Raw genomic sequence first — 50,007 nt, forward strand, 5'->3', positions numbered from 1 at the left:
ATCGCAGCCACCCTCAACAAGCGCCCACGCCCTACCCTCGACCTACAGACACCAGCCCAAGCGCTGGCCGAGCTGCTCGCCAACCCGGCAGCGGCATGAACCGTTGCCTAGACCGATTGACCCTGCCCGGTCATGAAGTGCCAAAGTCCCCGGTTAAGCGGGGACTCATCCAACTCCATTCGCACCCACTTGATAAAAAGGCAGTCTTGACTGTTTGTTCGTTGGCCCTCACGATGTAGTGGTGACGACGACGCGCATCCCGCAGGAGGAGCGGACTCGCGCCATGCGGCTCCGGCTGCTGGAGGCGACCGTCGAGTGCCTGGTCGAGCGGGGCTACGCGCGTACGTCGACGACGCTGGTCAGCGAGCGCGCCGGCGTCTCGCGGGGCGCCCAGCTGCACCACTTCCCCACGAAGAACGACTTGGTCGTGGCAGCTGTCGAGCACGTCACCCGCCTCCGGGGCGAGGAACTGCTCGCCAGCCTGTCCGAGTCGAGTGATGAGGTGGCTCCTTCTGCGGAAGCGCGAATCACTCGACTGCGCCGAGTGGTGCAGCTCCTCGGCGACCACTTCAGCTCACCCGTCTTCATGGCCGCGCTCGAGCTGTGGGTTGCCGCCCGGACCGACGAGGCACTGCTGGCCGCGGTGCAGCCCCTGGAGGCGCGGGTGGGGCGCGAGGCCCACCGGCTCACCGTCGCCGCACTCGGGGCGGACGAGTCGCGGCCCGGAGCGCGCGAGCTCGTGCAGGCGACCCTCGACCTCGTGCGTGGCCTCGGCCTCGCCAACAGCATCTCCGACGACGCCGGCCGGCGTCGTCGCATCCTCGACCACTGGGCCGACGTCCTGGACCGGGAGCTGGATTCACCCCACGACGTTCCCGATCTCCTCCGCTCCGCTCCTCCGATCGATAGCGCCGCAGGGACCCCGACATGACCGCGAGCCGTCCGTGCGCCACCGAACAGTCCGGGGGTCGAGAGATCCGTCGGGCCCCCCGACTGTTCGGTAACGCCAGCATCCGACAGGGGGTACGCCGATGAGTGACGTGCTCACAGAAGTCCTCGACGACCTGACGGGCGAGGGCGACGCGCTCGAGGCCCTCGTCGCTGATCTCGACGCGGAGGCCTGGCGCACGCCGACCCCTGCGCCCGGCTGGGACGTCGCGACCCAGGTCTCCCACCTCGCGTGGACCGACGAGGTCGCGGTCCTGGCGGCGACCGACAAGGACGGCTGGGACGTCGTCGTCCTGCGCGCCATGGCCGACCCCGCCGGGTTCGTCGACGCCGAGGCGATCGCCGGTGCCGAGGTCGAGCCCGCGGAGCTGCTGGCCCGCTGGCGGTCGGGGCGCCGGTCCTTGGTGAGCACGCTTGCGGTGTACGGCGCAGGAAAGATGCCGTGGTTCGGACCGCCGATGTCGGCGACCTCCATGGCCACGGCGCGCCTGATGGAGACGTGGGCGCACAGCCTGGACGTGCACGAGGCCCTGGGCACAGAGCTGGCGCCGACCGCACGCCTGCGCCACATCGCGCACCTCGCCGTACGCACCCGCGACTTCGCCTTCATGACGAACTCGCTCCCCGCGCCGGCCGAGCCGTTCCGGATCGACCTGGTCGCGCCGGACGACGACGTGTGGACGTTCGGGCCGGAGGACGCTGCGCAGACGGTGACCGGGTCGGCGCTCGACCTGTGCCTGCTGGCCACCCAGCGCACCCACCGAGCCGCGACCGACCTGAACGCTTCCGGCCCCGACGCCGACCGCTGGCTCGACATCGCGCAGTGCTTCGCCGGACCACCCGGCGCGGGACGGACCGCCACATGAGCGCCCCGATCCGGATCGGCAACTGTTCGGGCTTCTACGGCGACCGTCTCAGTGCCATGCGCGAGATGCTCGAAGGCGGCGAGCTCGACGTGCTGACCGGCGACTACCTCGCCGAGCTCACCATGTTGATCCTCGGCAAGGACACGATGAAGGACCCCTCCCTCGGCTATGCGCGCACGCACGTGCGCCAGCTCGAGGACTGCATGGGGCTGGCGCTCGAGCGCGGGGTGAGGATCGTGAGCAACGCCGGCGGCCTCAACCCGGCCGGCCTGGCCGAGAAGCTGCGCGAGGTCGCGGGCGGGCTCGGACTGGCGCCGAGGATCGCCCACGTCGCCGGCGACGACCTGCGCCCGCTGGGCCTGTGGGAAGGCGCCCTCACGGCCAACGCCTACCTCGGCGGGTTCGGCATCGCGGCCGCGCTGGGAGCCGGTGCCGACATCGTGGTCACCGGTCGCGTGACCGACGCCTCGCTCGTCCTCGGCGCCGCCGCTGCCCACCACGGGTGGGACACCGGAGACCACGACGCGCTGGCCGGCGCAGTGGTGGCCGGGCACGTGCTCGAGTGCGGCACCCAGGCCACCGGGGGGAACTTCTCCGGGTTCCTTTCGCTGCCCGACCGCGGTCGTCCGCTCGGCTTCCCGCTCGCCGAGATCGCCGTCGACGGGTCCTGCGTCATCACCAAGCACGACGGCACCGGCGGGGCGGTCAACCTCGACACCGTCACCGCCCAGCTGGTCTACGAAGTCCAGTCGGCGCGCTACCTCGGCCCGGACGTCACCACCCACCTCGACTCGATCACGCTCGAGCAGGTCGGGCCCGACCGCGTCGCGATCAGCGGCGTGCACGGCAGCGCGCCCCCCGAGCAGCTCAAGGTCTGCGTCAACGAGCTCGGCGGCTGGCGCAACTCGGTCGAGTTCGTGCTGACGGGGCTCGACGTCGAGGCCAAGGCCGACTGGGTGCGCGACCAGCTGACCTCGGCGCTCGCCACTCCACCGGCCGAGGTCACGTGGTCGCAGCCGATCGCCCCGAGGCCGGACGCCGATTCCGAGGAGACGGCGTCGGTGCTGCTGCGCTGCACGGTCAAGGATCCCCAGCCCGGCCCGGTCGGCAGGCCCTTCACCAGCGCCGCCGTCGAGCTCGCCCTGGGCTCCTACCCCGGCTTCACGATGACCGCGCCACCTGCGCCTGCGACGCCCTTCGGGATCTACCGGGCGGAGTACGTCGACCGTTCGGTCGTCGAGCACACGGTCGTCCACGCAGACGGGACCACGGAGGTCGTGGTGGACCCCCCGGTCTCCACCCTGCCCCCTGCCACCGACAGCGGGCAGCGGGAGTCGGCGCCCCCCGCCCCCGCTGACGTCCTCACCCGGCGGCTGGCGCTCGGGACGTTCGTGCATGCGCGATCGGGGGACAAGGGCGGCGACGCCAACATCGGATTGTGGGTCGCCCACGACGACCGACCGGACCTGTACGCCGACCGGGTCGCGTGGCTCGCCAAGCTGATCAGCGCACGCAAGGTCCGCGAGCTCGTGCCCGAGGCGGCCCACCTCGACATCGAGGTCCACGCGTTGCCCAACCTCGGGGCAGTCAACGTCGTCATCCATGGGCTGCTGGGCGACGGCGTCGCTGCGTCGACCCGCTTCGACCCGCAGGCCAAGGGCCTCGGCGAGTGGGTCCGGTCGCGCCATGTCTCGATCGAGGACGCACTCCTGTGACGGTCGAGCGCGTGGCCCTGCGCCAGACGGTCACCGAGTTCGTGCGTCGCGAGGTCACCCCCCACCTCCAGGCGTGGGAGGACGCCGGCGAGATCCCGCGCGAGCTCCACGTGAAGGCTGCCGAGCAGGGGCTGATGGGGATCGGCTTCCCCGAGCACGTCGGCGGGGAGGGCGGGGACCTCGCCGACACGGTCGCCGTGCAGGAGGCGTTCTTCGAGGCGGGCGCCTCCAGCGGACTCATGGCCGGGCTCTTCACCCACGGCATCGCGCTGCCCCACGTCGCCGCCAGCGGCAACACCGACCTCGTCGACCGGTTCGTGCGTCCCACCCTGGCCGGCGACACGATCGGCGCGCTCGCGGTCACCGAGCCGGGTGGCGGCTCCGACGTCGCGGGCATCCGCACCACCGCGGTCCGCGACGGTGATCACTACGTCGTCAACGGCGCCAAGACCTTCATCACCTCCGGGGTGCGCGCCGACTTCGTGACCACGGCCGTCCGCACAGGCGGACTGGGCCACGCCGGCATCAGCCTGCTCGTGGTCGAGAAGGGCACGCCCGGCTTCACCGTCGACCGCTCGCTGGCCAAGATGGGCTGGCACTGCAGCGACACCGCCGAGCTGTCGTACGTCGACGTGCGGGTCCCCGCCGCCAACCTGGTCGGCGGGGAGGACTCCGGCTTCTACCTGATCGCTGCGCAGTTCGTCGTCGAGCGCATCGCCCTCGCGGTCCACGCCTACGGCATCGCGGCTCGGTCGTTGAGCCTCGCTGCGGCGTACGCCCGTGAGAGGGAGACCTTCGGCCAGCCGCTCATCGCCAACCAGGTGGTGCAGCACACGCTCGTCGAGATGCACCGACAGGTCGAGGTGGCCCGCACCTACACGCACGCGGTGGTCGAGCGCCACCTCGCAGGAGACAACGTGATCGCCGAAGCGGCGCTCGCGAAGCAGACGGCCGTCGAGGCCTCGACCTACGTCTGCGACCAGGCCGTGCAGCTGCACGGCGGGACCGGCTACATGCATGGCTCCGAGGTGGAGCGGCACTACCGCGACGCCCGGATCCTGCCCATCGGAGGAGGAGCGACCGAAGTGCTCACAGACCTGGCTGCGAAGTTGTTGGGGTACACACCATGAAGCTGATCCCGTCCCTGGGCGACGAGGTGACCGTCTGGATGGACGCGTCGCCGGACGAGGTCTGGGAGCTCGTCAGCGAGGTGACCCGGATCGGCGAGTTCTCGCCCGAGACCTTCGAGGGCAAGTGGACGCGTGGATCGACCGGACCGGAGGTCGGCGCCTACTTCGCCGGGCACGTCAAGCGCAACGGCGTCGGGCCGACGTACTGGTCGCCGTGCCGCGTCACGAAGTGCGAGCCCGGGAAGGTCTTCGAGTTCTCCGTGGGCACGGACGCGGTCACCGCCAACAACTGGGGCTACCGGCTCGCGCCGAGCAAGGGCGGGACCGACGTGACGGAGTACTTCCGGCTGCCCAGCTCGCTGCCGATGATGGCCTACTGGCTCATGCTCGGTCACCTGCGCGGACGCACCAACCGCAAGGGGATGCGCACGACGCTCGATCGGATGAAGGCCGTCCTTGAAGCTGGTGCCGAGGCGTGAGCGCCACCAACCGCGAGGCGATGCTGGACAAGATCGCCGACCTCGACACCCAGCACGCGGCGGCGGTCGCCGGTGGTGGTGAGAAGTACGTCGAGCGCCACCACTCCCGCGGCAAGCTGCTGCCGCGCGAGCGGATCGAGCTGCTGATCGACCCGGGCTCGGCATTCCTCGAGCTGTCGCCGCTGGCGGGCTGGGGCTCCGACTTCAAGGTCGGTGCCTCGGTCGTCACCGGCATCGGGGTGATCGAGGGCGTCGAGTGCATGATCACCGCCAACGATCCGACGGTGAAGGGCGGCGCCTCCAACCCGTGGACGGTCAAGAAGGTGTTCCGCGCGTCGCAGATCGCCGAGGAGAACGGCTTGCCGTCGGTCTCGCTGGTGGAGTCCGGTGGTGCGGACCTGCCGACGCAGAAGGAGATCTTCATCCCCGGCGGCAAGCTCTTCCGCGACCTCACCCGGGCCAGCGCGCGCAAGGAGCCGACGATCGCGCTGGTCTTCGGCAACTCGACCGCCGGCGGTGCCTACGTCCCCGGGATGTCGGACTACACGGTCTTCGTCCGGGGCGCGGCCAAGGTGTTCCTCGGCGGACCGCCCCTGGTCAAGATGGCGACCGGTGAGGAGTCGGACGACGAGTCGCTCGGCGGAGCCGAGATGCACGCCCGGGTCTCCGGACTCGCCGACTACCTCGCCGAGGACGAGCTCGACGCGATCCGGATCGGTCGACGCATCGTCGCCCGGCTCAACTGGCGCAAGGCTGGCGCCCCGACGACCTTCGCCGAGCCCGACGCCGACCCCGAGGGCCTGCTGGACCTCATCCCCCAGGACCTCAAGGAGCCGTTCGACCCGCGCGAGGTGATCGCACGGATCGTCGACGGCCGCTCGGCCCGCAACGGCGTCGCCTTCGACGAGTTCAAGCCGTTGTACGGCACCAGCCTGGTCACCGGCTGGGCGCAGCTCCACGGCCGCCCCATCGGCATCCTCGCCAACGCCCAGGGGGTGCTGTTCAGCGAGGAGGCGCAGAAGGCGACGCAGTTCATCCAGCTCGCCAACCAGGTCGACACCCCGCTGCTCTTCCTGCACAACACGACCGGCTACATGGTCGGCAAGGACTACGAGCAGGGCGGGATCATCAAGCACGGCGCCCAGATGATCAACGCCGTCAGCAACTCACGGGTCCCGCACATCAGCGTGATCATGGGAGCGTCGTACGGCGCCGGCAACTACGGCATGAACGGCCGCGCCTTCGACCCGCGGTTCCTCTTCACCTGGCCCAGCGCGAAGTCGGCGGTCATGGGCCCCGCCCAGCTCGCCGGGGTCCTGGAGATCGTCGCCCGGGAGTCCGCAGAGGCCAAGGGTCAGACCTTCGACGCCGACGGCTTCGCCGGGATCAAGGAGCTCGTCGAGAGCCAGATCGAGGAGCAGTCGTTGCCCTACTTCCTGTCCGGGATGTTGTACGACGACGGGGTCATCGACCCCCGCGACACCCGCACGGTGCTCGCCATCTCTCTGTCGGTGATCGAGAACAGACCGATCGTCGGCACCGACCGGTTCGGGGTGTTCAGGACATGAGGGCAGGGGCAGGCATCAACCGGCTCCTCGTCGCCAACCGCGGCGAGATCGCCCGCCGGGTCTTCGCGACGTGTCGCCGGCTCGGGATCGAGACGGTGGCCGTTCACTCCGACGCTGACGCCGAGCTGCCGTTCGTCGCGGAGGCGGACGTCGCCGTACGCCTCGACGGCAACGCACCGAGCGAGACCTACCTCCGCGGCGACCTCATCATCGAGGCGGCTCGCAGGACCGGCGCCGACGCGATCCACCCCGGTTATGGCTTCCTCTCCGAGAATGCCGAGTTCGCCCGGGCGGTCGAGAAAGCCGGCCTCATCTGGGTCGGTCCGACCCCGGAGTCGATCGAGGCGATGGGCTCCAAGATCGAGGCCAAACGCCTCATGAAGGCCGCCGGCGTCCCGATCCTCGAGGCTCCGGCCTCTCCCACCGACAGCGACTTCCCCGTGCTGATCAAGGCCAGCGCAGGAGGCGGCGGACGCGGGATGCGGATCGTGCGCCGGGCCGAGGACCTCGAGGCCGAGCTCGCCACGGCCCGCGCCGAGGCGGCCAGCGCTTTCGGCGACGGCACGGTCTTCGTCGAGCCCTACGTCGAGCGCAGCCGTCACATCGAGGTGCAGCTCGTCGGGACGAGCGTGTACGGCGATCGCGACTGCTCGGTCCAGCGCCGGCACCAGAAGGTGGTCGAGGAGGCACCCGCACCCGGTCTTCGTGACGAGGTCCGCGCCGCGCTGCACGAGGCCGCGCACCAGGCGGCGGCCGCCGTGGACTATCGCGGCGCGGGCACGGTCGAGTTCCTCTACGACCCCGACACCGAGCGCTTCTTCTTCCTCGAGATGAACACCCGGCTCCAGGTGGAGCACCCGGTCACTGAGCTCGTGCACCACGTCGACCTCGTCGAGCTCCAGCTCATCGCAGCGGAGTCGGACTGGACGATGGTTTGGCCGGACCCTGTCGACGGGCACGCGATCGAGGTCAGGCTCTACGCCGAGGACGCGACGTGGACGCCCCAGTCGGGTCGACTCGTCACGCTGGACATCCCTGCCGACGCGGAGTTCGGGCCACTGGCGCGGGCCGGGATCAGGGTGGACTCGGGATTCCTGGGCGGCAACGAGGTCTCCACCCACTACGACGCGATGCTCGCGAAGGTCATCTCGTGGGCACCTACGAGGAGTCAGGCGATCCGCCAGCTGGTGACGGCCCTGCGCCGCGCCCGGATCCACGGTGTGGTGACCAACCGCGACCACCTCGTCGCGATCTTGGCGGCCGAGGAGTTCGCAGCCGCCGACGTGACGACGTCGTGGCTCGAGGGCACGGAGCTCGCGACCGCGACCCCGGACGTCCGCCTGGCCGCCGTCGTTGCGGCCATCGCCGGCGCCGAGGACACCGCGGCGCGTCGAACGGTGCAGCGGGGGATCCCGGTCGCGTGGCGCAACGTGGTCAGCCAGCCCCAGTCGACGACGTTCATTCACGACAATGAACCTGTCGAGGTGCAGTGGTTCGGTGCCCGACACGGCTACGTGGTCGACGGGCTGGCCGTCCTGGCTGCGTCGCCCGACGAGGTGGTGGTCGAGGTCGCGGGCGTACGCCGCAGCGCGCGCGTGACCCGCGACGGGACACAGGTCTTCGTGGACCTGCCCGGATCGAGCATCACCCTCACCGAGGTGCCGCGGTTCACCGACCCGGCGGACGCGATCGCGAGCGGCAGCCTCATCGCGCCGATGCCCGGCACCGTCGTCACCGTCGCCGTCACCGAGGGCGACGACATCGAGGCGGGCGCGGTCGTGCTCGTCCTGGAAGCCATGAAGATGCAGCACACCATCACCGCCCCCACCGCGGGCCGGGTCGCCCACTTCAACGTCCAGTCCGGTCAGCAGGTCGCCGCCGGCGACGTGCTCGCCGTCGTCGAAGGAGAAGAAGCATGAGCGCGTACACCCCAGCACAGTTCACCGAGAGCCCCGAACGCATCGAGCTGCGCAAGCAGGTCGCCAAGCTGGCCGGGAGGTTCGGCCGCGACTGGTTCACCGAGAAGGCGCGCGCGGGCGAGAAGACCACCGAGCTGTGGCTCGAGATCGGCAAGGCTGGCTACCTCGGCATCAACATCGCCGAGGAGTACGGCGGCGGGGGCGGCGGCATCGGCGACATCGCGGCTGTCTGCGAGGAGCTGTCCGCCCAGGGCTGCCCGTTGCTCCTGATGGTCGTCAGCCCGGCGATCTGCGGCACCATCATCGGCCGCTACGGCACGCCAGCGCAGAAGCAGCGGTGGCTCCCGGGTCTGTGCGACGGCACCGGGACGATGGCGTTCGCGATCACCGAGCCCGACGCCGGCACCAACTCCCACAACATCACCACGACCGCACGCCGCGACGGCGACGGCTGGGTCCTCAAGGGCCAGAAGGTCTACATCTCCGGCGTCGACGAGGCCGACAACGTCCTGGTCGTCGCCCGCGCGGAGGACGCCCGCACGGGCAAGCTCAAGCCCTGCCTGTTCGTGGTGCCGACCAATGCGCCCGGCTTCGAGTACTCCGCCATCGCAATGGAGATCGTCAGCCCGGAGCTGCAGTTCCAGGTCTTCATCGACGACGTCCGGCTCCCGGCCGACGCGCTCGTCGGCGACGAGGACGGCGGCCTCGTCCAGCTGTTCGCGGGCCTCAACCCCGAACGGATCATGGCGGCGGCCTTCAGCACCGGCCTGGCCCGTTTCGCGCTCGACCGCGCGGCGGCGTACGCGAAGGAACGCACCGTCTTCAAGGCCCCCATCGGCTCGCACCAGGCCATCGCCCACCCGCTCGCGCAGTCCCACATCGAGATCGAGCTCGCCCGGCTGATGACCCAGAAGGCGGCGGCGCTCTATGACGCCGGTGACGACATCGGCGCCGGCGAGGCGGCCAACATGGCGAAGTACGCGGCGGCCGAGGCGGCCTGCGACGCTGCCGACCGGGCCGTCCAGACCCACGGTGGCAACGGCATCACCCAGGAGTACGGCATGGCCGGACTGCTCGTTGCCACGCGTGCCGGCCGGATCGCGCCGGTGAGCCGGGAGATGATCCTCAACTTCGTCGCGATGCACTCCCTGGGGCTGCCGAAGTCCTACTGACGGTGCGGGTGCGCACGGCACGCGAGGCATGATGGGCCCATGAAGCCGACGAGCACGGCACTCCGGTGCACATGGGCCGTCATCCTCGTCGTGCTCGTCGGCGGGTGCGGATCGGAGTCGAGCGACCAGGCGAAGGAGCCCCGGGTGAGCAGCGAGTCCTCGTCCACGTCCCCGTCCGAGTCATCTTCGGAGTCCCCAGCTGAGCCAACGTCGGAGTCCCCGGAGCCGTCCGGTGCAGCGGCGAAGGCAGTGGCTGACCTGGCCACGCAGCTCGGGATCGATGCCGCCTCGGTCGAGGTCGTCGGGGACGAGCCGGTCACCTGGAGTGACGGCAGCCTGGGCTGTGCCGAGCGGGGGATGGCCTACACCCAGGCACTCGTCGAGGGCTCACGCATCACGCTGCAGGCCGAGGGCGTCTCGTACGAGTACCACACCGGCGGCTCGCCGGAGCCGTTCTGGTGCGAGAACCCGACCGAGTAGACGACGCAGACGTCACCAGGCGGAGGCGGCCCGGTGGGTGGCCCCACACTCGTCGTCAGGGACCAGGACGATCCACAGGCCGACCAAGAACTCGCCGATGCACAGGCAGCGGGTAGCTGGCATCACTGATCATCGCCCGTCGAGTCGGGCGGGTCTGCGGGAAGCAGGCCGGTGACGCCCGACTCAACGAGCGTAAGCGGATGTCTCGGTGCGCACTGGGGAATCCGGCAATCGTGAGGGGCTGGTCCAGACGGCCCAGAAGCGACTGTCGGTCCACCGTGGCAGGCTTGCCTCCATGGCGCCGAAGGACCGTCCCCTCGTGCCCGAGGAGTGGGTGCTGCGCCTCGACGCGATCATGAGCCGGTTCCCCGGCTGCGCGCAGGAGCCGGCCTGGGTCGGCACGCGGTGGCGGGTCGGGTCGGCGACGGTCGCGCACGTCTTCGGTGGCGAGGACCAGCTCTTCCGGATCACCTTCCGCGCGGAGCCTGACGAGGTCATCGCCTTCGAGCACCTGGGAGACCCCTACTTCCGCACCGGCTGGGGCGGCAACGTGGTCGGCCTCCTGCTCGACGACGACACCGACTGGAGCGAGCTGGCCGAGGTGCTGACGGACTCCTACTGTCTGCAGGCGCCCGCGCGGCTGGCCGCGCAGGTGGAGCGCCCGGCCTGAGGCAGACCCGGGTCGAGGGCCTCCTGCGGGCTCAGCTGCACGGAATCACGCCAACCGTTGCGACGTGGCTGGCGGGTCGGGCGCCCAGGCGCCATGCTGTCCCCCGTGTACAAGGTCTACGCGCTGCTGTCGATCGTCAGCCTCATCATGATGATTTGGTGCCTCATCGAGGCGGTCTCCACCGACGAGTCGCGGATCCGCAACCTGCCGAAGCTGTGGTGGATCCTGCTGATCCTGTTCTTCCCGCTCGCGGGATCGATCGCCTGGCTGGCGGCTGGGCGGCCCGAAGCCTCCCGGCCGCGGCCCGGGGCAGCCCCGGCCTTCCCGGAGTACGACCGCCCCGGTCGCGCCGTCTCCAGCGACCCGGCGAAGGACGAGGACTTCCTGAAGCAGGTGCGAGAGCGGGCCGAGCAGCAGCGGCAGCGCTACGAGCAGCAGAAGAAGCAAGAACGAGAGCAGGGACAGACCGACGCCGAATAGGGCGCGTGCGGTCCGGCCCGGAGGGTTCTTGGAACCGCGCAGCATGATGGTTGTGTGTTCAAGTTCTCCATCCTGCTGGGGGTCCTCTCCCTCGCCCTCACCGTGTGGTGTCTGGTCGAGGCGGTCTCCGCCCCCGAGTCGCGCGTTCGCCGGCTCCGCAAGCCTCTGTGGATCATCGGCATCCTGTTCCTGCCGGTCATCGGTCCGATCGCCTGGCTCCTGATGGGCCGGCCCTCATTGGCGGTGGAGCGGGCCGCCGCCGCGGCTGACTTCGCGGAGTTCGAGCGGCCTGGTCGTCTCGACCCGACCAAGCCGGACGATCCGGTCAAGGACGAGGCCTACCGCGAGCTGCTGCGCAGGCGCGCGGAGGAGCAGCGCCGCCGCTACGAGCAGCAGAAGAAGAAGCCGGGGGAGCCCCAGTCCGAGTGAACCCGACCCTCACGTGCGCAGTCACATGCGCAGGGGCACGAACCGGTAGCGCCCGTGCTCGGACACGACTCCACCCGGGTTGGTGACCCGCAGCATCGTCCCGGCGACCGGGAGGACCAGGACCCCGTCGTCGGCGAGCTGACCCACGAGCTCGTCGGGCAGGTGCCGGGCTTCGGCTGAGACCAGGATCCGGTCGTACGGCGCACTGTCGGGCACACCCAGGACGCCGGTCTGTGCCTGCCCGATCCGCGCCCAGGGCTGGTCGGTGGCCGCCAGGTTGGCCGCTCCCAAGGCGACCAGCTCCGGCTCGAGCTCGACTCCCACGACCTCGCCTGCCGACCCGACGAGGTGTGCCAGCAGAGCCGTCGTCCAGCCCGACCCGGTGCCGACGTCGAGCACCCGTTGCCCCGGGCGCACGTCCAGCAGCCGGAGCATGTCGTCCACCGTGCGGGGTTGGGAGTTGGTCTGGCGCGCGGCGATCGGCAGCGGTCCGTCGTGCGCAGCGCGGTCGCGCACCGCGCTGGGCAGGAACCCGGCACGCGGGTGGGCCGCGAAGGCGGCCTCGACGGCGTCCATCCCGCTGATTGTGCCCCTCTTCGCTGGCGCCGGTCACGCGAACTGGCGGCGGCCGACACCCGAGGTGGGGCCAATCACGCGAACTGGCGGCGGCCGACACCTAGGGCGGCGGATCAGTTGTCGTGCGCCGCCAGTTGCCGGACCGCCCCGCGGGCACCAGATCAGCCGCGCGGCGGCTCTCCTGCTTAGCCGCGCGGCGGCTCTCCTGTTTAGCCGCGCGGCGGCTCTTCTTGCTTAGCCGCGCGGCGGCAGCGGGACGAGCATCGAGGTGCGGGCGGCGTACTCCGGATATCCCGGCCGCTGCATCATCGTCCGCTCCAGCAGTCGGGCCCCGGTCGCGAACGCCAGGAAGTAGGTCATCGCCACCGGGGCGATCACGGTGAGCAGACCGGGGAGCCAGCCGAGCGAGAGGGCGCCGGCGGTCCAGATGCCCCACCAGATGCACATGTCGCCGAAGTAGTTGGGGTGCCGCGTGTAGCGCCACAGGCCGGTCTGCATCACCTGCGGCTTCTCGCCCTTCGGCAGTGCGCGGTAGGCCGCGAGCTGCGCGTCGCCGACCGCCTCGAAGACAAGGCCCACCAGCCAGACGGCCACGCCGACGCCGACCAGCCACCGCCAACGGACGTCGTAGGCGGCCGCAGTCTGCAGCGGCAGCGAGACCAGGAACACCGCGAAACCCTGCACCACGAAGACCTTGCGGATGACGGTGCCGAACCCTGCGTCCCCGAGCATCTCGGCGTAGCGCGGGTCCTCGCCGTGGCCGCGTGACCGGCGGTGGATGTGGAGCGCGAGGCGACCGCCCCAGATCGCGACCAGCAGCGCCAACAGCCAGGAGAGCCACTGTCCGGAGGCGACGGCGAGCACAAGAGCGACCGCGACGAAGGCCAGCCCCCACGCCACGTCGACCACCGAGACACGACCCACCCGCCAGCTGATCCACGCAGTGAGCCCCATCGCCACCACGCAGACCGCCAGCGCGATACCCGCACTGGCGGGCCAGCCGAGGTCCCCGAAGGGAGACCCCGTCAGTCCGCTCACCAGTGCCGCTGCGCCGGCAGCGAGTGGGCCGCGCCCGGGCGCACCGCGAGGATCTGGTCGACCCCCATGCGCCCGTCCCGGAAGGCCATCGAACCGCCGACGAGGTAGAGCCGCCACACGCGGACGACCTCCTCGCCGACCAGCTCGGTCAGCCGCGGCACGTTGGCCTCGAAGCGCTCGAGCCAACCCGCCACCGTGAGCACGTAGTGCTCGCGCAGTGCGTGCACGTCACGCACCTCGAGCCCTCCCCGCTCCAGGTGCGCGACCGTCTCTCCGACGGGGCGCATGTGCATGTCGGGGGCGATGAACGACTCGATGAACGGCCCGCCCCCAGGGTGTCGACCCGTCCGCGACATCTGCTGGACGAGGACGCGACCGCCGGGCCGAACCGCGCGCTGCAGCACCTTGACGTAGGTGGGGTAGTTGGCCTCACCGACGTGCTCACCCATTTCGAGGGATCCGACGGCGTCGAAGTGTCCGCGCTCGGGGACCTCGCGATAGTCCTGGAGCCGGATCTCGACGCGGTCGCCCAGCCCGCGCTCGGCGACGCGCGCGTCGATGAACTTCTTCTGCTCTGCGGCGATGGTCACGCCGACGACATTGGCCCCGAAGTGCTCGGCGGCGTGCAGCGACAGCGAGCCCCAGCCGCACCCCACGTCGAGCATCCGCATGCCCGGCTCGAGCCCGAGCTTGGTGCAGACGAGGTCCAGCTTGGCGCGCTGCGCGTCCTCGAGGGAGGTCAGCGCGTTCTCGTGGTAGCCGCAGCTGTAGGCCATCGACGGGTCGAGGATCGCGGCGTAGAACTCGTTGCTGAGGTCGTAGTGGTGACTGATCGCGCGGCGATCACGGATCGCGCTGTGCAGACGGCCCTTGACCCGCGCCTGGCTCGCCGGCAGCTTCGGCGGCAGTCCGAGCACGCCCAGGTCAGCGGCGGCGCGCAGGGCGTTGACGAGAGCGGCCGGTGATCGGCGTACGCCCTCGAGACCGCGCGCCTGGCCGACGGCGAACGCGTGGGTCAGCGCGGAGTCGAGGTCCCAGCCCTCCTGCTCGGGGACGTCGAGGTCGCCGGTGACGTAGGCCTGGGCGGCGCCGAGCTCTCCTGGGTGCCACAGGAGTCGACGCAGGGCGTCGGGGCTCCGGAGCACCACGAGCGGCGCATCCTCGGGGCCGGCGACCGAGCCGTCCCAGAGCTGGAGCCGCACGGGGAGGTCGCCGCAGATGAACGGGCGGGCCGCCTCGGCCAGGCGCTGCGCGACGCCGGCCGTGGTCAGGGCGGGACGCTCGCTGGTCGCGGTCATCGGGCGTCGGCCTTGACGAAGGTCAGCTGCTGGACGTTGATGTAGCCGCTCGCGAAGCCGGCTCGGGAGTACTCGAGGTAGAAGTGCCACATCCGCATGAAGAGGTCGTCGAAGCCGAGAGCCAGGACCGCCTCGCGCTGCGCGAGGAAGCGCTCGTCCCATCGGCGCAACGTCTCCGCGTAGTGGCTGCCCATCTCCAGCAGGCCGGTGCGGCGGAGGGCCGTCTGCTCCTCGGTGATCTCGTCGATGACCTGCACGCTGGGCAGGAAGCCGCCCGGGAAGACGTATTTGTTGATCCACGTCTCGGTGCCCTGCGTGGCCAGCATCCGGTCGTGCGGCATCGTGATCGCCTGGATCGCGACCCGGCCTCCGGGGGCCAACGCATGGTCGAGCGTCTGGAAGTAGGTGCCCCAGAACTCGTGGCCGACAGCCTCGATCATCTCCACGCTGACGATGGCGTCGTACGCCGAGGCGAACCCCGGCTCCGCGAGCGCGCGGTAGTCCTGGAGCTCGATCCGCACGAGGTCCGAGCAGCCGGCAGCAGCCACGCGTCGCTCCGCGAGCTCGAGCTGCTCCACGGACAAGGTGATGCTGTGCACCGAGGCGCCGCGGCGTGCCGCGCGGATGGCGAGCTCGCCCCAGCCGGTGCCGATCTCCAGGAGTCGGGTGCCGGCAGTGACGCCCGCCTCGTCGAGGAGGCGGTCGATCTTGCGACCCTGGGCCCCGGCGAAGTCGGAGCCGTGGCCCTGCCCGTCGCCGACCGCCGTGTCGTCGCCTTCCGGCGAAGTGGCGAGCAGGTGGCCTGGGTTGTCGGGGCCCCCGCGACCGGCCACGACGGAGGTGTCGAACAGGGCCGACGAGTAGCTCAACGTCTCGTCGAGGAAGAGCGCGAAGAGCTCGTTGGACAGGTCGTAGTGGTGCGAGATGTTGGCCTGGGTGTTGTCGGTGGTGCCCCGGTGGTGGCCCGGCGTGCGGTGCGTCACGAGGGTGCGAGCCCGCTGCAACGGCTCCGGGATCAGGGTCGCGATGCGGGCGGCGGGGATCGTGAGGAACTCGGCGAGGTCGTCGGTGTCCCACGCGCCGGTGAGGTAGGCCTCGCCGAATCCGATCAGCCCGTCTCGGCCGACGCGTGCATAGAACTCGTCGGGGCGGTGGATCACCATGCGCGGGCCGCCGCGACCGAAGATGCGGCCGACACCGCGGCTGTTGGGTGCCTCCTCGACGCTGACGTCCAGACGACGGATGGCAGCGGTGAAGAGCCGACGTGCGATCGCAGCGGAGACGGCCGTGCGCGCGCCCGTGGGCACCGGCTCGAGCGCCGGCAGGCGGGACGTCGCGCCGTCGCCGATGATGTCGGCGTCGGTGTGAGGCGCGAGGCCGGTTGTCGGCTCGTTGCTGGGTCGGGACTGGAGGCTGGTCATCGGACACCTTCCTGGTGGTGGGGCCCCCGAGAGTGGACTTGAAGACGGCGCGCCCAGAGCCAGATGCCGTGGGCACGGATCAGGGCACTGCCGCGCAGGGCGGCGCCGGCGCTGCGCCATACGCCGGGAGACTCGACGCGCTCGCCGCTGACCCGCGCGCTGAACGGCTGGCCGTCGGCGGTGTGCAGGGTCACGGCGACGTCGATGCGGTCAGTGGGGATGGGCACGGCGATCTCGTAGTGCCCGTCCACGCCGTGGAAGGGCGAGACGTACATCGCCTTGTCCGTGCGAGCACGACCTTGCCCGTCGGGGTGCACGAGGTAGGCGTGGCGGTCGCCGTACGTGTTGTGGACCTCGACCACGACCGCAGCCTGGGCGCCGGCCGAGTCGAAGCACCAGAACACCGAGATGGGATTGAAGGAGTAGCCGAGCGAACGCGGGTTGGCCGCCATCAGGATGCGACCACCGTCGAGATCGACTCCGCTCGCCGCGAGGAACGCCTCGACGTTGGCGCGGATCGAGGCGTCCGGCGACCCGAGGTGGTCGCGCGCCTCGAAGCTCGCCAGCGTGGTGCCGCTGGGAAGGTCGTCGAGGTCGACGAGCCACAGGTGGGACCGGTGCTCGAAGGTGCGCTTGATGGGCGTACGCCGCGTGTGCGTGATCGTCGTCCGGAACAGCCCGGGCTCGACCCGCGCGGCGGCGGATCCCGCAGCCGGCCAGGTCAGCCCGAGCCGATGGGCGGCCGCAAGTCCCGAGCGCGCACCGTCCTCGTGGAACCCCCACCCGTGGTAGGCGCCGGCGAAGGCGACCCGGTCGGAGCTGATGGACGGGAGCCGCTGCTGCGCGGCCACGGAGGCCGGGGTGTACAGCGGGTGCTCGTACTCCATCCGGTCGATCACGGTCGCGGGGTCCACGAGGTCCTCGCCGCCCAGGGTGACGAGGTAGTGCGTCTCGGTGGGCAGCCGCTGCAGGCGGGTGAGGTCGTAGGTGACCGTCACCTGTCCGGTGGCCTCGGCCGGTCGCTGGAAGTTCCAGCTGGACCGTGCGTTGGCGGCCCGCGGTAGGAGCGAGATGTCGGTGTGCAGCAGGGCGGTGTTGGCCGAGTAGGGGAGCGCGGACAGCACCTCGCGCTGGTCCGTCGTCGGCGACTCGAGCATCGTGAGCGCCTGCTCGGGGTGTACGGCGATGACGACCGCGTCAAAGGTGTGGAGGCCGCCGTTGCTGTCGGTGATCTCGACACCGTGCGCGACCTCACGGACAGAGGTGACCTTGGTGCCGGTGCGGACGGACTGGATGTGGGCGGCCACCGCGGCGACGTACGTCCCGGACCCGCCCGTCACGGTGCGCCACTGGGGCGAGCCGAAGACGCCGAGCATCCCGTGGTGCTCGAGGAAGGTGAAGAGGTAGCGCGCGGGGTAGTCGAGCGACGTCTCCGGGGCGCACGACCACACGGCCGCCACCATCGGCTCCATGAAGTGGTGCACGAAGTGCTCACTGAAGCCGCCAGCGGTGAGGAACTCCCGAAGCGTCTGGTCGGTGGCCACGTCGTACGACGCCCCATCACCAGACAGGCCGGCTGACCCCCCGGACGCGAGCACTGCGCGTGCCCGACGGTGGAAGCGCGGGATCTCGGCGAGCATCCGCCAGTGCGCCGGTGAGGTGACGGCCGCCTTGGTCGGGAACAGCCCCCGGGCGCCGAGCGCGCCGGCGAACTCCACGCCGGTCCCCCGGTCGGAGACCGACAGCGACATCTCGGAGGCTTGCGTCGCGATGTCGAGCTCGGCGAAGAGTCGCAGCAGGGTGGGGTAGGTGCGCCGGTTGTGCACGATGAAGCCGGTGTCGATGTGCAGCGTCCCCTCGGGGGCGTCGACGACGTGGGTGTCGGCGTGGCCGCCGAGGCGGTCGTCGGCCTCGAACAACGTCACGGAAGCGGTGCGCGAGGCGACGTAGGCCGCGGTCAAGCCAGCCACACCGGAGCCGACGACTCCGATGCGGCGGTGCTCGGTGGTCATGTCGCTTGGGAGAAGTCGAAGACGGCGACGATGGGCAGGGTGGGCTCGTCGAGCGGCTCGCCTTCGGGCTCGATCGTGATGCCGGCGGCCTTGGTGGTGCCGGCTTCACCCTCGAGGACGATGGTCGCGTTGGGCTCGTCGGGCATCGGTCCGACCGGGAGCATCTCGCCCTCCGCCGACTGGAACCACACGACGAAGTCCTTCCCGAAGGGTGCCGGGGCCATGTCCTCGGTCGTGAGGACGGCCTTGCCGACGGACTTCGACCGGACGACGGTGGCACGGCCAGTGTCGCCGAGGTCGACCTCCACCCGTTGGGCGTCGGATGCCCGCAGGACCTGTTCGGCCACTGTCAGGTCCGATCTGTCTTCCGACGGTGCCCACGGCTGCCAGACAGCAGCTCCGACGCCGAGAATGGCGACAAGGGCCGCGGCGACCAGAAGTGGAAACCAGGCGGCTCGCCGAGACGGCGCGACGATGGGCGGAAGGGGACGGACCTGGGAGATGCCGGAGAGCACCGAGTCACGCAGGGATGAGGGAGGGCTGACGGCGGCGGACTCGGCGAGCATGGCCGTGGTCTCGCGCAGGTTGGCGACCTCGGTCCGGCAGTCGTCGCACTCGGCCATGTGGCGCTCGAAGGAGGCACGCTCGATGTCGTCGACCGCGTCCAGGGCGTACGCGCCCGTGAGCTTGTGGATGTCGCTCATGACCCAACTCCCATCGCGTCGCGCAACCGGATGAGTCCATCCCGGATGCGGGTCTTGGCTGTGCCGACAGGAACGTCAAGCATCGTTGCCACTTCTGTGTGCGTGTAGCCGCCGAAGAAGGCGAGCTCCACTGCTTCTCTTTGTACGTTGGTCAGACCGGCGACCGCAGTCCGGACCCGCTGGGCATCCAGCGAGGCGTGTGCGGCTTCGACGGTCGAGTCGTGCTCGACCGGCTCGGTCTCCCGGTGGTAGGTCGCGTCGCGAGCCGTGGCGGCCTCAGCGGAGCGGACCCGGTCGACCGACTTGCGGTGCACGATCGTCAACAGCCAGCCAGCGGCGCTCCCGCGGGCGGGATCGAAGCGACTGCTGGTGCGCCAGGCGTCGAGGTAGGCCTCTTGGACCACCTCTTCTGCCTGCGCGGGGTTGCGGACCACCCTCAGCGCCAAGCCGTAGGCACGAGCCGAGGTGAGGTCGTAGAGCTCGGCGAAAGCCGCCTCGTCGCCTCGGCTGGAGCGTTGCATCAACGAGGCGAGCCGTGCGGCTGCCCCGTCTGCGGGCTGGGAGCCCCCGGACGGGGTGCCCTCAGAGGGCACCCCGTCGGGAACTGGCTTCAGGTGATCCACGATGTGATCCTTGCCTGCCTGGTGTCAGGTGACAATCAGGGCATCAGGACGGTGTCGACGATGTAGACCGTGGCGTTCGCCGTGGGGACGTTTCCACACAGGACGGCCGACATCTTGGTGCCCTTGCTCGTGACGGTGAACTCCTCGCCGGAGCCCTTGACGTTGAGCGTGCCACCAGCAAGCGACTTCTGCTTGCCGACGACCGACTCGGGGTCGAGCTGGCCCTCCACGACGTGGTTGGTCAGGATCTTGGTGAGGAGCTCCTTGTCCGCCATGACGCCCTTCATGGCGTCGGCGGGGATCTTGGCGAACGCGTCGTTGGTCGGCGCGAACACGGTGATCGCCTCGGCGGAGTTGAGGGTGTCGACCAGGCCGGCCTCGGTGACAGCTGCGACCAGCGTCTCGAGGAGCGGGTTGGCCGAAGCGGCGGTGGCGACCGGCTCGGTGGCCATGCCGTTGAAGGAGGCGGCACCGTCGGCGGGGATCGCAGAGCATCCAGCACCGAAGGTCTCGGCGCCGGCGTCAGCTGCGGGCTCCTCGGTCTCTTCCTCGGCGGGCTCTTCGGTCTCTTCCTCGACGGGCTCTTCCGAGGTGCTTTCGCTGGCGGAGGTGTCGGAGCCGGTGGAGGCCTCCTCGTCGCCGCCACAGGCAGCCAGGCCGAGGGACATGGTCAGGGCCATTGCGGCGAGACCGGACTTGCGAGCAATGTGGTTCATGGGGTGCTGCCTTTCGTGTGGGGCTCCGGAGCGGAAGCCCGGGAGTGTTTCTCTAGTCGGGAGGTGTTCGGTGCCTGCGGTGAGGCGGATTGGTTCGACTTGGGAAAAGCCGAAAAAGGCCAAGGGCCGCTCTCTGGGCCGGTGCAGGGCACAGCTCCCGTCGTCCGCCCGACCTCCCTGCCGCCGCCCCGGACGCGCGAGTTGCAGCAGATCCGCGCGCGTTGTCGCGACGCCGGTGGCGGAGGTCCTACCTGCGATTCCCCGCGATCGAGTGCTTCTCCAGCCACGCGAGCAACCTGTTCGCATCAACAAGCGAGGCTCCCCCGGGCCAGTGTGGCCACTCGATTCCCGACGGAAGGTCGATCCGAACGACGTCCACAAGATCTCCGGTGGCATCGAAGAACTCGACAGCCAGATCACCCGTGCACATGCACACGACGTCCGTGACCTTGTGCGCAGCCAAGGCAGCTACCAACTCGGCTAGGTCATCTGGTCCGTCCGTGGAGCCGACAACGTCCCTGCCTACGACGTCCACGAACTTGAGTGTCTCGTCGTCGAGCACGTCTTCCGACGGGTCAAAGGCGTAGACGAGGAAGCCGCCGAGAGTCACCTGGGCACGCGTCGCTCGGGCCAAAGACGCTTGGAGCGCGTCCCCGTTCCACGTCGGCGCACCCGAGAACCTCAGGACTTGTTGCTTCCTTGTCACATCCGGAAGGTATCTCGGGTCGCCGATACAGCTTTCGGAATGAGCCAGTTCCGCGCACCATCAGCGACAGATCCGGACGTTCAACAGGCGACCTCGATCACCGGCTCGGGATCGTCACAGATAGCGAAACTCCACTTTGGTCGCTGAAAGCATCTTCAGTCGAGTCCTTGTACACCTCGGTCAAACCCTCCGGTGTCACCCTCCAAGGCAACGCAAGCGACGGTCCCGACAAACCTGCTGGCGGACTGCCTCTTCATCGAAGCCGTCATGGTCATGGACTCATGGTGGCCCAAGGTGGTTCCGAACCCCCGCTCACCGGCATGAGGTCGTGTGCCGAAAATGGCCAGACAAATGGGGAACGGGACCGGGCCTCTGATGAGAGCCCGGTCCCGTTCTTGTTTCCCACTCGTCGGCGAGTGGCAGCGAGCTCTCAGGCGACCGTGACGGAGATGTTCTGGATGCCGCTCGAACCCTCCGGGAAGGTCTTCATGCGGACGTCCGACTGCAGGTCGCCGTCCTTGTTGGTCGCGCGACACGACAGGAAGTGCTGGCCCGGCTTGGCGTCCCACTCGACGAACCACTGGCGCCAGTAGTCGTCGCCGGCGTCGGGGCCCATCTCGGCCGGCTTCCACGCGCCGCCGTCGATGCTCACCTCGACGCCTTCGATGCCCACGCCCTGGGCCCACGCCACGCCGCCGATGAAGGTCTTGCCGGCGTCGGTGCTGGACAGGGCCTTGGGGGTGTCGATGCGGCTGGAGATCTTGATGGGTGCGTCGGTGGCCCAGTCGCGCTCGGTCCAGTAGACCTCCTGCTCGTCATACGTCGTGAGCGTGATCTTGGTGATCCACTTGCAGGCGCTCACGAAGCCGTAGAGACCGGGCACGACCATGCGGACGGGGAACCCGTGCTCGCGGGGCAGCGCCTCGCCGTTCATCCCGAAGACGATCATCGCGTCGCGGCCGTCGGTGGCGACGCTGAACGGCGTGCCGATCGTCATGCCCTCGACGTCGGTGGAGACGATCTGGTCGGCCTTGGTGTTGTCGATCCCGGCCAGGTCGAGGACGTCGGTGAGGCGGACGCCGAGCCAGCGCGCGGCGCCGACATAGGGTCCGCCGACGTCGTTGGAGACGCAGGTCAGGGTGATGTCGCGTTCGATGACCTCGAGCTCGTAGAGGTCCGCGAGGGTCAGCGTGACCTCCTCGTCGACGTCGCCGTCGATGGTCAGGGTCCACGAGTCGGCGTCGACGATCGGCAGCGTGAGCCGGGTGTCGACGCGATAGAAGTCCTTGGTGGGGGTGACGAAGGACGAGATGCCCTTGATCTTGTCCTCGAGCCCGGCCGGCAACGGCTTGACGGACTTGGCGGCGGTGGGAAGGTCGATGTCGGTCGCCTTGAGGCGGTACGACGAGATGAACCGGCCCGCGGTCCCGAAGGCCGCCGCTGCGACGGCCAGAACACCGGCCGCGATCAGGACGCCGCGACGGGTCGGCCCGGTGGCGCCGTCTTCCGAGCCCGAACTCTCGAGCCGGTGCAGCCACCACAGGGAAGCAACACCGACGATGGCCGCAGTCACGGCCGGCAGCAGGTCGAGCGGGCCAGCGGCGGGACGCAGCATCGCAAGGACGCCCACGAGGACGGTCAGGGCCAGGAGCATCAGCAGCCCGGCTGTGAGGCGCCGAGCGGCGATGATGCCGGCTATCCCGGCGAGGACCAGCACGCCGACCATCACCGAGCCGATCAGGATGGGTTTGTCGGCATTGCCGAACTGCTCGATCGCGAACGTCTTGAGCGGCGTAGGCGTCAGGTCGATCACCGTGGAGCCCACCACCAGCACGGGCGAGGCCGCGGGAACGGTCAGCGCCGCCACCAGGTGGGCGGCAGCAACGCCGGCGAGGGTGGCGAGGATTCCCCAGGTCGCGTGGAGCAGTCGTGTGAGCACGATGAGTGTTCGGCGCAGCGCCCCCGGCGGATTGGCCTTGTAACGCCGGGTACCCGCTGTTGTAGGGGTGCTGCACCAGGGTGGGTACAAGCCCTAACCCGGCGTTGCAGACAAGATGGCCCCATGACCGAACTCGTCCACTACGCCGTAACCGACGCCGTCGCCACCATCACCCTCGACTCACCGCACAACCGCAACGCGCTGTCGCGCCAGCTGGTGACCGAGCTCTTCGAGCACCTCCAGGCCGCGGCTGCCGACGACACGGTCCGCGTCGTGCTGATCGCCTCGTCCGGGAAGGTCTTCTGCTCCGGCGCCGACCTCTCGGAGGCCACCGCCGACGGGATGGAGGAGGGCGCCCGGCGCATCGTCGAGCTCCAGCGGCTGATCGTGTCCTTGGACAAGCCGGTCGTCGTGCGGGCGTATGGCGCCGTACGGGCCGGCGGCATCGGCATCGTCGCTGCCGCGGACATCGCGATCGCGAACGAGTCGGCGACCTTCGCCCTGACCGAGGTCAAGCTCGGCCTGGCCGCGGCGATCATCTCGCTCACCGTGCACCACCGCATGAACCCCCGCGCGGCCGCGCTGACCACGCTGGGCGGTGAGGTCTTCAGCGGGGCCGACGCTGCGGCGTACGGCCTCGTCACGCTCGCCGTGTCCGACGAGGAGATCGACGAGCGCGTCGCTGCGGTGTGCCGGTCGCTCGTCACCGGTGCTCCCCAGGGGCTGCGAGAGTCGAAGAAGATCCTCAACGCCGACCTGCTGGAACGCATCGACACCCGCGGCGCCGAGCTGGCCGCGCTGAGTGCCCGGCTGTTCGCCTCCGATGAAGCTCGAGAGGCGATGACGGCCTTCCTGAGCCGGAAGAAGTAGTCCAAGGTCCGCCTTGGGCGCCAACTGGCGGCGTACGACATCGAATCAGCCCGATGAGGTGTCGTTGGCCGCCAGTTGCGAGCACGCTGGTCGTCCGCCGCCAGTTGAGGGACCAGCCAGGGCTCCGGCTCGAAGGTCAGCCCGAAGTCCGCCGGTCCGCCGTCCGGGGCGTGGAGCGAGTCGGTAGTCTTGGTCGTCTGCCGTTTTGCTGCGGCCGAGACCGAGACCGCGATCGAAATGGGGGGAGTGCCCGGGTGAGTGACGAGCTTGTGAAGCAGGAGGTCGCGACCGAGCAGGGATACGTCGATCGCGTGTATCTCCAGCTCGAGGCCAGCGCCCGCAACGCCCAGCAGCTCGCCAAGGAAGGCCACGAGCGCGGCAAGCTCGAGCATGAGGGTGGGCTCGTCGAGCGTGACGCGATGGTCTTCCAGGCGGCCCGACGGATCGCCCAGCTCGACGCCGCCCACGAGGGCCTGGTGTTCGGGCGGCTCGACCTGGTCGCCGAGGTGGACAAGGAACCCCGCTACATCGGCCGGATCGGCCTGCGCGACGCCAACCGTGACACGTTGCTGATCGACTGGCGCGCCCCCGCGGCCTCGGTCTTCTACCAGGCGACGGCCGCCGAGCCCCAAGGCGTGATCCGCCGCCGTGTGCTGAGCGCCGAGCACCGCACCGTCGTCGGTGTCGAGGACGAGCTGCTCGACTCCAACGCCGAAACCGACCTCCCGATCATCGGCGAGGGCGCGCTGATGGCCCAGCTGGGCCGCGCGCGCGACCGCTCCATGCACTCGATCGTCGCCACCATCCAGGCCGAGCAGGACAAGGCGATCCGCGCGCCGGGCAAGGGCGTCGTGTCGATCTCCGGCGGGCCCGGCACCGGCAAGACCGTGGTGGCCCTGCACCGGGCGGCCTTCCTCCTCTACTCCGACCGGCGCCGTTACGAGTCCGGCGGCGTGCTCGTCGTCGGCCCCAGCGGCGTGTTCATGCGCTACATCGAGCGCGTCCTGCCCAGCCTCGGCGAGACGGCCGTCGCGTTGCGCTCCCTCGGCGAGGTCGTCGACGGGCTCCGCGCGACCCGGCACGACGAGCCGGCGGTCGCCGACATCAAGGGCTCCGCCCGGATGGCAGAGGTGCTTCGCCGTACCGCCCGACAGCAGGTGCCGGGCAGTGTCGACGAGTTCAACTACTTCTGGCGCGACGACCGGCTCAAGCTCGACCGCGGGACGTTGGGGCGCGTACGCCGCCAGCTGATGTCACAAGGTGGGCGCAACCGCCAGCTCCCTCGCGTGGCCAACGCGCTGCTCGACGCCCTGTGGCGGCAGGTCCGCGGCGAGCGCGGCCGCGAGCAGGGACGCGAGTACTTCAACGGCGAGCTGCTCTCCGACCAGCGTTTCGTCGACTTCGCCACCGGCTGGTGGCCCCCGCTTGACGCGCCGACGGTGCTGTCGTGGCTGCGCGAGCCGGAGTTCCTCCGCCGCGTCTCCGACGGCGTCCTGACGCCTGAGGAGCAGCTCCTGCTCACCAAGTCCTGGGGCGCGGACAGCATGGCCATCGAGGACGTCCCGCTGGTCGACGAGCTGCGCTACGCCCTCGGCGACGTGCCCCTCAAGACCGACGCCGACCACGACCGCGACGACACCCTGACGGCGCTCGAGGGCGGTGTCGACCTGCAGGAGCTCACCACCGCCTCCGAGCGGGAGTACGCCCCCACCGGACGGGCGTGGACGGCCCCGACGCACCGGATCGAGGACGACGGCTTCGCCCACGTCCTGATCGACGAGGCCCAGGACCTGACCCCGATGCAGTGGCGCATGGTGGGTCGTCGGGGACGTACCGCCAGCTGGACCATCGTCGGTGACCCGGCGCAGTCGTCGTGGCCGATCCCCGCCGAGTCCGCCGCCGCTCGCGCCGAGGCGCTCGAGGGCAAGCAGTCCCACGAGTTCCACCTCTCGACCAACTACCGCAACTCGGCCGAGATCTACGAGTTCGCCGCCGCCTACGCGCAGCGGGTCGGTCTCGACGCCGACCTGCCTGCCGCCGTACGCCGCACAGGCACCCCACCCCGCGAGGTCACCTCCGACGACCTCGAGCGTGCCGTCCGCGAAGCCGTGCTCGCCACGGCACAGCAGGTCGCGGGCACCGTCGGCATCGTGGTCCCCGTCGCGCGCCGTTCCGAGGTCAACGGCTGGCTCGCGTCCTGGCCCGAGCTGGCCGGCGACGCAGCCGGTGCCCGGGCCGCGGTGGACTCCTCGCTCGCGCCGAGCGGGGAGGACCGGGTCGTCGTCCTGACCGGGCTCGACACCAAGGGACTGGAGTTCGACGGCATCGTGGTCGTGCGGCCGCAGGAGATCGAGGACGAGTCGGCCACCGGCCGCGCCACCCTCTACGTCGTGCTCACCCGCGCCACCCAGCTGCTGACGACCGTCAGCTGAGCAGTCGCCTATCGGCTGCTGTAACGCCGGGTTACGAGCTGTACCCACCCTGATACTTCCTAGGTGGTAGAGCGACCAACCCGGCGTTACAACACCGCGGCCGGCCCGGGCGAGACCGGAGGGCGAGCGCCGGGTGAAGCCGGCGGCCGGTCGCCCGTAGGGTTTCGCCCATGACTGCCGGCGCCGACGTCCGTTCCCTCCTGGCGCAGGTCCAGGAGCAGCCGGCGTGGGCGGTCATCCGCCGCAAGGCAGCACCGACGGCAGGGATCATCGGGGGCACGCCGAGCGAGGTCGGGTCCATCCTCGACATACCCCTCGAGGACGGCATCCCGGAGCGGGGTCGCAGCGCCGACCGGCTGGTGGCCGTGCCCTTCCGCCAGATCGTCGAGCGCGGCTTCGACGTCATCGACGACGGCACGCCACTGGTGGTCGTCGACATCACCGAGGAGCACGAGGTCCGCGTCGACGAGCTCCTCGCGGCGCTGCCCGACGTGCCGGTCGAGTTCGCCGACCGGGGTGGGTTCGTGATCGAGGACGACGACTACGCAGCGATCGTCGAGCGGATCATCACCGACGAGATCGGGCAGGGCGAGGGAGCCAACCTCGTCATCGGCCGTCATTACCGTGCGGTCGTCGCCGACTGGGACGCCGAGCGGGCCCTCACCGTCTTCCGGCGTCTGCTCGTGCGGGAGCGCGGTGCCTACTGGACGTTCATCTTCTTCACCGGCGACCGCTTCCTGATCGGTGCAAGCCCGGAGCGGCACGTGTCGGTCAAGGGATCTCGGGACGGCGTCAGCGACGTGCGGATGAACCCCATCTCGGGGACGTTCCGGGTCGGGAAGGACAGCGACGAGGAAGCCTTGAAGGAGCGGCTGCTCGACTTCCTCGCCGACGAGAAGGAGATCTACGAGCTCTTCATGGTCGTCGACGAAGAGCTGAAGATGATGTGCGACATCTGCACCGAGGGCGGCCAGGTCCTCGGGCCGTTCCTCAAGCCGATGACGCACCTGGTGCACACCGAGTACCTCCTCGCCGGGCGCAGCGACCGCGACTCGCGCGAGATCCTGCGCGACACGATGTATGCCGCCACGGTCACCGGCGCTCCGGTCGAGAACGCGTGCCAGCTGATCAGCACCTACGAGACGGAGGGCCGCGGCTACTACGGCTCGGCGCTGGCGCTGTTCGGTCGCGACAAGAGCGGCAACCCCACGATGGACAGCCCGATCCTGATCCGGACGGCCGACGTTTCGACCGCCGGCGAGCTCAAGGTGACAGCGGGCGCCACCCTCGTGCGCGACAGCAATGCGGCGTACGAAGTGGCAGAGACGCACGCCAAGGCCGGCGGCATCCTGAGCGCGTTCGGTCTCGTGCCTGCCGCGACCGGCAACGGCGACGCGGTCGCGGCCCTCGCGCGGGACGAGGACGTGCTGTTGGCGCTCGGCTCACGAAACCAGCGGCTGAGCCGGTTCTGGCTGACCGACCAGGAGGGCGCCCCGCCGGACCCGGTGCTGAAGGGCAAGCACGCGGTGATCCTGCACGGCGAGGACGACTTCGTGAACATGCTGCGCCACCTCCTCGGTGTCTTCGGGATGACCTCGACCGTGGTGCGCCACGAGGACTACGCGACGGGCGCCTTCGACGGGGCCGACCTCGTGATCGTCGGGCCGGGACCGGGTGACCCCCGCGACGGCGCGCACCCGAAGGTGGCGGCCTTCCGGGGGGCAGTCGACGACCTGCTGTCGACCGGACAACCCTTCCTCGCCGTGTGCCTCGGTCACCAGACGCTGTGCGAGCGCCTCGGCATCCCGCTCGTGTTCAAGGACATCGTCTTCCAAGGCACGCAGTCCCCGATCGACTACGACGGTCGGGTGGAGCGCGTCGGCTTCTACAACACCTTCGTCGGCCGGGTCCTCGACCGCGACGTGCTCCCTGACGGAGTGACCGTCAAGTGCGACGACGCCACCGGCGACGTGCACCTGCTGTCGGGGCCGCACTACCGCGGCATCCAGTTCCACGCCGAGTCGATCCTCACCGAGCACGGCTACGACCTCATCCACGACCTCGTCCAGGCCCTCGTCGGGGATCCCCGCGCCGAGCAGTAGAGCTCCGCGTACGGTGTGCTGACAACCCGGAGGTCGCGCCGTGCGTCACCATCTGGAAGCACCACACACCCACGGGGGAGTCCTTGATCGACGTACGACGCACTGTTGCTGCTGCCTGCCTGCTGGCACTGACCGCCTCGGGGGCTGCCGTCGTCGGCACCGCCGGCGCTGAGGCGCGGGCCGCCGGCGGGTCGGTCACCACCCAGTCCGTCGCCCTGTCGTCACCCCAGTCATCGGCCCAGGCCAAGAAGGCGGCCGGCAGGCCCAACATCGTGCTCGTGCTGATGGACGACTTCTCGATGGACCTGCTGCAGACCATGCGGTCCGCCCAGGACATGCGGCGTCGCGGCGCGTCCTACTCCCATGCCTTCGTCGTCGACTCCCTGTGCTGCGTCTCCCGCGCCAGCCTGTTCACGGGTCAGTACCCCCACCAGACCGGCGTGCGCACCAACCTGTCCGGGGACGCGCCCGGGATGCCGCTCGGCGGCTGGTCCGCCTTCGCGGGATACGGCAACCCGGACCGGTCTTTCAACGTCGCGCTCCAGCAGGGCGGATACACCACCGGGTTCGTCGGCAAGTACCTCAACGAGTACGAGTGGGTGCCGGGTCGCGCGGTGCCACCGGCCCCTCCGGGCTGGTCGGAGTTCAACGTGGTCTTCGGCTCCGCCTACGACGGCTGGGACTTCGCCTCGACCGAGCTCAGCAACGGACAGGTCCAGATCCGCGAGCACAACGCGCCGCCCCTGTCGGCGCCGATGGCCACGCGTGACCGGGCGTACGCCGGCAGTGTGATCGAGCGCTTCGCGATGAGCTTCATCAAGCAGCACCAGGACGACGCGGCGCCGTACTTCCTCGAGGTCTCGGCCTACGCCCCGCACAACCGCACCCAGCCGAAGCCCTACTACCCCGGCGACCCCGTCTTCCCGCCGATGTTCCGCGACCGGCCCCGCGACGGCAAGCCCGGCAACTGTGGCCGGGTGGCCTGTTCCAGCCTGACCACCAAGGACCTGCCGGGCTTCGGCGACAACCGCAAGGACAACCGGCCGCTGAACCGCAAGGGCAAGCGCGCGCAGGCGTGGAACACCCGCGCCAACCCCTTCAGCCCGGCCGCCAACGTCAACGACCTGCGCGACCGCGCGATGATGGCGCAGTCGATCGACCGGACGATTCGCAAGATCCTGCGGGCCGTCGACGACAACACCTACGTCGTCCTGACCTCCGACAACGGCTTCCACCTCGGGCAGAACGGGCTGGGCCGGGGCAAGGGCACCGCCTACGACGCCGACGTCCACGTGCCGCTGCTCGTCGTCGGGCCGGGAGTGGTCAAGGGCACTCGCGCCGAGCTGACCTCCAACATCGACCTCGCGCCGACGTTCGAGGAGATCGCCGGGCTCACGCCGCGGCCCTACCGGTTCGGTGCCTCGCTGGTGCCGACGTTCGGTGACCCGGGCCTGGTGCGCCGCAACCACGTGTTCTTCGAGCACACCGCGCAGGCGCTCACCACGAAGGATCCCGACTCGGCGCTGCGTGGCGACGAGCTCGACCGCATCCCGTCGTACGTCGCCGTGCGCACCCGCACCGGTTTGCTGATCCGCTACGACTTCGACAACGCCGCCGCCCGGACTGACTACGGCTACGAGTTCTACACCTACAAGAACCGCGTCTGGGAGAAGACCAACGCCTTCGCCAAGGATCGGCACGCGCCCGAGGTGAACGCGCTGCTGGCGAAGCTGTCGGCCTTCGACGCGTGCGCGGGCCAGTCCGGCAACGATCCGGTCGACGGCTCCTGCCGCGGCATCACCTCCTGACCCGCGACCGACTAGCGTTCGGGCTGTGCCGCCGGACGTCATCGTGGTCGACCACCACGACTCTTACACGTGGAGCCTCGTCCACCTGGTCGCGGCCGTCACCGGCGTCCTACCGACGGTGGTGCAGCACGACGAGGTGACCGTGGACGAGGTGCTCGGGCACTCCCACGTGGTCCTCTCGCCCGGGCCCGGGCACCCCGATTCACGCAGCGACTTCTCGGTCGGACGTGAGGTGTTGCTGGCCGGTACCCGCCCGGTCCTCGGGGTCTGTCTCGGCATGCAGGGCCTGGTCTCGGCCTACGGCGGTGTGGTGTCCCGAGTCCCGCCGGCGCACGGCGACGTCGAATCGATCAGGCACGACGGCGAGGGTGTCTTCGCCGGCCTCCCGGTGACGTTCGAGGCGGTGCGCTACCACTCGTTGGCCGCCACCTCGATCCCCGACTCGCTCGTGGCGACCGCGTGGTCGGCCGACGGCGTCGTGATGGGAGCCCGGCACCGATCCCTGCCGCTCGAGGGCGTGCAGTTCCACCCCGAGTCGGTCCTGTCCTCCCACGGGCTCGCGATGATCGCGAACTTCCTGTCGTGAGCGACCCCGTCGAGTTCTTCCGCGCCGTGGCTGCCGAGCACCGCCGGTGCTTCTGGCTGGACGGAGGTGGCGCACGCGAGTGGTCCGGGCGCCGCTCGCTGATCGGCTGGCTCGACGAGGACGACGCGTCCTTGACCTACGACGCCGCTCGCCGCGAGGTCACCCGGCACGCCGGGGGAGGCTCCGAGGTCGTCGGGGACGACATCTTCGGCGTACTCGCGCGCTCCCTGCGCCCCGGTGAGCAGTGGTTCGGCTACTTCGGCTACGCCTGCCGGCCCGACCTCCCCGCCCGCCCGGACCCCGCGCTGCCCGACGCCGTGTGGATGCAGGCTCGGCACGTGCGGGTCTTCGAGCACTCGCAGGAGTCCCCGCTTAACCGGGGACTCCCGCACTTCCCGGCCTTTGCAAAGGCCACGAAGTGCAGGACTTCGTCAGGAAGTCCGCCTTCGGAGAGCCCGACCGAGGCGTACGCCGACGCGTTCGCGCAGGTCCAGGAGCACCTCCACGCCGGCAACTCCTACGAGGTCAACCTCACCTACCGCCTCACCGAGCAGACCGACCTGGACCCGGCGGGGGCCTACGTCCGGCTCCGTGAGCTCAACCCGGCGCCGTACGCCGGCTTCCTCCAGCACGACGTCGCCGACCACCGGGCGTGGCTGCTCAGCTCCAGCCCGGAGCGCTATGCGCTGATCACGCCCGACCGGACACTGCAGACCAAGCCGATCAAGGGCACGACCCCGCGCGGAGCGACCGCTGCCGAGGACGAGGAGCTCCGGCAGTCGCTGGCTCGCGACCCGAAGAACCGCGCCGAGAACCTCATGATCGTCGACCTGCTCCGCAACGACCTGGCGATGGTGTGCGAGGTCGGCTCGGTCGAGGTGCCGTCGCTCATGCAGGTCGAGAGCTACGAGTCGGTGCACCAGCTCGTCTCGGAGGTGACGGGGCGCCTGCGCGACGACGTCTCGACGATGGAGGCGTTGCGGGCACTGTTCCCCGCCGGCTCGATGACCGGAGCGCCGAAACGACGGACGATGGAGATCATCGAAGGTGTGGAGGAGACGGCCCGGGGCGCCTATGCCGGTGCGTTCGGCTGGATCAGCGGCGACGGCCCCGCTGACCTGGGAGTCGTGATCCGCTCCGTGATGACCTCAGGGGACGGGACCTGGACGATGGGGACCGGCGGCGGGATCACCGTTCGGTCCCAGGTCGACGACGAGTGGGCCGAGTCGAGGTGGAAGGCCGCCAGGCTGCTCTCGGTCTTCGCCACTGAGTGAGGTCTCGGACGTTGGGAGTTCGCAAGCTCACTCCCGGCCTTGCTCTCTGAACGGTCCGGACGCTGACGCGCCCGGGTCAGTTCCGCTCAGGAGTTCGCAAGCTCACTCCCGGCCTTGCTCTCTGAACTGTCCGGACGCTGACGCGCCCGGGTCAGTTCCGCTCGGAATCGACAGCGACATGCGCGCGCCCCCGCCGGGGGACTCCTCGATCTCGACGTGACCCTCGTGCTGGTCGACGACCTGGCGGACGATGGCCAGCCCGAGGCCTGAGCCGGGCATCGAGCGTGACTCCTCCGCACGCCAGAACCGGTCGAAGACGTGCGCCCTGTCGGCCGCCTTGATGCCCGGCCCCTCGTCGTCCACGGTCAGCACTCCCGCAGCGAGCCGCACCGTGATGGTGCCGCCGGGAGGGCTCCACTTCGCCGCGTTGTCGAGCAGGTTGGTGATCGCCCGCTCCAGGCCGGTCGCGTCTCCTTGCGACGGCCACGGTTCGAGGAGTACGTCGAACTCAAGCCCGGGCGCTCGGCGGCGGACCCGGGTCACGGCGCGATCCACGACCTCGGCCAGGTCGAGGGCCGAGATCGCCGCCTCAGGCTCATCGTCGCGGGCAAGGACCACGAGGTCGCCGACGAGGATCGTCAGCTCCTCGATCTGACCGCGCACGTCGTCGAGCAGCTCACGACGGGCGGTGTCGGAGAGTCCCACGGCACCTGTCGGGACGGCACCGTCCGCCTGGGCCAGCAGGTCGAGGTTGGTGCGCAGCGAGGTGAGTGGCGTCCGGAGCTCGTGGCCTGCGTCGGCGACGAGGCGCCGTTGCCGATCGCGGGACGCGGCCAGCGCCCCGAGCATCTGGTTGAACGCCGCGGCGAGGCGGGCGATCTCGTCGTCGCCCTCCACGCGCAGGGGAGTCAGGTCCTCGGTGACCGCGATCTTCTCCACCGACCGGGTCAGCCGGCGCACCGGGCGGAGGCCGTTGCTGGCCACCGCCCAACCCGCCAGCGCCGCAGCCAGCACCCCGAGCCCACCCGAGACCAGCATGACCGTGCCGAGCTTGCGCATCGTGAGGTCCTGCGACTCCAGGGACTGGGCCAGCACGAGTGCCTGCCCGCTCCCCGCAGGAACCGTCGCGACCCGGTAGCGCGTGCCGCCCTCGTCGCTCAGCGTCCGGATCGAGTGTGGTCTCTCGCCCGCCGCAACCGCGAGCTCGGGCTTGCCCAGCGCAAAGGACGGGAGGTCATCGGCCGAGAGGATCTCCTCGCGCTCGGCGTTGACGAAGATGATCCTCACGTCGGCGGCGCCCAGCATCCACGCCGGTGCCCCTCGGACGGTCACCTCCGACAGGGCGTTGGAGCCGGCGGCCTGGGTGGCGCGGTTGAGAAGGGACTGGTCGAGCGCGGCCTGCGTCTCGTGCTTCATGACCATGAAGGCGGCCAGGGCCATCACCGCGATCGACGCCCCGACCGCCATCGTGGTCAGCAGCGCGACCCGCGAGGCCAGCGAGCGCCGGTAGTGCCAGCGTCGCGCCACCCAACTCATGCGCGTACTCGCTTCGCTCCGTGCGCGAATGAGGCACATTCCGCGCTGTGCTGGATGACTCGCTCGCTCCGCTCGCTCATGGGTTCTTCAAGACGTAACCGACACCGCGGACGGTGTGGATGAGGCGTGGCTCGCCGTCCGTCTCGGTCTTGCGCCGCAGATAGCCCACGTAGACCTCCAAGGAGTTGGCGCTGGTCGGGAAGTCGAAGCCCCACACCTCCTCCAGGATGAAGGATCGTTCGAGCACGCGGCGCGGCCGTCGCAGGAACATCTCCAGCAGGGTGAACTCGGTGCGGGTCAGCTCGATGCGGCGATCGCCGCGACGGACGTCGCGGGAGGCGATCTCCATCGTGAGGTCGCCGAAGGACAGGGTCTCGTCCTCTTCGCTGGGCACCACGCGACGCAGCAGCGCGCGTAGCCGGGCGAGCAGCTCCTGGAGGGCGAACGGCTTGGTGAGGTAGTCGTCGGCCCCGGCGTCCAGGCCCTCCACCCGGTCGCCCACGGCGTCGCGGGCGGTCAGGACCAGGATCGGTACGTCGTTGCCGGTCGCCCTCAGGGCACGGGTGGTCTCGATCCCGTCGAGGCGCGGCATCATCACGTCCATCACGACCACGTCGGGGTGGGAGGAGCCCAGTGTCGCCAGGGCCTCGGCGCCATCGGCGGCCAGCGACACGTCGTACCCGTTGAACTCGAGCGAGCGTCGCAGGGACTCGCGCACGGCCCTGTCGTCGTCGACGACAAGCACGCGAGGACGGGTCTGGGGCACGGCCCAAGGATGCCAGCCGGTCCGCAACTGGGGGTCCTCACGGGTGTAGTGAGGCTCCGCGGGCAGGCACAGTATGGAGTTGGGGAGACCAGAAGAGGAGGCGCGATGGAGTTCCTGCACCGCACGCAAGAAGCGCTGGACGAATACGTGAGCCTCAGCGAGCCCGACCTCGAGGGATCTTTGATGACCATGGGGGACAGCGCCGAACGGATCGTCTCGGAGTGTGTCGGCCTGAGCTTCACCCTGCTCGACCAGGACCTGACCTTCGCCCTCGTGGCACCCGGCGTCCCGATGCTGCAACCCGAGCCCAGCGACCCGGACGTCTTGCGCCTGCCGGTCCGAGACGCCGGTCCTGCCCCCGCACGCGCTCTCCTGGACGAGGACCATTGGGCGCACATAGCGCGGGCCGACAGCGCGGAAGGTGTCGCGAGCAGCCTGTCCCTCCCGGTGCTGGACCACGGCCGGGTGGTCGGCGGCATCACCTTGTACGCCTCGTCCGCGGACGCCTTCGCAGGACATCACGACGAGCTGGCCGCCGCGCTCGGGGCCTCCGCCGAGGGTGCGGTGACCAACGCCGACCTCGGGTTCGAGGCACGCCGACGCGCCGAGGACGCCCCGCGGCGTGTGCGGGACGAGCAGGTGGTGGAGGTCGGGACCGGCATCCTGGCAGCACGCATGGGACTCGAGCTGGAGACCGCCCGCAGGCGGATCCACGAGGCCGCGCTGCAGGCCGATGTCACGGACGTCCAAGCAGCGACAGTGGTCATCACCGCTCACCACGCCTGAGAGCGGCTGGATCGACCGATCAGGATGCCCCCGGCAAATCCACCCCGTCGGAGGTGATGGCGCCCGGCGCCGCGCGGATAACGTCGACGTGACGCGGGTTGGGAGGCCCGCCGCCGCTGACGCACGACGGCCAGCGCAGTCCGCACCCTGACGTGGCGCACTGCGACCCGGCCCGAGCTTCGCGGATTCGTGGCAATGATCGACAACGACTCGGCGTATCGGCGATCCCGACCGCGCAGTCGTTGCTGGAGGCTGGGAGGTCGCAGTGCTGGATCGAGCGGAAACAAGTTCGAGCGGGGCAGAGGGACAGGTGCGCCCGGACGATGACGGCGTCGCGGACGACCCGCGTCGGATCGTGGTCGCCTCGGTCCCTGCCAACCACGTCTACGTGCGCCACCTCAGCGCGGAGGCCGGCAGCAGAGCCATCCGCTTGCCGGACCCCGACCCCGAGGGCGGGACGGCCGCAGCGACCCAGAAGTGGTGGCCGCCGGTGATGCTGGAGCCGAGCTGGGTCGAGAGCCACGACTTCGACGTGTTCCACCTGCACTTCGGCTTCGACGCCCGGAGCGTCGCCGACCTGGAGGCGCTCGTGGCGAGCCTGCGGGAGCGCGGTCGACCCTTCGTCTTCACCGTCCACGACCTGCGCAACCCCCACCACGTCGACCGGGAGCTGCACGACCAGCAGCTCGACGTCCTGGTCCCCGCAGCGGACCGGCTGATCACGTTGACGCAGGGAGCTGCTGAGGAGATCAAGCGCCGGTGGGGCCGCGAGGCGCTCGTGCTGCCGCACCCCCACGTGGTGCCGTTCGAGACCATGCGTGCCGCCAACGGGGCGGAGTCAGTCCGCCACAGCGGTGGTCGTCGGTCCGGCTTCCGGGTCGGTCTGCACGTCAAGAGCCTGCGCGCCGGCATGCACCCGCACCCGCTCGTGCCGACGTTGGTGGAGACGCTGCGGGAGCTGCCGGGCGCCGTGCTGCAGGTCGACGGACATCGTGAGGTCCTGGAGGACGGCGGAGCTCGCTACGACGCCGAGCTGGCCGGACTCCTGCAGGAGTACGCCGACCGCGGGCTGCTCGACCTGCGCGTGCACGACTACTTCACCGACGACGAGCTGTGGCGCTACCTGTCCTCGATCGACGTCTCGGTCCTGCCCTACCGCTTCGGCACGCACAGCGGCTGGCTGGAGGCGTGTCGGGACCTCGGCACCGCGGTCATCGCCCCGACGTGCGGATATTTCGCGGACCAGGCGCCCGTGCTGAGCTATCAGCACGACGAGTCCGGCTTCGACCCGGAGTCGTTGGTCCGGGCAGTGAGGGCGGCGTACGACGGACACGCGGTCGCCGCGACGAGCATCGAGGAGCGACGTCACCAGCGCACTGTCGTGGGGTCGATGCACGACCGGCTCTATGCCGACCTCGTCCGGACCTCGGCATGAGGATCTGCCTGATCGCCTCCAGCCGTTATCCGATCCGCGAACCGTTCGCCGGCGGTCTCGAGGCGATGACCCACACGATGGTGCGGGGGCTCGCCGCGCGCGGACACGACGTGACCCTCTTTGCCGGGCCGGGCTCGGACGCGAGCCTGCCGGCCCGGGTCCTGCAGCTGAAGACCTTCACGCCGAGTGCAGCCGCCCTGGCCGACCGCAATGCGCCCCCGCCAGCGTGGCTGGCGGACCACCACGCCTACCTCGGGCTGATGCTCGAGCTGGCGCGCACGGGTGCTGACGACTACGACGTCATCCACAACCACAGCCTGCACCCGTTGCCGATCGCCATGGCGTCGGCGGTCTCGGTCCCGATCCTGACGACGTTGCACACGCCGCCGCTGCCGCTCATCGAGTCCGCATTGAGGTTGGGCGGTGGACGTTCGTCGTTCGTCGCGGTGAGCGGCTGGACCTCCCAGGCCTGGAGCCACGTGGTCCCGAGCCGGGTCATCACCAACGGTCTCGACCTGGCTGCCTGGACGCAGGGCGCCGGCGGGGGTCCTGCCGTGTGGTCGGGACGCCTGGTGCCCGAGAAGGCTCCGCACCATGCGATGGAGGCGGCGCGGCGCGCCGGACTTCCTCTCGTCCTGGCCGGACCCGCCCAGGAGAAGCCCTACTTCGAGCGCGAGATCGCGCCGCGTCTCACCGAGGACATCACCTACGCCGGCCATCTCACCCAGCACGAGCTCGGCCGGCTGGTGCGCGGCGCCTCGGTCACCGTGGTCACCCCGATGTGGGACGAGCCGTATGGCCTCGTCGCGGCGGAGTCGATCGCCTGCGGGACCCCGGTCGCCGGCTATGCGCGCGGAGGGCTGCCCGAGGTCGTGGGAGACGAGGGCGGCTTCCTGGTCGCTCCGGGCGACATCGATGCCCTCGCGGATGCGATGCGCGCCGCCCGCGGCCTCGACCGTGACGCCGTACGCCGTCATGCCGTGCTCACCTGCGGGGCCGAGGCGATGATCGACGCCTACGAACGTCTCTACCTCGACTCGGTCGGCACGGACGCAGCCGCGTGATCGGCTACTACGTCCACCACGTCGGTCGGGGGCACCTGCACCGTGCCCAGGCGCTCGCCGTGGAGCTCGAGGCCCACGGTGAGCAGGTGACCGGCCTCTCGTCGCTGGAGCGGCCCGCCGGTTGGCCCGGCGAGTGGGTCCGGCTTCCACGAGATGACGAGGTCCCTGATGCCACTGCCCGTGACGTCACCGCCAACGGTCGCCTGCACTGGGCACCCCTGCGCGACGACGGACTCCGGGCGCGGATGGCTGCGGTGTCGGCCTGGATCGGCCTCGCACACCCCGACCTCATGGTCGTGGACGTGTCGGTGGAGCTGGTGCTGCTCTCGCGGCTGCACGGTGTCCCCACGCTGGCGGTGGTGCTTCCCGGGCGACGGGACGATCCGGCGCACGCTCTCGGCTTCGAGGTGGCGGACGCCCTCGTCTCGTTCTGGCCGGCCGACGTCACCGGCATGACGCACGGCCTGTCCGCCGCCGCCCTGGAGCGCCTGGTGCCGGTGGGGGCGATGTCGCGCCATCCCGTGCGGTCCGATGCCCTGCCCGTACGCCGCAGCGCTGGCCGACGCAGGGTGGTGGTCCTGCTCGGGACGGGCGGTCACGACGTCAGCGCCGCCGACATCCAACGAGCCCGACGCACGACCCCTGGCTGGGACTGGACGGTCCTGGACGGCAGTCCCGACACCTGGGTGGTCGACCCGTCCGCGGTCCTCGCGGATGCGCACGTCGTCGTCACCCATGCCGGTCAGAACGCCATCGCCGAGACGGCCACCGCCAGGCGCCCCGCCGTGGTGATCCCCCAGGCGCGTCCGCACGACGAGCAGCTGGTGACGGCGACGGTGCTGGGCTCCGGTTGGCCGGCGGTGGTGTGCGCCACCTGGCCGGCGACAGGCTGGCCCGACCTGTTGGATCGGGCGGGCGCCCTCGACGGACAGCACTGGTCGCGCTGGTGCGACGGACGGGCAGGGGTTCGCTTCGCCGAGCTCGCCCTCCGCGTGCGCGGTGAGGTCGCGGTCGGAGCCCAGACATGAAGGCCCGGTCATGACGCGGGTGGGTGTGGTCACCCTCGCCCACGACCGGCACCAGCACCTCGCCGGCCAGCACCGGTCCCTCGCTGCGGGCTCGCGTGCGCCCGACGTCTACATCACGGTCGCGATGGGAGACCCGGGCATCGAGTCGTCCACCGTCGGTGGGGTCACGCGACAGGTGGTGCACGTGCCCGTCGACGACGGTGAGCTGCCGCTTGCGGCTGCCCGCAACCGCGGGGTCGGCGAGGCCGTGGCGCAGGGGGTCGACGCCGTGGTGCTGCTCGACGTGGACTGCCTGGCCGGCGGTGAGCTCGTTGCGGCGTACGCCGATGTCGTCAGCCAGCGCCCGGAGTCCATCTGGTCCGGGCCGGTCACCTACCTCCCCCCGCCGCCCCTGGAGGGCTATCCCGACGCCGACCCGGACGCGCTGGCGCGCCTGGACGCCCCGCACCCGGCCCGGCCGGCGCCGCCGCCGGGGGAGACGCTGTCCTCGGACGACCCTGATCTCTTCTGGTCGTTGTCGTGCGCGGTGGCTCCGGAGACGTGGGCCCGGACGGGAGGGTTCTGCGAGGACTACGTGGGGTACGGCGGGGAGGACACCGACTTCGGCAGGACCGCCCTCGCTGCAGGGGTCGGCCTCGGCTGGGTCGGTGGGGCACGCGCCTACCACCAGCACCATGCGGTCAGCAGCCCGCCGGTCGAGCACCTCGATGCGATCCTGCGCAATGGCCGGCTTTACCAGCGTCGGTGGGGCCGCTGGCCGATGACCGGGTGGCTCGAGGCCTTCGAGCAGCAGGGGCTGGTACGACGCGTCGGCAGCGACTGGGTGCGCACCCCGGCCTGAGCGGGTCCCTGGTCAGACGGGGTCAGACGGGGTCAGACGTGGTCAGACACGGTCAGGCGGGGTCAGGCGAAGCGCGCCGCGACGGCGGCTGCGCGGGCGCCGTACCCACCACCGAACATGCACGCGTGGACCAGCAGCGGGAAGAGCTGGTGCAGGGGCAGGCGGTCCTCCCAGCCGTCGGCGAGCGGGTGTACCTCGTCGTAGGCCTGCATCACCCGCGGCAGGTGGGGGAGGCCGAAGAGGTGGAGCATCGCCAGGTCGACCTCGCGGTGCCCGCCGTGGGCGGCCGGGTCGATGGCGTGGACGGCGCCGTCGAGACCCCACAGGCAGTTGCCGTTCCACAGGTCGCCGTGCAGGCGGGCGGGTGGCTCGTCCGGGATCAGCGCGGCGAGCCTGCCGATGACCGACTCGACGGTCGTGGCTTCGCCCTCGGTGACGGCGCCGCGGTCGCGCGCGAGCTTGAGATAGGGCAGCACGCGGCGTACGGCATAGAACTCCGGCCAGGTGTCGCACGCCGTGTTGGGCATGGGCAAGCGGCCGATGAAGCCGTCGTGCTCGAAGCCGAAGGTCGCAGCGCCGGCCCGGTGAGTGGCTGCCAGTGCCTGGCCGAAACCGATCGCCGTCTCGGGATGGTGCTTGGGGGTGGGCTCGACCCAGGCGAGGATCACACAGTCGGCGCTGGCGGCGAGCACGTCGGGGACGCGAACACCGTCGGGGACTTCCGCCAACCAGCGCAGTCCCGCTGCCTCGGCCTCGAAGAAGCCCTCGGGCGCGTGCGCCACCGTCTTCATCAGCGCCATCTGTCCGGTGGAGAGACGCAGCCGGGTGGCCGTGGCGATGTCGCCGCCGGCGACCGGCGCTGTGGACACGACGGCAGACCCGAGGAGCTCCTCGGCGCGTTTGGCGACCAGCGGCTGGCGGGTCATGAGGGCGAGAGGACTCGCTCGATGTGGGGGACCAGGGCGCGGCACGTGCGCTCGATCATGTCCAGCACCTCCTCGAAGCCGTCGGTGCCACCGTAGTAGGGATCTGGTACTTCCACCCCCGGAGTTTCCGGATCGAAGTCGCCGAAGAGCCGGACCCGGTCACCACCACCCAGCCGCAGGAGGTCGTGGCGGTGGCTCTCGTCCATCGCGAACAGCACGTCGTCGCGCTCGAACCACCCGGCCTGGACCTGTTGCGCGCGGTGCTGGGAGGAGTTATAGCCGCGGCTGCTCAGGGCGCTCGCCGACCGCTCGTCCATCGGGTTGCCGACGTGCCAGTCGCCCATGCCGCCGGAGACCACCTCGACGCGGTCTGCGAGGTCTGCCTCCGCCAGGTGGTGCGCCAGCACGACGTCGGCGCTCGGGGATCGGCAGATGTTGCCTGAGCAGATGAACGCGACGCGATAGCGGCCGGCCATGTGCGGCACGGGAAGCACGCTCAATCGTCCAGCGCTGCGTCCAGTATCCAGGTCACGACCGTCACGATGACGGCGCCGATGCCTGCGGAGAAGAGGCCGTCGACCTGGAAGTTCAGGCCCACGTTCTCGGCGATCTCGGCCGTCAGCAGCAGCATCAGTGCGTTGATGACCAGCATGAACAGGCCCAGCGTCACCAGCAGCAGGGGGAACGAGAGCATCTTGATGACCGGCGTGACGATGGTGTTGACCACGGCGAGGATCAACGAGACGCCCAAGAGGGGAAGGATCTTGGCGTCGAGCTCCTTGGATCCCCCGTCGGACGCGCCGAGGAAGTAGATGCCCTCGAGCAGCCAGGCTGCGGCGGCGAGGCCTGCGGCGTACGCGAGGAGCTTCAGGAGGAAACGCATGGGCTCAGAATAGGGGTCCGCAGCCTCAAACACGGGACTGTCTCTGCGCGGCTGGTCACGCGCCCCGCGGTCAGTCGGGTCGGGAGGCGGTCCCGCCCTCATGGCTCGTTGGAAGGGTCGTCCGTAGTGCTTGAGTCTGAAACCAGTTCGTCCACTGTGCCCATGCCGATGACGTGTCCGGTAGTCCGATAGGGCTGGACCAGACCAGCCGGAAAGGATGGTCATCCCTCCCGGGCCTATCGGCCGAGTGTGAATTGCTGCTTGCGTTCCTCCGTTGTCACATCGATGCACGGGGGAAACATGGGTTCGTTCGGGACGTTTTCGCGAGCTGTCAGCCGCTTCGGGATGGGTGTGCTTGCCGGGTCGCTGATCCTCTCGGGGCAGTCCCTGGCGGAGGCCTCCTCCCTGGCGACGTCGATGCCGGCCGCTGCGTCCCAAACGGTCACCTTCGGGTTCGACGACTTCTCCAGCCTTGATGGCCTCAACCTGCATGGTGCCGCGGCGGCTGCCGCTCAGCCGGTGGACGTCGAGGGGCATCCGTCCCTTCGAGTGCTCCGTTCGCTGGGAGGTGAAAGTTCCTCAGTGTTCTGGGACCAGCCGATCCAGATCGGCACTCCACAGGGAGCGTCGTCGTTCTCCCAGAAGTTCCAGTTCCGTATCAGCGAGAATCGCAACAGCGGTGCGGACGGGATCGTCTTCGTCGTCGGCCCGTCCCCGGACACGGTGGGAGGCTATGGCGGTGGGCTGGGCTACCTCGGGATCAAGAATTCCATTGGAGTCGAGTTCGACACTTGGGGCAACGGCGCCCCCGGCGACCCGAACGGCAACCACGTGGGGATCAACGTCGGGGGCAGCGTCGACTCGATCGCCACCGGGATTCCGCCGGCGTCACTGGAGAACGGCAACGTCTGGACCGGGTGGGTGGACTACGACGGCCCGAGCCACCGACTCGAGGTGCGAGCCTCGGACACCGGCGAGCGACCCAATCAGGCGTTGGTGGCGGCGACCGTTGACATCCCCGCAGAGGTCGGCGGCAACGAGGGCTACTTCGGCTTGACCGCAGCATCCGGTTTTGCGAGTCAAACCATCGACGTCCTGTCATGGAACGGCACGGGCTTCTTCCCCGGGATTGAGCCCCCGACCCCCGACCCCGTTCCGGCCCCCGTAGCCGACGCGGGACTCGACCAGGTCGTGGACGAGGGCTCCACCGTCACCCTTGACGGATCGGCTTCCAAGGCGAGCACCAAGCCCGCGCTGCAGGCGTCCGAGCAGCGCGGCGCGCTGCCGGGTGGTACGTCGCTCGGCGCGGCCCTCGATGGTCTCGATGAGGAGGCGACGGGCATCCGGGTGGGCGGCTCGGTCTCCCTCGGCCAGGGTCCGGCAACGCAGAACACCTCGATCGCCTACGTCGTCGACGTGTCCGGCAGCGCCGGTTTCCAGGGCGGACCCTGCGGCGACGTGAACGGCGACCGCCGCGCCAACACGATCTTGGACTGCGAGCTCGCGGCCGCGCTCAAGCTGCACGAGGAGGTCGCCGCGTCCGGGACCGTGGACAAGGTCGCCCTCATCACGTTCAGCAGCGGCGCCAACGCTGTCGACCTCGACCCGACGGCCGCCGTGAGGACGCTCGTCTCGCCCGAGGCGGACGCCGACGGCAACGGGGTCGCCGACATCGTGCAGGCCATCAAGCGGGTCACTGGCTCCGGGGGCACCAACTTCCTGCCGCCGGTGACCACGAGCTGCAAGCTGCTCGCCACAACGGGCTCGCCCAACCTCGTCACCGCGTTCATGTCCGACGGTCAGGGCTCCGGCTCCCTCAAGACCGTGCTGCCCTGCAACCCGCCGGTCACCTTCCACGCCTTCGCGGTGGGTTCCGGCAGCCAGTGCGCCCCCCGCACGTCGGTCGGCAGTCGCCTGATTGACATGGCAACGCTCTCGGGCGGCACGTGCACCAACGTCCCGGTCGTCTCCGACCTTCCCGGCATCTTGCCCAAGGTCATCTCCAGCCGGATCATCAAGGCCAGCTACACCATCGACGGCGGCACCCCTGTCGACCTCAGCAGTTCTCTCGGCCTGCCGAAGGATGGTCCAGCGGACCTCGACGTCTCCTTCGACCTGCCGGCGGACCTCCGCCAGGGGCAGCACCGCATCTGCCTCACCGTCACCGGTCAAGACTCGGGAGGGACGTCGTCGGAGACGACGTGCTCCGATCTGGTGACCGTGACCGGGGAGGTTTCCTACTCGTGGCGTCCCGGCTCCACCGAGGGCCCGCCGGTCTTCTTGTCGTCGCGCACCTCGGCCCGCCCGACGTTCCTGGCTCCCGACGACGGTCGCTATGTCTTCGAGCTGACCGTCACCGACGGCACCGGCAGCACCGCCACGGACGAGGTCGTGGTCGAGGTCTCAAACCTGGTGCCGACCCTCGAGCTGACCCACGGTGACTCGTTTGCCGGCGGCGTCACCCAGGTCAACGCGACCCTCACCGACGGGGGCTGGCTCGACACCCACACTGCGGTCGTGGACTGGGGCGACGGCACGACCACGCCAGTCGATGTGACCACCGCCGGTGCCGGGTGGGGCACGTTCTTCGGCTCGCAAGTCTATCGCCGGGCCGGCAGCTTCGACATCGTCGTGACGTTGACCGACGACGACGGAGGCATCGCGATCCAGCGACTCGACCAGCTCGAGGTGACCGAGCCCGCCGCCGTGTGGGCCAACTCGACCGCCAGCCGCTCCCTCAACTGGGCCGGCGGTTCGGGTGAGATCCAGGGTCGCGTGCACACCAACGGCGAGCTCCGCTTCGTCGGCGCCACCAAGACCATCAAGGGCGCTTCGACGTACGCAGGCTCGATCTCCGCGGACACCACGCGCAACAGCTTCACGCCGCTGCCCGTCAAGTCCGGAGTCCTGGGCTTCCCCATGAACCCGCAGGTCGCCGACTTCCGTCCCGGCGGTCCCGTCGCGGTCGAGATGGGCTCGGCCTACCACGACATGTCGGCTCTGTGCTCGGGTGGCAGCTGGCACGACGTGCAGTCGTCGCTGGCATCCGGTGTCTACTACGCGAACTGTGACATCCAGCTGAACGGCTCCCAGATCGATGGACGGGTGACCCTCGTGAGCGAGGGCCGCATCAAGATCGCCGGCTCGCGTCCGGCCTTCGAGCCCTACCTTGACGGCCTGCTCATGCTCGCGGGCGCCACCGGGACCAAGGCGATCGACATCTCCACGTCGTCGTCGAAGTTCCTCGGCGTGCTCTTCGCCGGCTCGGGTGAGATCAGCGTCGCCGGCGCAGGCAACCGCTTCTACTGCGGCATCCTCGGCAACACCGTCGCCATCACCGGCACCGACGTGACGGTGCGCGGCGCCGACTGCGGCCGCCCCGGCAACACGGTGTCCGGCCCGGTCGTGGTGCCGGACCTCGCGATCGACCTCGCCGTGGACCGCGAGCGAGCGCTGCCCGGCGACCTGCTCGGCTACGACGTCACCGTCACCAACGCTGGCACCACCCTGGTCGTCCCTTCGCTGATCGGCCTCGAGAACGTCGACACCTCCACGGCCCGGGTCGTGGGGCACGACTTCACCGTGGAGCGCCAGGTCGCGGGCACCGGCGCGTGGGTCCCGGTCGCGGGCCTGGGTGACCCGTCGATGACCGTGCACGTGCGCGCCAACCCGTTCGAGGGCGTGCAGTACGCCGCAGGCGGAGCCGTCGTCGGCACGACTCTTGCGCCCGGTGGCTGGGCCACGTGGGGCGTGCAGGCCGAGCTGAGCCTGACCCCGGCGCAGATCGCAGAGCTCCTTGACCCGAGCCGCACCACTGGTGTGCGGACCCGGGTCGACTTCACGCTGGACCCCTCGACGGTTCAAGCGCGTCGGCTCTACACCTACGGCACCGACTTCGCCCCAGCGCTGCGCGCCCTCGGCGCCGACGCTGCCGAGGTCGCCGTCACCTCGATCCTCCCGGACGGTGATGCCGAAGTCATCCAGATCACCGACCCCGACGCGCGGATCGCCCCGGGCGAGTCCGTGACCCGCCACCGTGAGTGGACCGTCCCGGTCCCATCCGCACGAGCCGTGACCGAGACCGATGCCGGCTACCTGAGCCGCCTCCTGTCCCTCGACGGCACCCAGCTCAACGGCGCCGCATACGCCCAGGCCACCGGCGGCGTCGGCCTCCTGGTCGCGCCACTGCAGCGGGTCACCACCACCCGGGAGCTGCCGGTCGTCGGCGTCTCCACGGTGGGGTCCGCGACCATTCCGGCTGGCAGCAGCGCCGACTACGAAATCAAGCTGGCCAACCACGGTTCGGCCGGTGCCTCAGCTCTGGAGACCAAGGCCACGGCCAACGCGACTGCTCTGTCCGTGACGGAAGCACCGACCGCCCTCGACGCCGGCGAGCTCGCCACGGCGCGGACGTCGTATGCAGCCCCGGCCGCCGGATCGGGCAGTGTCATCCTTCGCGGCACGGCCGCCTGGCAGGACGCGCGTGGCAACGCGTACGGACTCTCCGGCTCCGACCTGGCAGTCGAGCGTCAGCTCCCCGCGACTCTCTCCGCGACCCTGGTGGACGCCCTCGTGGGCGACGTCGCGGGCGACGGTGCGGTCTCGCCGGGCGACACGGTGCGCTACACCCTGACCGTCGCCAACCGCGGCGGCGTGACCCTGGCCGGAGTCAGCGGCCGGGTGCCCGCGCCTGCCGACGCGACGTTGGTCGCGGGGTCGGGGGCCACCCCGGACGGCGGGACGGTGTCCCTTGCCGGTGGCGAGGCCACCTTCACCCTGCCCAACATCGCCGGCTCGGCCACTCGTCGCGTCGTGTTCGACGTCGTTGTCGCCCAGCCTTTCCCGGCCGGCACGGCACGGATCGAGACGCAGGGGTCCGTCTCGGCGACGGGACTCGGCACGCTCGCGACCGACGACCCGGCGCTGCCGGGTCTGGCGGACCCGACGCGGACCACGGTCACCCGTCCCACCCCGGCGCTGATCGCCTCGCTCGGCGGTCGACTCGTCATTGACGCGGACGGCTCGGGCGGAGTCTCCGCCGGTGACACGCTGGCCTACGACCTGTCGGTCTCATCCGTGGGCACGCAGGCCGTCACCGGGACCCGTCTGGACCTGCCCGCCCCCGCCGGCACCAGCGTGGTCGCGGACTCGGTGCGCACCAGCCAGGGGACCATCACCGCCGGGCCAGGGGTCGGCATCGACCTCGGCACCCTGGCGCCGTTCCAGCAGGCCAACGTCGACTTCCGGCTCCGGCTCGGCTCCCCACTGCCGGCTGGCACCACCGCGATCCGTGCCCAGGGCACCGTCACGAGTAGCGAGCTCGACCCGGTCACCACCGACGACCCCCAGACGGTCGAGGTCGGCGACATCACGGTCATGCCGATCGGTGGTGACGGGACCAACCCGGAGATTCCGGGGGCCGCGGTTGGCGTCGTGTCGCCCGCTGAGGGCGCCATCGTCACTGCGCCAACACGCGTCACCACGACCCTCAGCCCGCCAGACGGATCTACCGTCGCGTCGTGGCGGGTTGACTACCAGCGAGTCGGTGAGGACGGAGCCAGCCTGCTCGGTAACGGCACCGGCACAGACGTCGACGTCATGTTGGACCCGACCGTGCTTCCCAACGGGGCTTACGAGTTGGTCATCCGAGCGGCCACGTCTAACGGTGGAATGACGACGAAGCGGGTGACGGTCGTCGTGGACGGCGATCTCAAGCTCGGTCGGTATCAGGTGGCGCTCACCGACATGTCGGTCGGCGTGGGTGGCCTCCCTCTCCACGTCACCCGTGCGTATGACAGCTTCGACAAGTCAGTCGGCGACTTCGGTGTCGGGTGGACCATGAACCTCTCGAACTTCACCGTCGCCGACAACGGCCCTCTGGGCGCCGGTGGCTGGACGATGGAGAGCTGCGGCGGTGGCCTGATCTTCTCGAAACTGTGCTTCAAGTCCACCCGCCCTCACTTCGTCGCCGTCACGTGGCCGGACGGGCGGAATGAGATCTTCGACCTGCGCCCGGCCGAGGGATCGACCTTCGTCTCCGGACTCACCTCCGCGAAGTTCGCCGGGCGCACAGGGACCACTTCCACCCTGCGGGTGGCCGGTGACGACGGCCTCTTCCTGACAAACGGCAACCTCAACAGCGGGCTGTTCGGCTCGGGCCCCGTCTTCGACCCCCAGAGGTTCGTCCTCACCGACAAGTACGGCGTGGAGTACCGGCTCGACGCACAGGACGGACTGACCAGCATCAAGGACCGGCTCGGGAACGTGACGACCTTCGGCCGTGACGGCGTGCGCTCCAGCACGGGTGTGGCCATCGACATCGTCCGTGACGCTCAAGGTCGAATCGTCTCCGTCACGGGTCCGGACCAGTCCAAGGTCACCTACGCCTACAACGCGGCAGGCGATCTCAGCACGGTGACCGACCAGCGAGGTGTGGCCTCACGTTTGTCATACCTCACCGGGCACTATCTCGACCGCATAGACGACCCCACGGGGCGTGCCTACGTCCGCTACGAGTACGCCGACGGTCGCCTTGTCGCCATCATCGACGGGGAGGGCAACAGAACGCAGGTATCGTCCGACGTAGGCGAACGCCAAGAGACCATCACCGATGCGTCCGGCCGCCTCACCACGGTGACGTCGTACGACTCTGATGGTCGCGCCATCCGGATGAGCGAAAATTTTGACGGCTCCCAGCGAGCGACCGAGTTCGTCTACGACGACGCCGATCGAATCGTCCAGCGCAGCGACAGCCTTGGCCGCATCTGGAAGGCGACGTATGACGCCAAGGGAAACCTCACGAGTTCTGTTGAGCCAGGAGGCGCCAGGACCGTCACGGCCTACGACGGGTTCGGAAACCCCACGACGCTGACCGACCCCAACGGCGGAATCACCCGCTTCGAGTACGACAGCAACGGAAACCTGGTCAAATTCATCGACGCTGGCGCCAAGGCCACCACCTACGCCCACGACGCCGCTGGCAACATGACGTCGCGCACCGATGCGCTCGGGCACAAGCAGACATGGACCTATGACAGCAAGGGCCGAGTGCTCTCCGCCACCGATCCGTTGGGCAACGCCACCAAGTGGGAGTACGACGCCAACGGCCGCAAGACTGCCGCCGTCGACGCCGCCGGTGGCCGAGCGATCTGGTCCTACGACGATGCTGGGCGTCTGCGCACCTCCAGCGACGCGCTAGGGCGTACCGTCGAGTGGCGCTACGACGATCGCAACCAACTGGTCGGATATGTCGACGCGAACGGCAAGGAACGGACGTTCCAGTACGACGGAGCTGGCCGTGTGGTCAGCGAGACCGATGCGCTGGGCCGGTCCTCGCTACTCGCCTACGACGCTATGGGCCGCACTACCTCAGTCAAGAGCCCGACGGGCGCGACGACGAGGTATGCCTACGACGGAGCCGGGCGCCTGGAATCAATCATTGACCCGTCGGGCCTGACGACGGAGTACGACTACGACGCCGCCGACCGGGTCGTCGCGACACGCACGCCGCTCGGCGGCGAGTCCAGAACGACCTACGCACCCAACGACCTGGTCAAGACTTCCATCAGCGCCGCTGGAATCGAGACGACCTACGCCTACGACGCGCTGGGCAATGTGTTGCAGATCAACGACGGGGCAGGCACGACCAAGATGACCTATGACTCCATGGGCCGTCGAACCAGCACCACGGACCCGATGGGTACGACCGCGTCGACGTCGTATGACGCTGTGGGCGCGATTCGGACGAACACGTCCCCGATCACCGGCACCACGGCCTACGAGTACGACGCAGCGGGTCACCGAACCGCCTTCACTGACGACACAGGTTCCAGGACCAGGCTCGCGTTCGACGCGCTCGGGCGTAACACCATGATCACCGATGCGCTCGGCAAGACAACGGAGTCGACCTACGACGCCACCGGTCGACTCACCAAGCTGGTCGACCCGGCTGGGCGGCCCACGCGGTTCGAGTACGACCCCGAGGGCCGAATGACCGCTCTCACCGACGCCGCGGGCAGTTCGGCCCAGTACAGCTACGACGCCGCCGGCCAATTGCTCACTGAGCGTGACCGCTTGGGTCGGGTGACGACATTTGGTTACGACGACGCCGGTCGCCAGACGACAATCACCGACGCGCTGCAGGGAGTCGTGAGGTTCGGATACGACGCGTCCGGGCGACTGACCAAGGTGACCGACCCGCGCGGCAACGAGCGAGCCTGGGCGTACTCCGCAGGTGGTCGCACTGTGACCGAGACCGACCCGCTGGGCCGGGCGCAGATCACTGAGCATGACGCCGCTGGGCGGGTAGTGAAGGTCACCGACCGGCGAGGTCTGGTCACCTCTCACGAGTACGACTCGGCGGGCGACCTGGTGCGGATCGTGAACGCCGATGGCGAGATCCGGCAGGACTTTGACGCGGCACACCGTCGAGTGGCCTTGATCGACGGCTCGGGCACCACGACCTGGGAGCGGACCGCCTTCGGGCTGGTCTCGTCGGTGACTTCGCCGGCGGGCCGGATTGGCTACGCCTACGACGACCTCGGCCGCGAGACATCGACCACGATGCCGGGAGGCCGCGTCGTGTCGCAGGAGTACGACGTCCTGGGCCGCGTCACCGAATTGACCGACTCCAGCTTGGGTACGTTCGGCTTCGAGTACGGCGCGACGGGTGCGCCGACTGGGATCGTCAGGCCGAACGGCGTTCGAACCGACCTGCGCTACGACGCGCTTGGTCGCCTGGACAAGCTTGAGCACAGCCGCGGCGGTGCGGCGCTCGCGACG

Annotated in this window: 39 protein-coding genes; 24 read left to right on the top strand and 15 right to left on the bottom strand. The window is 69.9% G+C overall.

Annotated features, from left to right (window positions below):
* Positions 1-241: 241 nt before the first annotated feature.
* From VNJ48_RS11260 to VNJ48_RS11315, 12 genes are all read left to right on the top strand, one after another.
* The gene (locus tag VNJ48_RS11260) at positions 242-931 is read left to right on the top strand and encodes a TetR/AcrR family transcriptional regulator (RefSeq protein WP_325602090.1); all 690 of its coding nucleotides are present in this window, start codon (positions 242-244) and stop codon (positions 929-931) included.
* 100 nt (positions 932-1,031) lie between these two features.
* Positions 1,032-1,814, top strand: coding sequence for a TIGR03084 family metal-binding protein (locus tag VNJ48_RS11265; RefSeq protein ID WP_325602092.1), 783 nt, complete (start codon positions 1,032-1,034; stop codon positions 1,812-1,814).
* Complete coding sequence (locus VNJ48_RS11270) at positions 1,811-3,529, top strand: acyclic terpene utilization AtuA family protein (RefSeq protein WP_325602094.1); 1,719 nt, start codon at positions 1,811-1,813, stop codon at positions 3,527-3,529. Before VNJ48_RS11265 ends, VNJ48_RS11270 begins: the two co-directional genes overlap by 4 nt.
* The gene (locus tag VNJ48_RS11275) at positions 3,526-4,659 is read left to right on the top strand and encodes an acyl-CoA dehydrogenase family protein (protein WP_325602096.1); all 1,134 of its coding nucleotides are present in this window, start codon (positions 3,526-3,528) and stop codon (positions 4,657-4,659) included. The genes VNJ48_RS11270 and VNJ48_RS11275 overlap by 4 nt, the downstream gene beginning before the upstream one ends.
* Positions 4,656-5,138: an SRPBCC family protein gene (locus VNJ48_RS11280; protein ID WP_325602098.1), complete on the top strand. Its 483-nt coding sequence runs from the start codon at positions 4,656-4,658 to the stop codon at positions 5,136-5,138. Before VNJ48_RS11275 ends, VNJ48_RS11280 begins: the two co-directional genes overlap by 4 nt.
* A gap of 20 nt (positions 5,139-5,158) precedes the next feature.
* On the top strand, positions 5,159-6,706 hold the full coding sequence (locus VNJ48_RS11285; protein ID WP_325602159.1) for an acyl-CoA carboxylase subunit beta: 1,548 nt from the start codon (positions 5,159-5,161) through the stop codon (positions 6,704-6,706).
* Complete coding sequence (locus VNJ48_RS11290; protein WP_325602100.1) at positions 6,703-8,625, top strand: acetyl/propionyl/methylcrotonyl-CoA carboxylase subunit alpha; 1,923 nt, start codon at positions 6,703-6,705, stop codon at positions 8,623-8,625. The genes VNJ48_RS11285 and VNJ48_RS11290 overlap by 4 nt, the downstream gene beginning before the upstream one ends.
* Positions 8,622-9,797, top strand: coding sequence for an acyl-CoA dehydrogenase family protein (locus VNJ48_RS11295; protein WP_325602102.1), 1,176 nt, complete (start codon positions 8,622-8,624; stop codon positions 9,795-9,797). Before VNJ48_RS11290 ends, VNJ48_RS11295 begins: the two co-directional genes overlap by 4 nt.
* Positions 9,798-9,836: 39 nt before the next feature.
* Positions 9,837-10,277: a hypothetical protein gene (locus VNJ48_RS11300; RefSeq protein WP_325602104.1), complete on the top strand. Its 441-nt coding sequence runs from the start codon at positions 9,837-9,839 to the stop codon at positions 10,275-10,277.
* Positions 10,278-10,572: 295 nt separating this feature from the next.
* Positions 10,573-10,947, top strand: a complete 375-nt coding sequence (locus VNJ48_RS11305; protein ID WP_325602105.1) for an MmcQ/YjbR family DNA-binding protein — start codon at positions 10,573-10,575, stop codon at positions 10,945-10,947.
* A 105-nt stretch (positions 10,948-11,052) separates the two neighbouring features.
* Positions 11,053-11,427: a PLD nuclease N-terminal domain-containing protein gene (locus VNJ48_RS11310; protein ID WP_325602107.1), complete on the top strand. Its 375-nt coding sequence runs from the start codon at positions 11,053-11,055 to the stop codon at positions 11,425-11,427.
* A gap of 54 nt (positions 11,428-11,481) precedes the next feature.
* Positions 11,482-11,856 (top strand): PLD nuclease N-terminal domain-containing protein, encoded by a 375-nt coding sequence (locus VNJ48_RS11315; RefSeq protein WP_325602109.1) that lies wholly within the window; start codon positions 11,482-11,484, stop codon positions 11,854-11,856.
* Between the two features lie 21 nt (positions 11,857-11,877).
* Here the strand turns inward: VNJ48_RS11315 and VNJ48_RS11320 are convergent, their stop codons facing one another.
* The 10 genes from VNJ48_RS11320 to VNJ48_RS11365 form a co-directional block, all read right to left on the bottom strand.
* Positions 11,878-12,432 carry a protein-L-isoaspartate O-methyltransferase family protein gene (locus VNJ48_RS11320; RefSeq protein WP_325602111.1) on the bottom strand — a complete coding sequence of 185 codons (555 nt, stop codon included), beginning with the start codon at positions 12,430-12,432 and terminating at the stop codon, positions 11,878-11,880.
* 234 nt (positions 12,433-12,666) lie between these two features.
* Positions 12,667-13,470, bottom strand: a complete 804-nt coding sequence (locus VNJ48_RS11325; RefSeq protein WP_325602113.1) for a DUF1295 domain-containing protein — start codon at positions 13,468-13,470, stop codon at positions 12,667-12,669.
* The gene (locus tag VNJ48_RS11330) at positions 13,467-14,768 is read right to left on the bottom strand and encodes a cyclopropane-fatty-acyl-phospholipid synthase family protein (protein WP_325602115.1); all 1,302 of its coding nucleotides are present in this window, start codon (positions 14,766-14,768) and stop codon (positions 13,467-13,469) included. Before VNJ48_RS11330 ends, VNJ48_RS11325 begins: the two co-directional genes overlap by 4 nt.
* Positions 14,765-16,189, bottom strand: coding sequence for a class I SAM-dependent methyltransferase (locus VNJ48_RS11335; protein ID WP_325602117.1), 1,425 nt, complete (start codon positions 16,187-16,189; stop codon positions 14,765-14,767). Before VNJ48_RS11335 ends, VNJ48_RS11330 begins: the two co-directional genes overlap by 4 nt.
* Entirely contained in the window at positions 16,186-18,201 is a 2,016-nt protein-coding gene (locus tag VNJ48_RS11340) for an FAD-dependent oxidoreductase (protein ID WP_325602119.1), read from the bottom strand. Before VNJ48_RS11340 ends, VNJ48_RS11335 begins: the two co-directional genes overlap by 4 nt.
* The gene (locus VNJ48_RS11345; protein WP_325602121.1) at positions 18,198-18,905 is read right to left on the bottom strand and encodes an anti-sigma factor; all 708 of its coding nucleotides are present in this window, start codon (positions 18,903-18,905) and stop codon (positions 18,198-18,200) included. The genes VNJ48_RS11340 and VNJ48_RS11345 overlap by 4 nt, the downstream gene beginning before the upstream one ends.
* A complete protein-coding gene (gene sigK, locus VNJ48_RS11350) occupies positions 18,902-19,528 on the bottom strand; it encodes an ECF RNA polymerase sigma factor SigK (protein ID WP_325602122.1) in 627 nt (208 codons plus the stop codon). Before sigK ends, VNJ48_RS11345 begins: the two co-directional genes overlap by 4 nt.
* 35 nt (positions 19,529-19,563) lie before the next feature.
* Positions 19,564-20,244, bottom strand: a complete 681-nt coding sequence (locus VNJ48_RS11355) for a fasciclin domain-containing protein (RefSeq protein ID WP_325602124.1) — start codon at positions 20,242-20,244, stop codon at positions 19,564-19,566.
* Between the two features lie 247 nt (positions 20,245-20,491).
* Positions 20,492-20,950, bottom strand: coding sequence for a hypothetical protein (locus tag VNJ48_RS11360; protein ID WP_325602126.1), 459 nt, complete (start codon positions 20,948-20,950; stop codon positions 20,492-20,494).
* A gap of 430 nt (positions 20,951-21,380) precedes the next feature.
* A complete protein-coding gene (locus tag VNJ48_RS11365; protein ID WP_325602128.1) occupies positions 21,381-22,889 on the bottom strand; it encodes a molybdopterin-dependent oxidoreductase in 1,509 nt (502 codons plus the stop codon).
* 123 nt (positions 22,890-23,012) lie between these two features.
* Between VNJ48_RS11365 and VNJ48_RS11370 the strand changes: the two genes are divergently transcribed.
* The 6 genes from VNJ48_RS11370 to VNJ48_RS11395 all read left to right on the top strand — a co-directional run bounded on the left by VNJ48_RS11370 (position 23,013) and on the right by VNJ48_RS11395 (position 31,961).
* Positions 23,013-23,759, top strand: coding sequence for an enoyl-CoA hydratase family protein (locus tag VNJ48_RS11370; RefSeq protein WP_325602130.1), 747 nt, complete (start codon positions 23,013-23,015; stop codon positions 23,757-23,759).
* A 254-nt stretch (positions 23,760-24,013) separates the two neighbouring features.
* Positions 24,014-26,191: a HelD family protein gene (locus tag VNJ48_RS11375; RefSeq protein ID WP_325602132.1), complete on the top strand. Its 2,178-nt coding sequence runs from the start codon at positions 24,014-24,016 to the stop codon at positions 26,189-26,191.
* A gap of 170 nt (positions 26,192-26,361) precedes the next feature.
* On the top strand, positions 26,362-28,293 hold the full coding sequence (locus VNJ48_RS11380) for an anthranilate synthase family protein (RefSeq protein ID WP_325602134.1): 1,932 nt from the start codon (positions 26,362-26,364) through the stop codon (positions 28,291-28,293).
* Between the two features lie 83 nt (positions 28,294-28,376).
* Complete coding sequence (locus tag VNJ48_RS11385; protein ID WP_325602135.1) at positions 28,377-30,101, top strand: sulfatase-like hydrolase/transferase; 1,725 nt, start codon at positions 28,377-28,379, stop codon at positions 30,099-30,101.
* 25 nt (positions 30,102-30,126) lie between these two features.
* Positions 30,127-30,687 (top strand): aminodeoxychorismate/anthranilate synthase component II, encoded by a 561-nt coding sequence (locus VNJ48_RS11390; protein ID WP_325602137.1) that lies wholly within the window; start codon positions 30,127-30,129, stop codon positions 30,685-30,687.
* Positions 30,684-31,961 carry an anthranilate synthase component I family protein gene (locus tag VNJ48_RS11395; protein WP_325602139.1) on the top strand — a complete coding sequence of 426 codons (1,278 nt, stop codon included), beginning with the start codon at positions 30,684-30,686 and terminating at the stop codon, positions 31,959-31,961. Before VNJ48_RS11390 ends, VNJ48_RS11395 begins: the two co-directional genes overlap by 4 nt.
* Before the next feature lie 102 nt (positions 31,962-32,063).
* Here the strand turns inward: VNJ48_RS11395 and VNJ48_RS11400 are convergent, their stop codons facing one another.
* On the bottom strand, positions 32,064-33,497 hold the full coding sequence (locus tag VNJ48_RS11400) for a HAMP domain-containing sensor histidine kinase (protein WP_325602141.1): 1,434 nt from the start codon (positions 33,495-33,497) through the stop codon (positions 32,064-32,066).
* 76 nt (positions 33,498-33,573) lie between these two features.
* The gene (locus VNJ48_RS11405; protein WP_325602143.1) at positions 33,574-34,263 is read right to left on the bottom strand and encodes a response regulator transcription factor; all 690 of its coding nucleotides are present in this window, start codon (positions 34,261-34,263) and stop codon (positions 33,574-33,576) included.
* 105 nt (positions 34,264-34,368) lie between these two features.
* Here VNJ48_RS11405 and VNJ48_RS11410 point away from each other — a divergent pair, with 105 nt between their 5' ends.
* The 5 genes from VNJ48_RS11410 (at position 34,369) to VNJ48_RS11430 (ending at position 39,417) form a co-directional block, all read left to right on the top strand.
* Complete coding sequence (locus VNJ48_RS11410) at positions 34,369-35,049, top strand: GAF domain-containing protein (RefSeq protein ID WP_325602145.1); 681 nt, start codon at positions 34,369-34,371, stop codon at positions 35,047-35,049.
* A 310-nt stretch (positions 35,050-35,359) separates the two neighbouring features.
* The gene (locus VNJ48_RS11415; protein ID WP_325602147.1) at positions 35,360-36,484 is read left to right on the top strand and encodes a glycosyltransferase; all 1,125 of its coding nucleotides are present in this window, start codon (positions 35,360-35,362) and stop codon (positions 36,482-36,484) included.
* On the top strand, positions 36,481-37,548 hold the full coding sequence (locus VNJ48_RS11420; protein WP_325602149.1) for a glycosyltransferase family 4 protein: 1,068 nt from the start codon (positions 36,481-36,483) through the stop codon (positions 37,546-37,548). The genes VNJ48_RS11415 and VNJ48_RS11420 overlap by 4 nt, the downstream gene beginning before the upstream one ends.
* Entirely contained in the window at positions 37,545-38,576 is a 1,032-nt protein-coding gene (locus tag VNJ48_RS11425) for a glycosyltransferase (protein ID WP_325602151.1), read from the top strand. The genes VNJ48_RS11420 and VNJ48_RS11425 overlap by 4 nt, the downstream gene beginning before the upstream one ends.
* A gap of 10 nt (positions 38,577-38,586) precedes the next feature.
* Positions 38,587-39,417 (top strand): glycosyltransferase family 2 protein, encoded by an 831-nt coding sequence (locus VNJ48_RS11430; protein WP_325602152.1) that lies wholly within the window; start codon positions 38,587-38,589, stop codon positions 39,415-39,417.
* 62 nt (positions 39,418-39,479) lie between these two features.
* Here VNJ48_RS11430 and VNJ48_RS11435 read toward each other — a convergent pair whose 3' ends face one another.
* The 3 genes from VNJ48_RS11435 to VNJ48_RS11445 are packed head-to-tail and all read right to left on the bottom strand — an operon-like array spanning position 39,480 to position 41,226.
* Positions 39,480-40,343: a fructosamine kinase family protein gene (locus tag VNJ48_RS11435; protein ID WP_325602154.1), complete on the bottom strand. Its 864-nt coding sequence runs from the start codon at positions 40,341-40,343 to the stop codon at positions 39,480-39,482.
* On the bottom strand, positions 40,340-40,819 hold the full coding sequence (locus tag VNJ48_RS11440; protein ID WP_325602161.1) for a low molecular weight protein-tyrosine-phosphatase: 480 nt from the start codon (positions 40,817-40,819) through the stop codon (positions 40,340-40,342). The genes VNJ48_RS11435 and VNJ48_RS11440 overlap by 4 nt, the downstream gene beginning before the upstream one ends.
* Before the next feature lie 20 nt (positions 40,820-40,839).
* A complete protein-coding gene (locus tag VNJ48_RS11445; protein WP_325602156.1) occupies positions 40,840-41,226 on the bottom strand; it encodes a phage holin family protein in 387 nt (128 codons plus the stop codon).
* Positions 41,227-41,571: 345 nt separating this feature from the next.
* On the opposite strand from VNJ48_RS11445, the gene VNJ48_RS11450 reads away from it, so the two are divergent.
* Positions 41,572-50,007 (top strand): lectin-like domain-containing protein (locus VNJ48_RS11450; RefSeq protein WP_325602158.1); only part of this gene is annotated, 8,436 nt, incomplete at its 3' end.

The organism is Nocardioides sp. (genome assembly GCF_035576065.1).
Classification (GTDB): domain Bacteria; phylum Actinomycetota; class Actinomycetes; order Propionibacteriales; family Nocardioidaceae; genus Nocardioides.

Bases quoted from the DNA above. Each gene is read 5' to 3' on its own strand.
- VNJ48_RS11265 (WP_325602092.1), top strand. From the start codon at position 1,032: ATGAGTGACGTGCTCACAGAAGTCCTCGACGACCTGACGGGCGAGGGC.
- VNJ48_RS11270 (WP_325602094.1), top strand. From the start codon at position 1,811: ATGAGCGCCCCGATCCGGATCGGCAACTGTTCGGGCTTCTACGGCGAC.
- VNJ48_RS11280 (WP_325602098.1), top strand. From the start codon at position 4,656: ATGAAGCTGATCCCGTCCCTGGGCGACGAGGTGACCGTCTGGATGGAC.
- VNJ48_RS11285 (WP_325602159.1), top strand. From the start codon at position 5,159: ATGCTGGACAAGATCGCCGACCTCGACACCCAGCACGCGGCGGCGGTC.
- VNJ48_RS11290 (WP_325602100.1), top strand. From the start codon at position 6,703: ATGAGGGCAGGGGCAGGCATCAACCGGCTCCTCGTCGCCAACCGCGGC.
- VNJ48_RS11295 (WP_325602102.1), top strand. From the start codon at position 8,622: ATGAGCGCGTACACCCCAGCACAGTTCACCGAGAGCCCCGAACGCATC.
- VNJ48_RS11300 (WP_325602104.1), top strand. From the start codon at position 9,837: ATGAAGCCGACGAGCACGGCACTCCGGTGCACATGGGCCGTCATCCTC.
- VNJ48_RS11305 (WP_325602105.1), top strand. From the start codon at position 10,573: ATGGCGCCGAAGGACCGTCCCCTCGTGCCCGAGGAGTGGGTGCTGCGC.
- VNJ48_RS11320 (WP_325602111.1), bottom strand. From the start codon at position 12,432: ATGGACGCCGTCGAGGCCGCCTTCGCGGCCCACCCGCGTGCCGGGTTC.
- VNJ48_RS11330 (WP_325602115.1), bottom strand. From the start codon at position 14,768: ATGACCGCGACCAGCGAGCGTCCCGCCCTGACCACGGCCGGCGTCGCG.
- VNJ48_RS11335 (WP_325602117.1), bottom strand. From the start codon at position 16,189: ATGACCAGCCTCCAGTCCCGACCCAGCAACGAGCCGACAACCGGCCTC.
- VNJ48_RS11340 (WP_325602119.1), bottom strand. From the start codon at position 18,201: ATGACCACCGAGCACCGCCGCATCGGAGTCGTCGGCTCCGGTGTGGCT.
- VNJ48_RS11345 (WP_325602121.1), bottom strand. From the start codon at position 18,905: ATGAGCGACATCCACAAGCTCACGGGCGCGTACGCCCTGGACGCGGTC.
- VNJ48_RS11355 (WP_325602124.1), bottom strand. From the start codon at position 20,244: ATGAACCACATTGCTCGCAAGTCCGGTCTCGCCGCAATGGCCCTGACC.
- VNJ48_RS11370 (WP_325602130.1), top strand. From the start codon at position 23,013: ATGACCGAACTCGTCCACTACGCCGTAACCGACGCCGTCGCCACCATC.
- VNJ48_RS11380 (WP_325602134.1), top strand. From the start codon at position 26,362: ATGACTGCCGGCGCCGACGTCCGTTCCCTCCTGGCGCAGGTCCAGGAG.
- VNJ48_RS11400 (WP_325602141.1), bottom strand. From the start codon at position 33,497: ATGAGTTGGGTGGCGCGACGCTGGCACTACCGGCGCTCGCTGGCCTCG.
- VNJ48_RS11410 (WP_325602145.1), top strand. From the start codon at position 34,369: ATGGAGTTCCTGCACCGCACGCAAGAAGCGCTGGACGAATACGTGAGC.
- VNJ48_RS11420 (WP_325602149.1), top strand. From the start codon at position 36,481: ATGAGGATCTGCCTGATCGCCTCCAGCCGTTATCCGATCCGCGAACCG.
- VNJ48_RS11430 (WP_325602152.1), top strand. From the start codon at position 38,587: ATGACGCGGGTGGGTGTGGTCACCCTCGCCCACGACCGGCACCAGCAC.
- VNJ48_RS11435 (WP_325602154.1), bottom strand. From the start codon at position 40,343: ATGACCCGCCAGCCGCTGGTCGCCAAACGCGCCGAGGAGCTCCTCGGG.
- VNJ48_RS11440 (WP_325602161.1), bottom strand. From the start codon at position 40,819: ATGGCCGGCCGCTATCGCGTCGCGTTCATCTGCTCAGGCAACATCTGC.
- VNJ48_RS11445 (WP_325602156.1), bottom strand. From the start codon at position 41,226: ATGCGTTTCCTCCTGAAGCTCCTCGCGTACGCCGCAGGCCTCGCCGCC.